The organism is Sulfitobacter sabulilitoris, from assembly GCF_005887615.1.
Lineage (GTDB): Bacteria > Pseudomonadota > Alphaproteobacteria > Rhodobacterales > Rhodobacteraceae > Sulfitobacter_E > Sulfitobacter_E sabulilitoris.
The window spans coordinates 224271-279700 of the sequence record NZ_VANS01000002.1 but is presented as its reverse complement, the minus strand read 5'-3'; the positions used below and the strand labels follow the sequence as shown (position 1 = coordinate 279700).

The window sequence follows — 55430 nt, the reverse complement described above, 5'->3', positions numbered from 1 at the left end:
CCGTCTTTCGTGAACCTCGGCGCCTATGTGGACGAGGGCACGATGGTCGATACATGGGCCACGGTCGGGTCGTGCGCGCAGATCGGCAAGGGTGTGCACCTGTCGGGCGGTGTCGGCATCGGCGGTGTGCTGGAGCCGATGCAGGCCGGCCCGACGATCATCGAGGACAACTGCTTTATCGGCGCGCGGTCCGAAGTGGTCGAAGGCTGTATCATACGCGAAGGGTCGGTTCTGGGCATGGGCGTCTATATCGGCCAGTCGACCAAGATCGTGGCCCGCGAAACCGGAGAGGTCATGTATGGCGAAGTGCCGTCCGGATCGGTTGTCGTGTCCGGCTCCATGCCAAGCAAGAACGGTGTGAACCTCTATTGTGCCGTGATCGTCAAGCGGGTGGATGCCAAGACGCGGTCGAAAACATCGATCAACGAATTGCTGCGCGACTGATACGACCTGCACGAAAGCGATGCCCGCCATGAGCGAGACACCGAAGAAAGAGAAGAAACCGTCGCGCCAGCAGGTCTATACCCTGCTGGTGCAGATTGGGCGCAAGGCGGGCGACGGGTTGCCGAAAAAGGCGACCGGCGCGGGGTTGATGATCTATGCCAGCGGCGTGGACGAGGCGGAGGCGGTGCGCGAAACCGTGGCGATCCTCAAGCAGGCCGACACCGCACCGCTGGATGTCACCGGGTATGGCACCTTGGCCGAACGCGAGGCCGAGGGCCACGAGATCGACGCGGAAGAGCGCGCGCTGATGCAGCGGGCGCTGGATGAAAACGCCGTGATCGTGGCGCAGATGACGCCGTTTTACGGCGAGTTGCCCGAAATCGACGAGGATTAAAGACGAGTCAGGCCGCGCGTTGCCGCTTGGAGGTTATGCCGCGCGTTGCCGCTTGGGCGTTATGCCGCGCGTTGCCGCTTGGGCGTTATGCCGCGCGTTGCCGCGCGAGGTGAATCGCTTCGAACCATCGCAATACCTGATATGCGGCGCGCCCGTGTTCGGGCAGGCTGCTGCGGTCCAGACCGTTGAGCAAGCTTGTTTCAAGATGGGCGGCATTGCGCCGGATGCGTCCGATATACAGGCTTTCAGCCAATGTTCCGGCGGCATGGATCGTGTCATGGGCGGGCAAGAGCACCTGCGTATAGGTAACAGTGGGGCCGCAAGGTTCCGCCCGCGCCGCAAAGCCATTCACCAGATGCCGCGCAGGCACCAGTACCGCCTCCTGATTGAACAGGTATTCAACCTCGGGCCCGTCGATCATCAGGCGCTGGTCGGGGTTGACGATGATATCCTGCTGCAGGCCGAAATAGGGCGCCCGCAGCCGCACCGGGGCAAAACTTCCACGCGCAGGGACCGTGCGCGCCACATTGTGCAAGACGGGCACAACGTCGCCGCCATGGGTCATGACGGTGTCGCCACGCCCCAGTTGACGCGCGGGCTTGTATCCCCAGGGCGTGGCCAGCGGCGTGGCCGGATGAAGCGTCGGCATCGGTCCTATTGGTTCGACCTGGTCGGACAGGGCGGCAAAGACCACGTCGGCCGAAAGCGTCTGATCGCCGTGCCCCAGCATCATGTCGTGCAAATCCGAAAGACACATCGGCATGGCGCCGACGACGGGCACGCTCACGACCCTGTGGTCTTCTGGCAACTCGACGGTCAGTTGCCCCCAGTTCCGCGGCGCATCCCAGGAAAACGTGATGCGCAAGACATCCGCCCGGCCGTCGTTGCTGCGCTGGACAGCAGCGTGCGCGATCTTGCTGCCCTGCACCTGCACCATCGCGATCCCGCCGCCGGGTATGGCCTGAAACATCAGGCTGCGTTGCTCGGGGTAGGCGTGGTTGTAGCCGAACAGGACATGCGGGCGCCCATCATCCGAAAGGCGTGTTTCCACCATGACGCTGCCGCGTGGCAGCATCTGATCGGGATCGTCGGAGCAGATCGGCTCGGCCTGTTTGTCACCCCCGATCCCGCGCAGGGAAAAGCGGCGTTCTTCGTGATCTGCCAGTGCGATCCAGGTCATGTCGGGTCTATCCGGTTTGGGCAGCTTGGCGCGGCTAAGGTACGTTTTGCAAACCGGCGTGCGGCTGCGCCGTAGCCAAGGGCCATGGCGGCGCGGCTGCGGCGGGGCCCGTCGCTGCCGACGGCGACAGGGTGGGACGCGTCTGGCATCGCCATTCCATCGCCGGGGATGGCTTGCACCATCGCTGACGCCGGCGTGCCCCCCCGGACCGTTTCAATCAAAAGCGTTGACGCCTGTACCATATCCGCCTTAAGCCCATCGGGAGGTCGGCACATCGGCGCAGCGCACGGTCTTCGCCCGTGAGATTTGTACAATTCGGTACGGTTGGCCCCAGTTTTTTGGGTGCCTGACTGCTGATGCCCTGCCTCGGGTCATGTTATTGCCCTACGATTAGCACGGTTGCGCGGCATCTGTTAAGCAATTCCTCTCACAAGGGTCTTGGCTTTGCGTTGTTTTCGCCACAAGTCTGACGGGACCCGATAATGGACTGATCACAAGGAGTTTCCATGCCCGTACCGGACCCCGTTTCCCTGACTGCCGATCTGATCCGCTGTGCCTCCGTCACGCCTGCGAACAACGGCGCGCTTGAGCTGTTGCACGCCGCGTTGGAGCAGGCCGGGTTCGAATGTTCCTGGGCGGATCGGGGCGGCATTCGCAATCTTTTTGCCCGGTGGGGCGACAAGGGGCACAAACGCACCTTCGGGTTCAACGGGCACACCGATGTGGTGCCGGTGGGTGACGCCGACGCCTGGACCCACCCGCCGTTCGGGGCCGAGGTGGTGGATGGCGTGATGTTCGGCCGCGGCGCCACGGACATGAAATCAGGCGTTGCCGCCTTTGTCGCCGCGGCGGTCGATCTGGTCACGCAGGCGCCGCCCGACGGTGCGGTCATCATCGCGATCACAGGCGACGAGGAAGGCGACGCCACGGATGGCACCACGGCCTTGCTGGAACATATGGACCGCGCGGGCGAGCGCATGGATGTCTGCCTGGTGGGGGAGCCGACCTGCCCCGACCAGATGGGCGATATGATTAAGATCGGGCGGCGCGGGTCGATGAATGCGCGTATCCGGGTGATCGGAAAGCAGGGGCACTCGGCCTATCCGCATCGCGCCCGAAATCCGCTGCCCGCGATGGCGCGGCTGATCGACAGGCTGGCCAGTCGCGAACTGGACCGCGGGACCGATCATTTCGATGCCTCGACACTGGCGGTGGTCACCATCGACACCGGGAACCCGGCCACCAACGTCATCCCGGCGGACTGCACGGCGGGTGTGAATATCCGGTTCAACGACAGCCATACCGGCGCCGGCCTGTCCGATTGGTTGCGATCGGAAGGCGACCGGATCGCGGAGGAGTTCGACGTCAAGGTCGAGATGTCGATCAAGATTTCCGGCGAAAGCTTCGTCACGCCGCCGGGCCCCTTGTCCGATCTCGTGGCCCGCGCGGTAGAGGCGGAAACCGGACGCACACCGGTCTTGTCCACCACCGGCGGCACATCGGACGCGCGCTTTGTCAAGGATCACTGCCCTGTGGTCGAATTCGGATTGGTCGGCCAATCCATGCATCAGGTCGACGAGCATGTGAAGATCGCCCACATCGAGCAGCTGACGGCCATATACCGCCGCATCTTGGGCGATTACTTCGCATGAGCGTGACAGTATCCCAGACCGGCGATCTGGCCGCTTGCCATGCTCTGCGCCGGACCGTGTTCATCATCGAACAGAACGTGGCCGAGCACGAGGAACTGGACGGCCTGGACGCGCAGGCGCTGCACCTGCTGGCGGTCGAGGGGGACACACCCGTCGGCACCGCGCGCATACTGGTAAAGGATGGCACCGCCAAGATCGGGCGCGTCTGTGTCCTGTCCGCGCATCGCGGCACGGGGTTGGGCGCGCGGATCATGCAGGCGGCGATTGAATTGGCCGGGGCGCAACCGGGCGTGACACAGGCCAGGCTGGGCGCGCAACTGCATGCGCTGGGATTTTACGAAAAGCTTGGGTTCACGGCGTGTGGACCGGTCTATGACGATGCGGGCATCGACCACCGCGACATGGTGCGCGCACTGTGATGCAAACGCTGATCGTGATGGTCAAGGAACCGCGGCCCGGTCGGGTCAAGACCCGGCTTGGGCGCGACATCGGACCGACGGCTGCCGCGTGGTGGTTCCGTCACCAGACCAGGCAGTTGCTGCGCAGGGTCGCGGACCCACGCTGGCAGGTCATCCTGGCCGTTGCGCCCGACCGTGCCGGACTGCAAAGCCGTGTGTGGCCCGCGCAGATCCCGCGCTGGCCGCAGGGACGCGGCGATCTGGGCCAGCGGATGGGTCGGGTGCTGGCCGGTGCACCGCCCGGCCCGGCCTGCGTGATCGGGGCGGATATTCCGGGCATCCGCGCGCATCACATCGCGCGGGCATTTGCCGCTTTGGGCCGCAATGACGCGGTATTCGGCCCTGCCCCCGACGGCGGCTACTGGCTGGTCGGGCTGAAGCGCAATACGTCCGCGCCGCGCAGCCTGTTTCGCGATGTGCGCTGGTCCAGCGAACATGCGCTGGCCGATACCATCGCCGGGCTGCCGGGGCGGCGAATTGCCCTTGTCGATACGTTGCGTGACGTCGACACCGCGCGCGATTTGCCCATGACGACACCCCGCGCCCGTGATACCTGATCAGGCATGAGCCATATCCCATCCAAAGCCGAGATCCTTGAGTGGATCGAACAGAATCCCACCCTGACCGCCAAGCGCGATATCGCCAAGGCCTTCGGGATCAAGGGCGCCGCACGGATCGACCTCAAGCGTGTTCTCAAAGAGCTTGAGGCCGAAGGGCAGTTGGAGAAGCGCAAGAAAACCTATCAGGATCCCGACCGCCTGCCGCCGGTCAGCGTGCTGCTGGTCACGGGTCCGGACCGCGACGGCGATCTGTTCGCCAAGCCGCTTGAATGGCTGGGCGAAGGGGTGGAGCCGCAGGTGCTGGTCATTCCGCGCGCGTCCGATCCGGCGCTGGGCGAAGGCGACCGGATACTGGCCCGGCTGACGTTGATCAAGGGCGAGGATCACCATTACGAAGCGCGGCTCATCCGGCGTATCGGCACGAACCCCAAGCGGATGCTGGGCGTGTTCCGCAAGACCGCCGAAGGGGGCCGGATCGTGCCCATCGACAAGGGCGCAGACCGTGAATGGCAGGTTGCCGGCGACGCCACCCACGGCGCCAGGGATGGTGAGCTGGTCGAAGCGGAGCAGGCCGGGCCCAAGGGCCGCATGGGTCTGCCGCGTGCCCGGATCGTCGAACGGTTGGGCGATCCCAGTGCGCCCAAGGCGGTGTCGCTGATCGCCATCCACCAGCACGGCATCCCCGATGCCTTTCCCGATGACGTGATCGCCGAAGCCGATGCGGCCAAACCGCTTGGCCTTGAGGGGCGCGAAGATCTGCGCGATCTGCCCTTTGTCACGATCGACCCATCGGATGCGCGGGACCATGACGATGCGTGCTTTGCCCACGCGGATGAAGACCCCAAAAACGAAGGCGGGCACATTCTTTGGGTCGCGATTGCCGATGTTGCGGCCTATGTCACCCCCGGATCGGCGCTGGACCGCGAGGCGCGCAAGCGCGGCAATTCCACCTATTTTCCCGATCGCGTCGTGCCGATGCTGCCTGACCGGTTGTCCGGTGACCTGTGCAGCCTGCACGAGGGCGTGCCGCGCGCCTGCATCGCTGTGCGGATGCAGCTTGATTCGCATGGCCAAAAGCTGTCGCACGGCTTTCATCGCGGGCTGATGCGCTCGCAGGCAAGCCTGAACTACGAAGAGGTGCAGGCCGCCGTCGATGGCGCGCCGAATGATCGCACCGGTCCCTTGTTGGAGACTGTTATCAAGCCGCTTTACGCGGCTTACGGCGCGCTGGTCACGGCGCGGGGCCAACGCCAGCCGCTTGACCTCGATCTGCCGGAACGGCGGATCGAACTGGACAAGGAGGGCCGGGTCACGTCGGTGAATTTCAAGGACCGCCTGGATGCGCACCGTCTGATCGAGGAATTTATGGTGTTGGCCAACGTGGCCGCCGCGCAGACCCTGATCGCCAAGAAGACGCCGCTGCTGTTTCGTGTGCACGAGGAACCCAGCCCCGAAAAGCTTGACGCATTGCGCGAAACGGCGGCCGCGTCCGGCTATACGCTGGCCAAGGGCCAGGTGCTGAAAACCGCGCATCTGAACAAGTTGTTGAACGATGCCGCAGGATCGGACGAGGCGGAGCTGATCAATATCTCGACCCTGCGGTCGATGACACAGGCCTATTACAGCCCGAATAACCTCGGTCATTTCGGATTGGCGCTGGGACAGTACGGGCATTTCACCTCGCCCATCCGCCGCTATGCGGACCTGATCGTGCACCGCGCCCTGATTGCGGCGCATGGCTGGGGCAAGGACGGGCTGAGCCTGTATGACATCGAGACGCTGGAGGAGACCGGCGCACATATCTCGGACACCGAACGCCGGTCGATGGTCGCGGAGCGCGACACCACGGACCGGTATCTGGCGGCGTTTCTGAGCGAGCGTGTGGGCAATGAATTCACCGGGCGGGTCAGTGGCGTCGCCCGCTTCGGTGCCTTCGTGAAACTGGACGAAACCGGGGCCGACGGGTTGATCCCGATGCGGTCGCTGGGGCGAGAGTATTTCCACTTCGATCGCGAGGCGGGCACGCTCATGGGCTCTGACACAGGGCTGACGATCGGCATTGGACAGCGGGTGACTGTGCGGCTGGCCGAGGCCGCACCGGTTACCGGGGGCATCGCGCTCGAGCTGTTGTCGGTGGAAGGGGACAAGATCCCGCAGGGTCGACAGTCGCCCGCCGGGCGCAGCCCCAAGCGGCGCGGCGTCAAAGCGAAACGCAAGGCCGACAAGGTAAAGCGCAAGGTCAAACGGACGCGGCGTTAGGCAAAGCCGCGCCTGATTGGCATCGATGCTGCATTGATGGCTTTTGCGATGGCTGCAATGTCGCTAAATTGGCGACAATAATAACCGAAGCAGCAGGGCACATCATGCAGTGGATTTCCTTTGGATCAGTGGCCGTGATGGCGGCGATTTTGGGCACCTCGACCCTCGCCGGATCGGTCGAGCGGTCGGTCAGGCCGATGATCCGGCCCGCGGGCGCGACAGTGATGCCCGTCATGGCGCTGGCTGCGGTCACCGCCAAAGCCAGCCTGAGACCGAAGGTGCGCCCCGCCGCTCCGATCAAGGCAAATACCGCACCGACCCCTGAAAAGGAAAACGAATTCGCCGCGTGGGGTACGGGGTTCAAAGCCCGCGCATTGGCCCAGGGCATCAGCGCGCGCACCCTGTCCGCCGCATTCGACGGTGTGCGCTACGATCCATCGGTGATCAAGCGGGACCGGAACCAGTCGGAGTTCACCAAGACAATCTGGGATTACCTCGATAGTGCCGCCTCGGACGTGCGCATCGCGAATGGAAAGAGCGCGCTGAGCACCCATGCCGCCAAGCTGACCCAGATCGAGGCGCGCTATGGCGTCGAAAAAGAGGTCGTTCTGGCGATTTGGGGGCTGGAGAGCGCCTATGGCGCGTTTCGTGGCAGCAATGACGTGATTCAGTCGCTGTCGACGCTGGCCTTTGACGGGCGGCGCGGCGCGTTTTTCGAAGAGCAACTGATCGCGGCGCTCAAGATCCTGCAATCGGGCGATACTGCGCCGCGCAACATGACCGGCAGTTGGGCCGGAGCGATGGGCCACACGCAGTTCATTCCGACATCCTATCTGCAATATGCCGTTGATTTCACCGGCGACGGGCGACGCGATATCTGGTCGGACGATCCAAGCGATGCGCTGGCCTCAACCGCGGCGTATCTCGCGAAATTCGGGTGGACGAAAGGACAGCCTTGGGGGGTCGAAGTGCGACTGCCCAGCGGGTTCGATTATGCCCTGGCCGACCGCAAGATCGAAAAGATGCCAAACGACTGGGCGCGGCTGGGTGTGGTCGATGTGAATGGCGTCGCGGTTCCGGCGCGCCATGGCAAGGCCTCTGTCCTGCTGCCTGCGGGGAACAAGGGCGCGGCGTTCATGATCTTTGACAATTTCGCCGTGATCGAACGGTACAACACCGCCGATGCCTATGTCATCGGGGTGGGGCACCTGAGCGACCGGATCAAAGGTGGTCCTGCGATCCGCTCGGGATGGCCGCGCGACGACCGGGCGCTGACATTCGATGAACGCCAGGAAATGCAGCGGCGGCTGACGGCCGGGGGGTTCGACACCAAGGGCATCGACGGGCGCATCGGCCCCAAGACGATCGACGCGGTGCGCGATTTCCAGCGCGCCAAGGGCCGTGTGCCCGACGGATATGCATCGCTTCAGCTTTTGAACGCGCTGCGCTGACAAAAAAAGCCCCGGAAACAATCCGGGGCTTTTTCGTGTCTGACGGGCGCCGATCGCTTAACCGGGCGACATGCCGCGCAACCTTTCCGAGCGGCGACGCAAAAGCTCGACCGTGGTCAGCAGGCAGATCGAGATGATCACGAGGATCGTGGCCACCGCCAGGATGGTCGGGCTGATTTGTTCGCGCAGACCGGTGAACATCTGCCATGGCAGCGTTTTCTGACCGGCGGAGCCGACAAACAATACCACGACGACCTCGTCAAACGACGTGATGAAGGCGAACAGCCCGCCCGAAATCACCCCCGGCAGAATAAGCGGCATCTGAACCCGAAAGAATGTCGTGACAGGATTGGCGCCCATGTTGGCCGCGGCCCGTGTCAGCGACCGGTCAAAGCCGACCAGTGTCGCCGTGACCGTGATGATGACAAACGGAATGCCAAGCGCGGCATGCGCCAACACCACGCCCAGGTACGTGCCTTGCAGGCCGATCCTGCTATAGAAGAAGTACATGCCGGCAGCGGAAATGATGAGCGGCACGATCATCGGAGAGATGAGCACCGCCATGATGGCACGGCGGAATGGTACATGCGGTTGGCTTAGGCCGATCGCGGCAAGCGTGCCGAAGCTGACCGACAAAAGCGTCGCCACGGGCGCGATCATCACCGAATTGCGCAGAGCGTTCTGCCAATCGGAACTGCTGAAGAAGTCGCGGTAGTGCTTGAGCGAATACCCTGCCGGATCGAAACGCAGCATTTCCGGAGTGAAGGTAAAGAAATTTTCGGCGTTGAAGCTGAGCGGCATGACCACGAGGATCGGTGTGATCAGGAACACCAGGATCGCACCGCAGATCACCCGGAACGTGAAATGCCACAAGACCTGCATCGGTGTGAGGTATGGTGGAACCTTGGCGCGGTATCGGCCCTCGTAAAGCCAAAAGCTGAACCAGGCGAACAGCCAGCCAAATATTCCGCCGATCACCATGGCGGGCAAACCGCCGAGGAAATAGCCGACCACCGCCAACAGAACGACCGTGCCCCAGCGGCTTGGGGTTTCGGACTTGATGATCTGCGTCAGCACATAGGCCAGCGCGCCCATAGCGATGGCTCCGACGACGATGCCCAGCAGGCCGCTGCCCTGCGCGGTGCCGACAAACAGGCCGGCAAAGGCCCCCGCCGCGGCCACGACGGGCACATAGAAGGAGACGGGTGTGCGGGAGATAGGTGTCAGTGCGGCCATGATCTTTACCCCAGTTTCACGTTATCGATGCCGACGATCTTGTCATAGGCCCAGTAGAGCCCAAGTACGACGGCAAGCAGGATTGTCCCAAGCGCGGCGGCCAGTCCCCAGTTCAGCGAACTGGAGATATGATAGGCAATCCGGTTGGAAATGAATGTGCCCGTCGTACCACCCACGATTTCAGGCGTGATGTAGTAACCGATGGACAGGATGAACACGAGAATCGACCCGGCGCCGATGCCCGGAACGGACTGCGGGAAATAGACCCGCCAGAAGGCTGTCCAGTTCGTGGCGCCCAGTGATTTGGCGGCCCGCAGATAGGTCGGCGGTATCGTCTGCATCACCGAATAAAGCGGCAGGATCATGAAGGGCAGCAGAATATGCGTCATCGCGATGATCGTGCCGGTCTGATTGTTGATCAGCGCAAGCCGGCTGTCGTCGGCCACCACGCCGAGCCAGACAAGCGTGTCGTTGATCACGCCCTGCTGTTGCAGCATTACCTTCCACGCAGAGGTGCGCACCAGCAGCGATGTCCAGAACGGCAGTAGCACGAGGATCATCAGAAGGTTGGCCGTGCGCGCGGGCAGGTTGGCCAGGATCCAGCCGACCGGATACCCAAGCAGGATGCAACTGCCGGTGATCATCAGCGACATGAACATCGTACGCATGAAGAGCGTGCCATAGATGCGTTCGTTTTCATCGCGCAACGCCGGGCCGTCCGGTGTCTTTTGCATGTCCACGGCGTTCAGGAAGTAACCGGAGGTGTATTTCGGGCTGTACATCTGGATCGTCTGCCAGACGTCCATGCTGCTCCAGTCCTTGTCGATGTCTTCGAAGGCGGCGGCAAAATCGACAGTCTCGAACTCCGAGACCGCTGCGGCGGCGGCCTGCAGCTTGTCGGCGCCAAAGCCGGAATAGTTGGCGATCTGCGCGGCGTTGGGACCGGTCAGATCATCGTAGAGCGCGGAATAAACCACGGCCCACGGGTCTTCGGTATAAAGGTTGTCCTCGTCTTCGACCTGCACGAAATTCGCGAAGATCTCGTATTTCGCTGCTGTTTCCGGCAGCAGTTCCGCGATGTCGTCGCGCAGCTCGAAGCGGGGCTGGCGGTCGCCGGAGTCTTCGTTCCAGGCGGCATGATCGGCGAGCCAGTCGTCCGACCCCATCATTTGATTCCAGTTTTCGCCCTTTTCCCAGAATTCATCGAGGTCTTCGAACTGGTCCTGGTAGACTTCGCCCATATCCTCGACTTTGCGGCCGGATTTGCGAAACAGCGATGATACGCCCGTCAGCTCATAGTTCAGGCGCGACCCAAGGCGCGTGTGCTCCTTGCGTTCCTGCGCAATGAAAATGTCTTCGTAGAGCGCCTTGTAGACCGGAGCCTCGGGCAAGGCACCCGCATCGGCATCCCAATCCCCCAACAAGTCGGTGGTGCGCGGCAGCGTTTCCGACACGATCTGGTTTTCCACCGAGCGGAACAGCATGTCAGCGATCGGCGCGATAAAGGTGAGCAGGACAAAGATCAGTAGCGGTGCAACCAGCATCAGCGCCCGCAATTTCTGGCGGCGAAGGGCGCGATTCAGACTGCGCTTGAGCGGTGTGCCGTCCGCGGCGAGCACCGGTCCTGCCTTCTTGCTGTCGGCAAGCCGCGCGGCGTCGTCGGGTGTCGGTGCCTGATTGGCTGTCGTGGCGTCGGTTACATCGCTCATGTCGCCCCCATCGGGTTTGGAGAGAAGGAAGGTAAAGGGAAAAACGAATAAGGGGTGGAAGGGGCCGCGATGGGCCCCTTCCGAAAGCTTAGCGGCTTATTGTGCCAGCCACGCCTGGAATTTCGCGTCGATGTCGTCGCGATAGTCGGCCCAGAACTCGTAGTTGTAGAGGAACGTGTTCTTGGCGTTTTCGGGATCGGTCGGCATATGGGGTGCCATCTCGATGCCCAGTTCGGCGTGCTTGCCCACCAGCGGTGCCGAGGACTTGCGCGCCGGACCGTAGCTGATGTATTTCGCCTGGTCCGCCAGACGCTGCGTGTCGGTGGCGAACTTGATGTAGTCAAGTGCACGCGCCTTGCGCTCGTCGCTCAGGCCGGCGGGAATAATCCAACCGTCAAGGTCGAACACCTGCGCGTCCCACAGCATGCCGACGGGCTGGTCCTGCTCTTCGATGAGCGAGAACAGGCGACCGTTGTAGGTCGAACCCATGACGATTTCACCGTCAGCCAGAAGCTGGGGCGTGTCGGCGCCCGCGGACCACCAGATCACATCGTCCTTGATGGTGTCGAGCTTGTCCAAGGCCTGCTGCTGACCTTCTTCGGTCTCCAGCACGTCATAGACGTCTTCCTTGGCCACACCGTCACAGAGCAGCGCCCATTCCATGTTGTTAATCGGACGCTTTTCCAGCGCGCGCTTGCCCGGATAGGTTTCGGTGTCGAACACGGCGCAGACGGATGTCGGCGGTGTGTCACCCACCATGTCGGTGCGATAGCCGAAGGTCGTGGAGTACACGATCTGCGGAATGAAGCAGTCGCTGACCAGCAGGTCGCCGAAGTCATCCTCGGCGGAGGTGCCGTCGGGGGCGTCTGCCAGCATCTCGTCAGGGTCGATTTCCATCGCCAGGCCTTCGTCGCACAGGCGGATGGCATCGGATGCGACAACGTCGACGACGTCCCATGTCACATTGCCCGCTTCGTTCATCGCGCGCAGTTTCGCAACCGCTTCGGCAGAGGATTCGTCGTTGATGATCTCAACGCCGGTCATTTCCATGTAGGGGTTGTGATACGCCTGCTGCTGCGAATTGGAGTAGGCGCCGCCCCAGCTGACGATCGTCATTTCGTTTGCCATGTGAGCTTCGGCCGAGGCCATGCTCGCCACGGCGGTCAGGGCCGTTGATGCAAGTATAGTCTTCGTGAGTTTCATTATGGATAGTCTCCCATTTGTTACCCGTTTGAGTCGTGAGGTTGCGATGACGGGCTTCTTCACAGCCTCTTGGAACATCGCGCGCCCCGGTTGGGGACGCTGCGACACTGCGCGCGCGGCTCTGACGACCAGCGTCAGGCGTCCAGCGCGCGGCAATCGTCCGGCAGCCAACCAATGTCGATTTGCTGACCGGGTTTCAGGCGCACCTGATCGGGTGCGTTTCTGGTCTTGATGACGAAATCGTCCTTTCCGGCAACCCGCAGGCGCGTGCGAAAGATATCGCCCATATAGATGAATTCGAGAACCTCGGCCTTCAGCGTATGCGCATCCGGGCTGAGACGTTCCTTGTTGTATTCAACGCGTTCAGGGCGGATCGACACGCGGGTGCGCTCCCCGGCCTTGCTCACGTTGATCGGCTTGGCGTCGATCAGCGCGCCACCGTCAAGTTCAACCACGGCATAACCGCCCTTGATTTCCTTGACCACGCCCTCAAGCGTGTTGTTTTCGCCGATGAACTGCGCCACGAAGCTGTTTTCGGGCTCTTCATACAACTTGTCTGGCGGCGCCAGCTGCTGAATGCGGCCATCGTCGAACACCGCAACACGGTCCGACATGGTCAACGCCTCTGTCTGGTCGTGCGTCACGTAAACGACGGTGATGCCCAGCTCGTGTGCGAGGTTGGTGATCTCGAACTGCAGGGTTTCGCGCAGCTGCTTGTCGAGCGCGCCCAGCGGTTCGTCCATCAGCACCAGTTCGGGTTCGAACACCAGCGCACGTGCGAGGGCGATACGCTGCTGCTGTCCACCCGACAATTGCGCGGGGCGACGCCCGGCAAAGCTGCCCATCTGCACCCGGTCGAGCGCCGTCTTGATCTTGTCCTCGCGATCGGATTTTCCGATTTTGCGGACTTCCAGCGGAAAGGACAGGTTTTCCGCCACCGTCATGTGCGGAAACAAGGCGTAGTTCTGGAACACCATTCCGATCCCGCGCTTGTGGGGCGGAATGTCGTTGATCGATTTCCCGTCCAGGCGAATGTCGCCATGGGTAGCGGTCTCGAACCCGGCCAGCATCATCAGGCAAGTCGTCTTGCCCGAGCCGGACGGTCCAAGCATGGTGAGAAACTCACCCTTGGGCATCGAGAGGTTCAGATCTTTGACGACAAGGTTTTCGCCGTCGTAACTTTTCTGCACGCGATCGAATTCGACGAAGGCGTCGTTGGATGTCGTATCGGCCAAAATTCGGCTCCCCGTTGGACTTGGCGGTTATCCGCACTTGTTGAGTGCAAGCTAACACGAACCGCCGTTGCTGATGCAACCAATTAACTCTCCGATGTTCCAAATCCAGTCAAATGCAGGCCAAATACCTAATAAATCAGGATAATCAGTCAATTTTCCTGCTGTTTTTTTGGTCAGACGAGGGTCGCGCCACACGTCATGCCTCAAACAATTTCCTTGTGTGAAGGGCGCGGCTGGCACAGGATTCCTTTTATTTCCGATCAGAAGCGGACCCTGGAATGCCGGCCATTGACTTGCCATTTGACGCGATCGAATACGCCCGCCGGCTGTCGTTGGTCCGCGCGGAAATGGATGCGCGCGGTCTGCACGCGCTGTTCGTGACGGACCCGTCCAACCAGGCGTGGCTGACCGGATACGATGGCTGGTCTTTCTACGTGCATCAGGGGGTCATCGTCCTGCCGGACGACGATCCGATCTGGTGGGGCAGAAACCAGGACACCAACGGCGCCCTGCGCACCGTCTGGATGGGACAGAACAGTGTCTTTGGCTATGCGGATCACTATGTACAGGCGGTCGATCTGCATCCGATGCAGGATCTTGCGGACAGGCTCAAGGGTCTCGGGCTAGAAACCGGGATGATCGGAGTCGAGACCGACAACTACTATTATTCCGCCAAGGCCCATATCGTTCTGGCCGGGTCGCTGCCCGGCGTGCAGCTGGTCGATGCGACGGCCTTGGTCAACTGGCAGCGCTGCATCAAGTCCGCGCCGGAGCTGGCCTATATGCGCAATGCCGCGAAGATCTCGGAGCGGATCATCGACGGGCTGCTGGAGCGGGTGGAACCGGGCGTGCCCAAGAACGAAATCGTGGCGGAGATCTACCGCGATGCGCTGCGCGGGGTTGAAGGTGTCTGGGGCGATTATCCGGCGATCGTGCCGCTGTTGCCGTCGGGCGCGGACGCCGCCGCACCGCACCTGACCTGGGACGGGCGGCCCTTTGCCAGCGGAGAGGCCACGTTTTTCGAAATTTCGGGCTGCTATCGCCGCTACCATGCGCCGTTGTGCCGAACGCTGTTTCTGGGCGAGCCGCCGGATTTCCTGAAACGCGCCGAGGCGGCGCTGGTCGAAGGATTGGAGGCGGGGCTGGACAAGGCGCGCGCGGGCAATCGCGCCTGCGACGTGGCAAATGCGCTGGCCGCCCCGCTGGAGAGGGCGGGCATCGAACGCGGGGCGCGCTGCGGCTATCCGATCGGGCTGAGCTATCCGCCCGATTGGGGCGAGCGGACGATTTCCCTGCGTGCGGAGGATGAAAGCGTGCTGGAGCCCGATATGACGTTTCATTTCATGCCCGGCCTGTGGATGCAGGATTGGGGGTTGGAAATAACCGAAAGCATCCGCATACGCGCCGATGGACCCGCAGAGACATTCTGCAACCGTCCCCGCCAGATGTTCGTCAAGCCGTGACCGCGCTGGAGGACACGGTCGACCTGCTGGATCGTCTCGTGTCCTACCCGACGATTTCAACTGACAGCAACGTCGACATGATCGGCGATCTGGCCGAATATCTGGCCGGTCTGGGCGCGCGGGGCGAGGTTTTTGCCGACGAGAGCGGCACCAAGGCCAACCTGTTCGCGACGCTGGGGCCGGAGGGGCCGGGAGGCATACTGCTGTCGGGGCATTCCGATGTCGTTCCGGTCGCCGATCAGGACTGGACCAGCGAGCCTTTCGTGCTGCGCCGCGAGGGGGACAAGCTTTTCGGGCGCGGCACCTGTGACATGAAGGGATTCATCGCCGCCAGCCTGGTGATGGCGCGGCGCTATGCGGATCTGTCGCTGACCCGCCCGGTGCATTTCGCCTTTACCCATGACGAGGAAACCGGCTGCATCGGGGCACGGGCGTTGGTGCCCGAACTCAAGGCGCGCGGACTGCGCCCCGACATTGCCATCATCGGTGAACCGACGGAAATGCGCGTGATCGAAGGGCACAAGGGCTGTTGTGAATACACCACGCAGTTCAGCGGTCTGGAAGGGCACGGGTCGGACCCGGATGCGGGCGTGAATGCCGTGGAATATGCCGTGCGTTATGTTGGCCGGTTGCTCACGTTGCGCGCGGAATTGATCGCGCGGGCGCCATCGGGCAGCCGATTTCGCCCGGCGCATACCACGTTGAACATCAGGCGCATCGCCGGTGGTGTGGCGCATAACGTGATTGCCGGCCGCGCCGAGGTCGATTGGGAAATGCGCCCAGTACAGCAAATCGACATCGATTTCGTCAAGACCACGCTCGCCGCCTATATCGAGACCGAATTGCTGCCCGCGATGCGCGCGGTCCATCCCGCCGCCGACATCTCCACGCAAACCCTGGGCGAGGTGACGGGCCTTGAGCCGATGGCCGAAAATGCCGCGCGCGATCTTGTGGCGGATCTGACCGGGGCCAACAGCGCGGACGTGGTGCCCTTTGGCACCGAAGCGGGCCTGTTCCAGGAGATGGGGATGGATGTGGTCGTCTGCGGTCCGGGATCGATCGCGCAGGCGCACAAGGCGGATGAGTTCGTCAGCCTCGACCAGTTGCAGCAGTGCCTGACGATGCTTGACCGTCTGGGCGGGCGGCTGGTCTGAGGCAGGCCCGGAGGCCTGCCCCGGCACCCGTTATCCCAGCGGGGAGGGTGCGTCGTGCTGATCCGCGGGCTTCAGAAGATCGCCGTCTTTCAGCGCGGCGTAGGTTTCATCCAAAGCGGTTTTCGCACGGGACATGAACACGTCGATTTCCTCGGGCGTGATGACCAGGGGCGGTGAAATGATCATGCGGTCGCCGACGTGGCGCATCACGAGGTTGTTGGCAAAGCACCGCTCGCGGCACATGAACCCGGCGGTTCCCGTCTGCCCGGCGAACTTGGCGCGCGTCGCCTTGTGAGGCGTCAGCGGCAGCGACGCCATCAGCCCCTTGATGTTCACGCCGCCAACCAGCGGATGATCGGCGAGTTTTTCCAAGCCGGCCCTGAGCGCGGGGCCCGAGACGTTGCGCACGTGGTCGAGTACGTTTTCCTCCTGCAGTATCCGCAGGTTTTCAAGCGCCACAGCGGCGGCAACAGGGTGACCGGAATAGGTGTAGCCGTGGTTGAATTCGCAGGCGTTGATGACCTCGGCCACCTCGTCGCATACGATTGACCCGCCGATGGGCTGATAGCCCGAGCTGAGGCCCTTGGCGATGGTCATGATATGCGGGCGGATGCCCACCGTGGTGCTGCCGAACCAGTTGCCGGTGCGGCCAAAACCGCAGATGACCTCGTCCGCGATCAGCAAGATGCCGTATTTGTCGACGATGCGCTGAATTTCCGGCCAATAGGTATCGGGGGCCACGATCACGCCGCCCGCGCCCTGCACCGGCTCCGCGATAAAGGCGGCAACGTTGTCCGCGCCCAGCTCCAGGATCTTCGCTTCAAGCTCCTGCGCGCGGGCAAGGCCGAAATCCTCGGGCGTCATATCGCCGCCTTCGGCCCACCAGTCAGGCTGGTTGATGTGATGGATGCCGGGGATGGGCAGGCCACCCTGTTCATGCATGTAGGTCATGCCGCCCAACGATCCCGACCCCATGGACGACCCGTGATAGGCGTTCTTGCGGCTGATCACATGCGACCGCTGCGGCTGGCCCTTTTCGGCCCAGTAGGTGCGGACCATGCGCAGGTTGGTATCGTTCGCCTCTGACCCCGATCCGGCAAAGAACACGTGGTTCAACCCTTCGGGCGCCAGTTTTGCCAGCTCCGACGCCAGCGCGATGGCGGGCACATGGCTTGTCATGAAGAAGGTGTTGTAGAACGGCAGTTCCATCATCTGCCGCGATGCGACCTCGGCCATTTCGGGGCGGCCATAGCCGATGTTGACGCACCAAAGACCCGCCATGCCGTCAAGGATCTCGTTGCCCTCGCTGTCGGTCAGGTACACGCCCTTGGCCCGCGTGATGATGCGCGCGCCCTTGGCGCTCAGCTCGTCGTTCGTGGTGAAGGGGTGCATGTGGTGCGCCGCGTCCAGCGCCTGAAGCTCTGCCGTGGGCATGTGATTGGTGATCGAGGTCATGAGATACCTTTCAGGATCGGTAAAAGTCGGGGCACTGGGCCATTCAGGTCAGGATATGATCAAATTATCCGCTGTCAATCGAATCGCATCGCCGCTGCGGAGGGGTCCAGCGCGGCAAGAATCTGTCGCATCCCCTGACTGACGTCCTCGGCCACGGCAAGCGCAGCGGCTTGCGGATCGCGGTCGATCAGCGCGGTCATCAGATCGGCGTGTTTGTCCGGCAGGTTCTGCGTGCCATACCGCCCGCAGACCACCCGCAGCGACGGCCCGAAGCGCAGCCAGAGCCGGTCTACCGTAGCCGCCAGAATGGGCGCTTCTGCGCTGGCGTAGAGGATGGTGTGAAAGCGGTAGTTATGGGTCAGATACCCCGGAATATCGCCGCGATCTATGGCGATGTTCAGGGCGTCGTCCTGATCGCGCAAGAGGCCAAGCGCATCGCCGTCAATACGTTTCGCGGCCAGTCGCGCAAGCTGCGGCTCAAGCGTTTGTCGCATGAATTCAAGTTGTTCGATGCAGCCTGGTGTAAGCACGGGAACGCTGACGCGACGATTGCCCTGCATGGTCAGCGCCCCATCGGAAATCAGCCGACGGATCGCTTCGCGCACCGGCGTCATGCCGGCGCCCATTTCTTGCGTGAGCCCCTGGATGGTGACAGCCTGACCGGGCACCAGATCACCAAAGAGCATCCGCGTGCGCAACTGCTCATAGACCGACTGATGGGCGGGAAGTTTGCCGCCTTCAATCGGGTCGTCCGGTGCTGGATTTCTGAGCATTTGCATCGCGTCTCCCTTGGATTCCGTGGCATTGGCGCGACCGGTGCGGTCGGTCCCTTGCGTGTGGCCCCGGTGCGTGAAACCATAAATCATCTTGCCGAAAGAGGCAAAACTTGATCAAATTCGTTCAGACCGGAAAAATCCGGCTACCACCTACCGGGAGACACACATGAAATACCTTATGCTGAGCAGCGCCGCTGCCGTGCTGATCGCAAGCCAGGCCACCGCCGAGGAAGTGCGGGTCTATAACTGGTCCGACTATATCGACGAAAGTCTGCTGGAGAAGTTCGAGGCCGAAACCGGCATCGACCTTGTCTATGACGTCTTTGACAGCAACGAAGTGCTGGAGACCAAGATGCTGGCCGGTGGGTCGGGCTATGACGTGGTCGTGCCGTCGGGCACCTTCCTGCAGCGCCAGATCACCGCGGGCGCATTTCAAAAGCTCGACCGCGACAAGCTGCCCAACATGGACAACATGTGGGATGTCGTGACATCGCGCACGGAGCAGTATGACCCCGAAAACGCCTATTCGATCAATTACATGTGGGGAACCACGGGCATTGGCGTGAACGTCGGCAAGGTACAGGAGATCCTTGGCGAGGATGCCCCGATCGACAGTTGGAGCCTGGTGTTCGATCCGGCAAACATGGAAAAGCTGGCGGAATGCGGCGTGCATTTCCTCGACGCGCCGGCAGAGATGATTCCCGCCGCGCTGAATTACATCGGCGAAGACCCCGACAGCCACGATCCGGACGTGATCGCCAAGGCGGAAGGCGTGTTCATGCCGGTCCGTCCCTATATCCAGAAATTCCACAGCTCGGAATACATCAACGCGCTGGCCAATGGCGACATCTGTGTCGCGGTGGGTTGGTCCGGTGACATCCTGCAGGCACGCGACCGCGCGGCCGAGGCCGACAACGGGGTCGAGATTGCCTATAACGCGCCGAACGAGGGTGCGCAGATGTGGTTCGACCAGATGGCGATTCCGGTGGATGCGCCCAACCCCGAGGCCGCGCATGTCTTTTTGAACTTCATCATGGATGCGCAGAACATGGCGGCGGCATCGAACTACGTCTATTACGCCAACGGCAACAAGGCGAGCCAGGAATACCTGGTCGAGGACGTGATCGGCGATCCGGCAATCTATCCCAGCGAGGCGACGCTGGAAAACCTGTTCACCACCACGCCCTATCCGCAAAAGGTTCAGCGGGTCGTGACCCGGCTCTGGACCAAGATCAAATCGGGAACCTGATCTGCGCGACGGTACAAAGGCGAGACCGCTTCGGTCTCGCCTTTTTTCGGTTTCCCGTCTTGGGGCGAAGTAAGGACTTATCGTGAACCAGACCGTTTTTGCGCCTTGGGACGACCCCAAGGAAAAACCGCTGATCCGCTTCAAGGGCGTGACCAAGCGATTTGGCGATTTCACGGCCATCGACGATCTGACGCTCGATATCTATGAGCGCGAATTCTTTGCCCTGCTCGGGCCGTCCGGCTGTGGCAAGACGACGATGATGCGCATGCTGGCGGGGTTTGAAAACCCGACCGAAGGCGTGATCGAACTGTCGGGCCAGAACATCGTGCCGGTACCGCCCAACAAGCGGGCGGTGAACATGATGTTCCAGTCCTATGCGCTGTTTCCGCATCTGACGGTCTATGACAATATCGCCTTCGGCCTGCGCCGGGGCGACATGCCGAAACATGACATCGCCGACCGCGTGGACGAGATGCTCAAGCTGACGCGGCTTGAGAAATTCGCCGCACGCAAGCCGCATCAGATTTCCGGAGGCCAGCGCCAGCGGGTCGCCCTTGCGCGCAGCCTGGCCAAGGCGCCCAAGCTGTTGCTGCTGGACGAACCGCTGGGTGCGCTGGATGCGAAATTGCGGCAGGCGACGCAGTTCGAATTGGTGGATATCCAGGAAAAGACCGGGACGACGTTCGTCATCGTGACTCATGACCAGGAAGAAGCGATGACCGTCGCGTCCCGCGTGGCCGTGATGGACGAAGGGCGCATCATGCAGGTGGCGACGCCCGAAAAGATCTATGAAGCGCCCAATTCATCCTATGTCGCGGATTTTATCGGCGACGTGAATATCCTGACCGGAACGGTCAAACCCGCAGGTGAAGGCCTTTACCAGGTTCACTGGTCCGAGGGGCGCGAACCCAACATCGCCGCCAGCGACAAGAATTTCAGCGAGGGGCAGACCTGCCATCTGGCGGTGCGCCCGGAAAAGATCGCGATTTCGGCGGATCGGCCCGCCGACGCGGACAACGCGCTTCAGGGCAAGGTGCTGGACATCGCGTATCTGGGCAATCTCAGCACCTATCACGTTGAATTGCAAAGCGGTAAGGTGATCAAGGCACAGACCGCCAACACCCGCCGCGTGTCGCGTCGCAGCTTTACCTGGGAAGATCCGGTTTGGGTCAGCTGGACCGCCACCGCCGGTGTGCTGCTCGACCGATGAAGCGCGCGGCCCTCATAGCGCTGCCTTACCTCTGGCTGCTGGCGCTGTTTCTGGTGCCCTTCCTCATCGTGCTGAAAATCTCGCTCTCGGATACCGATCTTGCGATTCCGCCCTATACGCCGACGCTTGACCAGGGGTTGCGCGCTTTCATCGACGGGCTCGACTTCGAGAATTTCGCCTTCCTCGCGTCGGATGATCTTTACTGGAAAGCATATCTGAGCAGCCTGCGCATTGCCGCGATCTCTACCGTGCTGACCTTGATGGTGGGCTATCCGGTGGCCTATGCGATGGCCCGCGCGCCGGAAGAATGGCGCGCCACGCTGATGATGCTGGTGATCCTGCCGTTCTGGACCAGTTTTCTCATTCGTGTCTATGCTTGGATGGGTATTCTCAGCGGTGAGGGGTTTCTCAATCAGTTTCTGCTGTGGACCGGCGTGATCGCCGAACCGCTGACGATCCTGAATACCACAACGGCGGTCTATATCGGCATCGTCTATACCTACGTGCCGTTCATGATCCTGCCCATCTATGCGGCGCTTGATCGACTGGACGCGTCGCTTATCGAGGCGGCAGAAGACCTTGGCTGCTCGCGGCTCAAGGCGTTCTGGCTGGTGACGGTGCCGCTGTCCAAGAATGGCATCATTGCGGGATCTTTCCTCGTGTTCATCCCCGCGCTGGGTGAATTCGTGATCCCGTCGCTTCTGGGTGGATCGAAAACGCTTATGATTGGCAAGGTCCTGTGGGAGGAGTTCTTTAACAATCGCGACTGGCCGGTGGCAAGCGCCGTCGCGGTGATCCTGCTGCTGATCCTGATCGTCCCCATCATCCTGTTCCAGCGCAACCAGCAGCGTCAGTCGGAGGCAGATCAATGACCAAGATGAGCTGGTTCAACGTCACCTCGATCACACTGGGCTTTGCGTTCCTGTATCTGCCGATGGTCATTTTGGTGATCTACAGCTTCAACGCGTCGCAACTGGTCACCGTCTGGGCGGGCTTCTCGACCAAATGGTACGCCGAGCTATTGCAGAACGAGGCGTTTCTGGACGCGGCTTGGGTCACGTTGCAGGTTGCGGTGATGTCGTCGACCATCGCGACGCTGCTGGGCACGATGGCCGCCTATGTTCTTGTCCGCAGCGGGCGATTCTGGGGCCGGACGCTCTTTTCCGGCATGATTTATGCGCCGCTGGTGATGCCGGAGGTGATTACCGGCCTGTCGCTGCTGCTGCTGTTCATCGGCATCGGTCTCGACCGGGGGGTTCTGACGATCGTGCTGGCGCATACGACTTTTTCGATGTGCTATGTTTCGGTCGTGGTGTCGTCGCGGCTGATGACCTTTGATCAATCATTGGAAGAAGCCGCGCTTGATCTGGGATGTTCGAGCTTTGACGCCTTTCGCCTCGTCACCCTGCCGATCATTGCACCTGCGGTAATCTCGGGGTGGCTGCTGGCCTTCACCCTGTCGCTTGACGATCTGGTGATCGCGTCCTTTACGGCGGGGCCGTCGGCCACGACGCTGCCGATCAAGATCTTCTCGGCCGTGCGGTTGGGCGTCTCGCCCGAGATCAACGCGCTGTCGACGATCATGATCGCGATCGTGGCGGTGGGCGTGATCAGCGCCTCTTTGGTCTCAAAGCGCAACAGCCTGCGGATTCAGCGCGACGAACAGGCCGCCGCGCGCGCCGCATGAGGCGCATCTTTTCCGAGTACGCCTATGGCGCTGGTCCCCGGTCGGGGTGTTGGTGGGACGAAACCTGCGATCTGCCGAAAGGCGCGGCCCTGCAGGGTGCGCATCGCGCCGATGTCGCGATCGTCGGGGCGGGGTTCACCGGCCTGTCGGCGGCATTGCATCTGGCACAGGCGGGCGCGCGCGTCGCGGTGGTCGAGGCGCAGGCGCCCGGTTGGGGTGCATCGGGGCGAAACGGCGGGTTTTGTTGCCTGGGCGGTGGAATGCTGAGCGATGACGCGCTCGACCGCCGCGTCGGGCGCGCGGGCCGGCTGGAGTATCGCCAGGCAGAGCAGGCGGCCGTGACGCTGGTCGGAGATCTGATCGACACGCATCGCATCGAAGCGGACCGCCATTCGAACGGTGAAACCACGCTGGCGCATCGTCCGTCGGATATGGACGACCTGGAAAGGCATGCCGCAACCGTCACGGAAAACTACGGTATCACGCCGACGCTGATCGCGGCGCGCGATCTGCGCGACCAGGGGATGGCGGGCCCGTTTCACGGGGCACTGACCGTCCCCGTCGGTTTTGGCCTGAACCCGCGCAAATATCTGTCCGGCCTGCTGAGCGCCGCCACTGCCGCAGGCGCGCAGATTCATCAGCACAGCCCGGTGCGCGGCCTGGTCCGGGTCGGGCGGCACCATGCCGTGCAAACCGACGGCGGAACGGTGGCCGCCGATCAGGTCGTGATTGCGACCAACGGGTATTCGAGCGAAGATCTGCCGGATTGGCTGGCGGGTCGGTACATGCCGGGGCAGTCCAACGTGATGGTGACCCGACCGCTGAGCGAGGCGGAGGTCTCGGCCTCCGGGTGGTCGAGTGCTCAGATGGCCTATGACACGCGGCATCTGCTGCATTATTTCCGTCTGATGCCGGACCGGAGGTTCCTGTTCGGGATGCGCGGCGGTTTGATGACCGGACCGTCGGCAGAACGGCGGGCGCGGGCGCGCATCCGCCGCGATTTCGATGCCATGTTTCCCGCTTGGGCGCATGTCGACGTGCACCATAACTGGTCCGGCATGGTCTGCCTTGCGCGCGACAGGCTGCCCTTTGTCGGGGCCGTGCCGGATGCGCCGGGCCTGTGGGCCGGCCTGTGCTATCATGGCAACGGCGTTGCAATGGGGACATACAGCGGCGCAATCCTGGCGGATCTGGCGCAAGGCAAGACCCCGATGAGACCTTATCCCGCAGCTATGCAAAGGCCCCTGACGCGCTTTCCGTTGGGGCGCGCGCGGCGGGCGATCATGCCGCTGGTCTATGCGGGTTTGACGCTGGCTGACCGTTGACCGTCAATACCCCGCGCCGCGCAGCGCGCTGATTTCGCTGGCGCGAACCGGGCTGCCGCCGGCCAGGATCAACAGGGTGTCGCCATCTGTTTTCCGGGCCTCGGTCACCGTTGCATATGTGTCTGCCGCAGTCGTGGCGATCACGTCGCCATTGGCGTGGCTTTCGACCGCAAAGCTATAGCGCCCTGAGGGTATCGGCGTGCCATCACCCCTCAAACCTGTCCAGTCAACAGGCTCGGACGAGACGGCGATTTGCTGGCGGTGCACATCCGCGCCAGCGGCGTCGCGCACAACCAGAAAGGCGGCGTCGGCGGTGCGCGAGGGTTCCGGCAGAACCGTGATCGGGGCACCGTCGAACTGCACCGGGGCACTCGTGCGCGCCTCCATCCCAATCCAGCTTGCCATCTGCGCCATGTTCCCGGCGCCAAGCTGCGCGGTCAGCGCGGTCAGAAGGTCGTTGGACAGAACCTGCTGCTCGACCATGGAAAACTGCGCCAATTGCGCGGCGTACTCGGACGAATCAATCGGTTCCAACGGATCCTGGTATTTCGCCTGGGCGGTCAGCATCTGCAAAAATGTCTCGAAGTCCGAAGAGAGCACGGCTTCGGCCTGTTGATCCTTGGTGCCAGCGGCGGGGAGGGTCGGCGCAAGTGTGGCAGAATACGCGGAAAGGGGTGAAATATCCATCGGTATGGTCCTTACAAACGAAGATCGAGCCCATCGGCGGGGCCAAGTGAAAGGGAATGCGCGGCAATGGCGGGCTGAGAGGGCACGTCTTTGTCCCCTTCGGCGCGAGGACCGTCTCGCTCGGGGGTGTCGGGGTCATCACCTCTTTGGCCACCCGCGAAGGAAAACGCGATATTGTCGAATCCTAGGTCCTGAAATTCGCGGTTCAGCTGGTCGATGTGGCGGCGCATCAGATCGAGCGTGTCGGCCCGCTCCGCAACGATGGTCACTGTTATTCCGGCGTCGTGCGTGGCCAGGGTCATGCGCACACGGCCCAGTTCCTCGGGGTTGAGCGTAAGTTCCACGGGACGATCGGGTAGGCGGTGCAAGGCATCCGCCATCTGTCGCGCGACAAGGACCGGTGTCTCGGGTCGTGCGAGAACAGGTAGCGTTGCCGGAGAGGCGTTGGCACGAAGCTCAACGGGCAGGCCGGGATCTGACGATGGGCGCAGGAACTCCGACGGGTCGAAATGGCTTTGATCCACGACGGACAGTCGGTGGTTCGTAACAGCGGTTGCCGGTGTGGCGGAGCGCAGCCCCCCGGCGGCAGACGGCCCAAAAGAAGCGACCGGTGCCGCGGGTATCGCCGCTACCGGTGGCAAATTCGCTGCCGGCATAGACCGGGATCCCCAACCCTCTTCCGAGTCACGCGCGGAGCGCTGGCTGCCTGGCGGTGCGTTGGGCGGTGCAGCGGAGACCGCTGAGGAATCGTCATGCGCCCCGCGAAGTGGATTGCTTTGCGCGACAGGCACATCCGTTCTGGTCGAATTGACAGCATCGAACCGGTGCGGACGAGCCAAAGGGTCGGCGGCTTGCGCCTCGGGGCGGGAAGACCGCGGAATGTCTGCAGAGATGTCGGGTGAGGGCCCGGATCTGCGGACCGTCTGCAACGCTGCCTGGATCGCCTGGCTGACCGGGGCCCCGTGGGTTGCGGCCGTGACGCGTGGGCCGTGGGTTTGTCGGGTGTCGATTGACTCGGCATGCCGCTGCTGGCCCGTCCGGGTCCGGAATCCAGGTTGCTGCGATTCTGCCGCGATAGGCGGCAGCGGGGGTGCTTCTCTCCCGGGCCTTGATCGCACGTCATCGGACATGATTTCGGTGCCCGACCCGCACCCGGGGGGTGATCCGTCTTGTTGATCCGTTTCTATGCCCTTCGGCGACAAGTCACTGGTTTCTTCCGTCTCTTCGGTCTCGATAGATGCGGTCTCTGCCGGGCCCTGCGTCTCGGGCGTGTCGGTGTCGTCGGCCCCGGAGGGTTTATCCGCCTTGGAATGCCGGTCACGACCCGACGCGACCCCTGACCGCAATGTGTCCTCGGATACTGCGTAAGCAGCATCAAAACTCGGGCCGGGGGCCTTTTCCGTGAGCGACCCGGTTTGCGGGCGGTCCGCGTCTGGTCCCCGTGTCAGGGCCGGAAAGGGGAATGGTGTGGCTTGCACGCGCTGTCTCCTCGGATTTCTTCCGCATTTCACGTCACGTATGACCGCCTTTGGTTACTGCATCTTTACCGATTGGGGGCATGGTCGAAAAAAATGAGCTGCAATTGAAGGACCGCACCATGATCCAGATCCCGCCAAACGCGTCGCCGGCGACACCAGCCGCCTTGCGACCCGCCGACACGGACAGTGCGCTTCGCGATGCGGCCCGGTCGCTCGAGGCGACCTTTCTTGCCGAAATGCTGAAATCCGCAGGTTTCGGCGAAGCGCGCGACAGTTTCGGCGGCGGTGCGGGAGAGGATCAGTTCGCATCCTTCATGGTGCAGGAACACGCGACGCAAATCGTCCGTGCGGGCGGTATCGGCCTGGCGGAATCGTTGTACCTGGCCCTGAAGGAGCGGCAAAATGACTGATGACACCTTTGAGACGACATTGGGGGCGCTGAATGATCTGCTCGACGCAGAACGCGCCGCGGTGATCGCAGGTGACCTGGACCAGATCGCGCGCCTGTCGGCCCGCAAGGAAAACCTGATCGACGCTTTGGCGGTGCTGGAGACACTCGATCATGAGGCGTTGGCCCTTGTCAGCGGCAAGGTCGCGCGCAACCAGGTGCTTTTGGACAGGGCGCTGGAAGGTATTCGAAGCGTCGCACGCAGGCTGGACGCGCTGCGACGGGTGCGAATGTCACTGGAGACATACGACGACAGGGGCGCCAAGCGCAGCATCGACATTGTTCATGACACATCCGTGGAAAAGCGCGCCTGACGGGATTTATGTCAAATGCGCGCGACTCGATCGGCGGGGCTTAGCATTGCATTAGGCATTGCATGGTCATGGTGGCGATGCATCCGAGGTCGGATGGCGCATCGTCTGGAACACGGTCGATTGCATTGGTCAGAACGGCACCTTTGCCGGCTTCGCGAAACGCGGGCCCGGCACTAACTGACGCAAAGCGTCTTTGATCAAAGGACTATGTTCATGTCGAGCATTCTTACAAACAACAGCGCGATGGTCGCTCTGCAAACCCTGAAATCCATCAACTCCGATCTGGCCAAGACGCAGACCTCGATCTCGACCGGCAAGGACATTGCCGGGGCCAAGGACAACTCGGCGATCTGGGCCATTTCCAAGGTGATGGAATCCGATGTCAGCGGCTTCAAATCCGTTGCGGGGTCGCTGTCTCTGGGCGAAAGCACGGTGTCGGTCGCCCTGGCCGGGGCCGAGCAGATCACCAATGTTCTGAACGAGATCAAGGAAAAGGTCGTCACGGCCACGGGTGAAAACGTGGACTACACCAAGTTGACCGCGGACGTGACCGAACTGACCGCGCAGGTGACTTCGATCATCAGCGCATCGCAGTTCAACGGGATGAACCTGCTCAATGACGATGGCGTTGACCTGACTGTTCTGTCGTCGATTGATCGCGACAACACCGGGGCGGTCACGGCTTCGAACATCACCGTATCGTCGGTTGATTTCACCACCGGGCTGACGGGCACAACAGGGGTTCTCGATGACATTGACGTGTCTTCGTCGACAGCTGCTGAAACGTCGATTGCCGCGATCGAAGCGCATATCCAGACTGCCGTGGACGGGGCCGCCGCGCTTGGTGCGTCCTCGAAGCGGATCACGGACCAGAGCATGTTCGTGGGCAAGGTGATGGACGCATTCAAATCCGGTATCGGTTCGTTGGTCGATGCGGATATGGAAGCGGCTTCGGCCAGGTTGCAGGCCTTGCAGACCCAGCAGCAGTTGGGTGTTCAGGCACTGTCGATTGCCAACCAGGCGCCGCAGACGATCCTGTCGCTGTTCCGGTAAACTGAACGCCGGGGGCGCGTTTGACCGCGCCCCCGGCATTTCGTCTTCTCGCGAATACTTCCCAGCAAAGGTTTACCTGTGAACGCATTTTCAATGGCTCAGCGCGCCTATGCGCCAACGGCGGCTCCGACGAGAACGGCGCGCAGCGCGGAATATGATGTCATCGCGCGCATCACCTTCCGGCTCAAGCGTGCCGCAGAGTGTAAGGACCACGGCGCACTTGTCGCGGCGCTGCACGAAAACCGGATGCTCTGGACCACATTGGCCGCGGATGTCGCTGATCCTGACAATCTGCTTCCCGCCGAGTTGCGCGCCAAGATTTTCTACCTTGCGGAGTTTACCCATCATCACACCAGCCTGGTTCTGAGGGATCATGTGTCGGCTGTTCCGCTGCTGGAGGTCAACACGGCGATCCTGCGCGGGTTGAAGCAGGAAGGAGCAGGCCAATGACCGGACTGGTCCTCAAGCTGAGCCCGAAGGAACGGATCCTGATCAACGGTGCCGTGATCGAAAATGGTGATCGCCGCAGTCGTTTGTCAATCATGTCGCCAGAAGCGAATATTCTGCGACTGCGGGACGCCATACACCCCGAGGACGCCAAGACCCCCGTGCGGCGCGTCTGTTTCGCAATGCAGCTGGTCCTGTCCGGCGACACCGATCCCAAGGATGCGCATCTGCCATTGCTGCGCCAGGTCGAAGAGTTGAGCCAGGTGTTCACCGATGCGGACAGCCGCGCGCATCTGCTGGAGGCGACCCAGTCGCTGATCGCAGGGCAGCATTACCGTGCGATGAAGGCGTTGCGTGCACTGATGCCGCGCGAAGACCGCCTGATCGCGGCGCGGCCGCAATAATGTTCACACCGGTCATTCCATTCTCCGGACTTGCCGGCTGGCGCTTCTTGCAGCGGACATACGACACGCAGTTCGAAGCGTTGAACACCTCCGCACAACAGCAACGGGCCACCGACTACTTCACCGAGAATATCGCCAAGGTCACCTCGGCGGAAGATCTGGTTTCGGACCGTCGGCTTTTGGAAGTCGCGCTGGGCGCCTTCGGGCTTCAGGATGATATCAACAACCGTTTCTTCATTCAGAAAATCCTCGAAGAAGGCACGGTCGGGGATGACACCCTGGCAAATCGGTTTGCCGATCCGCGCTATGCCGAGCTGTCGCGCGCCTTCGGTTTTGGCGCGAAAGAGCTTACCCAGGTCAGGATCAGCACCTTTGCGCCTGACATCATCGCCAAATACCAGGCGAACAGTTTCGAAATCGCGGCCGGCGCGCAGGATGAAACAATGCGCGTGGCGCTTTATGCGGAACGTGAACTGTCTCAGGTCGCGGCCCTGGATGCCAGCAACGACACCAAGTGGTTTACGGTCATGGGCCAGCCGCCGCTGCGTGCGCTGTTCGAAAAAGCGTTGAACCTGCCCAAGGCCTTCGGTCAGATCGACATTGACCAGCAGCTTACGGTCTTTAAGGAACGGGCGCGCGAGGTGTTCGGATCGGACGATCTGAGCACGTTCAGCGACCCCGCTCAGGTGCAGGATGTGATCACCCAATACATTGCACGCGCGCAGATCGACAGCCTTGGAACCGGCGCGTCATCGACCTCTATCGCGCTGATGCTATTGCAGTCCTGATCGCGCTTTTGGCCGCTTTTTTTTTACCGCAGTTGGATCCGGGCAACGGCCGATCCGCTGTCTAATATCATGTCACATCGCGACCCGACCGCGCCATGCGACCGGCGGTCATCGACCCGCTTTTGGCCCGCCGCAGGATAAGGTCGAGTTGGTTGAAACTGTTGTCGATGTTCTGCGTCTCCATGCGAGCAAGGTAGGCGTCGAGCTCGGGCCAGAGCGCAATCGCCTGATCGACCTCGGGATCGCTGCCCGAGGCATAAAGGCCCGCCCTGATCATTACCGCGTTTCGATCGAAGGCGGAAAGGATGCGCCGCGTCTGTGACAACAGCGCATTTTCGGACGGCGTCGCAGCCGCAGGCAGGCTGCGTGACACTGAGCGCAACACGTCGATGGCCGGAAAGCGCCCGCGCTCGGCGATTTCGCGGTCCATGACCACATGGCCGTCAAGCACGCCGCGCAGGATATCGGCGACCGGTTCGTCCATGTCCGACCCGGCAACGAGAACGCTGAAAACGCCCGTGATGTCGCCCTGCCCGCACCGGCCTGGCCCGGCGCGTTCACACAGCGCCATGATCTGATGCGCGGTTGACGGAGGATACCCGCGCAAAACCGGCGCCTCGCCCGCGGCGACGGCCACTTCGCGGTGCGCCTCGGCGAAACGCGTGATCGAGTCGGCGAGGAACAGAACCGACTTTCCCTGATCGCGAAAATGCTCTGCCACCGCCATCGCGGTCCAGGCACAGCGGCGACGGATCAGCGGCGATTGATCCGACGTCGCGGCGACGACGACCGCACGGCGCAGCCCGTCGGGGCCCAGCACCTCTTCGATGAAGTGACGCAATTCGCGACCGCGTTCACCCACCAGCGCGATCACGACGACGTCGGCCTGCATGTGTTTCGCAAGATGGCCCAGCAGGCTGCTTTTGCCGACGCCAGACCCCGCGAAAAGCCCCATTCGCTGACCTTGAACGATTGGCAGCAGGGTATTCGTCACCGCCATCCCGGTATTCAGCCGCTGTCCCAGCGCCCGTCGGGCAGCAGCGGGGGGAGGGTCCGCGCGCAGCGGGCGTGCCACAGGACCGCGCAGCAAAGGCTTGCCGTCCAAGGGGCGCCCCGACGGGTCGATGACGCGCCCGATCCACGTGTCGGAGGGAGCGATCATTCCGGGCGCCATCAGGGTTGCGCGATCCCCGAGCGCCACACCATCCGGTGCCGCATCGGGCAACAAGACCAGGTGATCGCCGTCCAGTTGCAGGACCTCACCCGTCAGGGGGCCGTCCTGGCGCTGGATACAGGCCAGATCGCCGATGCGCGCCTGGCCGGCGAGGCCCGCGATATGAACGACGCCAGCACCCACCCGCATGACGCGGCCGACGGCGTTGACCGGCGTCAGTGTGGCTATCCCGGCCAGCAGGCCGTCGAGGTGGGGAAGATCGGTCATGGCAATCCTTCTGGTGTCGCTCACCGTTTTTAAAGGAATCACAGTTAAGCCTTGATGAAACCGCACGAGGGAGAAGCCCGGATGTTTGAAAATCTAGATATCTTTAAGATGTCGTCCGCCATGGCCGTTCACGCCGGCCAGAAACAGGCCGTCATTTCGATGAATGTCGCGAACGCGGACACGCCCGGATACCGGTCGCAGGATGTGCCGGGCTTTTCCGCCAGCTATCGCGCCCAGGCCGGGACGGCCGATGCGTCGCAGTTGAGAACGACCCGCGCGCGTCACCTGACCGCATCATCGCAAGGCGCGATGACGATTGCGGTAACGGACCGCAGCGGCGAAGCGTCGCCCGACGGCAACACCGTTTCGCTTGAGACCGAGATGCGCAAATCCATCGACGCCAAACGCCAGCACGACCGCGCCCTCGCCATCTATAAATCCGCGCTGAGCACCCTGCGCAGCAGCCTTGGCCGATAGGACCTGAACCGAATGAGCGATTTTTCGAACGCCCTCAGCGTGTCCGCCAGCGGATTGAAGGCACAGGCGACGCGCCTGCGACACCTGTCAGAGAACATATCGAACGCGGACACACCGGGATATCGCCGCAAGACAGTGGCGTTCGAGACCGCCTTGGGTGCCGGGCGCGGCATCAGCATGGTTGAAACCGGTCCCGTCCGATTGGACAGGTCCGAGTTGGAACAGGTCTTTGATCCGTCGCACCCGATGGCCGACGGTACGGGCCACTATCAAGGCACGAATGTCGATCTGCTGATTGAACTGGCCGACGCGCGCGAGGCGCAGCGCAGCTATGAGGCCAACCTCAAGATGTTCGAGCAGACCCGCAAGATGTCGGGCGGGCTTCTGGACCTCTTGCGGCGATAATCATCCCGAATTTCAACAATGGCGGCGATGCGTTCGCCCCCCCTTCTCTCAAAGGAGATCCAGAATGGATATGCAAGCGGTCAGCGCGATACAGAAATACGCGGCTTCGCGCCCGGCGACGGAACCCGATGCGGGCAAACCTTCGCTTGGCACGGCCTTCGGTGGGTTTGCGATGGATTTCGCCCAAACGCTCGCTCACAGCGAGGCGACCGCCAAGGCATCGATGATAGGCGGAGCCGATCCGCACGCCCTGGTGCAGGCGCTGGCGCAAACCGAACTGGCGGTCGAGGCTGCGGTCACCGTGCGCAACAAGGTCGTCGAGGCATACCAGGAAATTCTGCGGATGCCGGTCTGACATGCTGACTGAAGTCCTGTTTTTCGACACCTTGCGGCAGGGCCTGTGGGTCGCCGTTCTGGTCTCGATTCCCATCCTCACCGCGGCCCTGATCACGGGTGTGTCCATCGGCCTTGTGCAGGCGCTGACCTCGGTTCAGGAAATGACGCTGACATTCGTGCCCAAGCTGGCCGCGATCGTTCTCGTGTTCTGGATGTCTATGGGCTTCATGACTCAGACGCTGGTGTCCTTCTTTCACAACCGCATCATCCCGATGATCATCGGAGGATAAAGCATGGAAAATGCAGGCTATACAACGCTGACCCGACAGTCGGGCCTGATGCGTGAAATGCGCGTCGTGGCCAATAATATCGCCAACGCGGCGACCACTGGCTACCGACAGGAAGGCGTGATCTTCTCTGAATATGTCCAGCGGATCGAAGGCGGGGCATCTTTGTCGATGGGACAGGGCAACGTGCGCAATACCGCCTTCGATCAGGGCGCGCTGACCCAGACCGGCGGCACCTTCGACTTCGCGATCGAGGGCGACGCATTCTTCCTGGTGGAGACGCCCGGCGGTCCGCGCTTGACGCGCGCGGGTGCCTTTTCGCCCAGCGCCAACGGCGATCTCGTTACCTATGATGGATATCGGGTGCTGGATGCAGGCGGCGCACCGGTGTTCGTGCCGCCGGGCGCGACCGACCTGTCGGTCTCCTCTGACGGCACGATCAGCAGCGGCGGTACGCCCCTGGGTCAACTGGGCCTGGTGGAGCCGATCATTCCCGGCGACCTGGTCCGCGAAGATGGCGTGATGTTTCGCTCCGACGCCGGCTACGAGCCTTCGGAGATCGCACGCGTTCTCCAGGGTTCGGTCGAAAATTCGAACGTCAACGCCATTGGCCAGATCGCGCGCATGATCGAAGTGCAGCGTGCCTATGAAATGGGCCAAAGCTTTCTCGAAACCGAAGATGAGCGGGTGCGTCAGGCCCTGAAGGCGTTGAGCCAGTAACCCCCGCCCCATTGCCAAAGGAGGTGCCCCATGCGCGCCCTGAAAATCGCTGCCACCGGAATGAGCGCCCAGCAAATGCGGGTCGAGACGATATCGAACAACCTCGCCAACATGAGCACGACCGGTTACAACGCGCGTCGGGCCGAGTTCGCCGACCTGCATTATCAACAAAAGACCCGCGCGGGCACGGTCAACGCCAACGACGGCACGGTATTGCCAACGGGGGTTCAACTTGGCCTCGGCGTGCGCCCGGCGGCGGTGTCGATGCATCTTGCGCAGGGGTCCTTGTCGGCCACCGGGGCGGACCTGGACGTCGCCATCGACGGCAAGGGCTATCTTGAGGTCACGCTGCCGTCGGGCCAGTCGGCCTATACCCGCGATGGCGCTCTCAAACGCACTGGCGACGGGCTGATCGTCACCTCCGACGGCTACGCGGTCGCGCCCGAAATCGTGATCCCCGCCGATGTGCGCAGCCTGTCGATCAATGCCGCGGGAGAGGTCTATGCCTATTTCGTGGATGCCGCCGAGGCGCAGCTTCTGGGGCAATTCACCTTGGCCGGGTTCACCAATGCCAAGGGGCTGGAGGCGCTAGGCAGCAACCTCTTCTCCGAAACCGAGGCCTCTGGTCCCGCGTTGGTCGCGACCCCCGGCGAAGACGGGCTTGGCACATTGCGGCAAGGCTATCTTGAGGACAGCTCGGTCGATGCCGTGCGCGAAGTGACCGAGTTGATCGAGGCGCAGCGCGGGTACGAGATGAACGCCAAGGTGATTTCGGCGGCGGACCAGATGATGGCCGCCACGACGCAGGTGCGGTGATGCGCTGTGTCGCAATCCTAGTCGCCGTGTGTCTGGGCGGCGTTGCACTGGCCGATACCGTGGTGCCCGCGCGCACGATCCGCGCCGCCGCCATCATCACCGAAATCGATCTGGGGCTTGTGCCGGGGGATACGGCAAATGGGTTTTCGCGGCTGCGCGATGTCGCGGGTCAAGAGGCGCGCCGCGTGCTCTATGCCGGGCGTCCGATCCGTGTGGACGATATCGGCCCGCCGGCGCTGGTCGACCGCAATCAAATTGTCATCCTGCGGTATCAGGGCGGTGGCCTGAGCATCGTCACCGAGGGCCGCGCGCTGGAGCGCGGTGGTCTGGGGGATCGGATCCGGGTGATGAACCTCACATCGCGCAACACGCTGTTCGGCCAGGTCAAGCCCGATGGCAGCGTGCAGATTTTTCAATAAGGACACTCACATGAAGCGTTTTTTCCTCTTGGGGCTGACCGGTCTCGCATTCGCCTCTGGCTGTGCGCGGATCGATCATCTTGGCAAGCCGCCGACCTTTTCCTCGCCCATGACGACGACTGAACACACCGCGATGATGTCGCCGGGCTTGCCCATTCGCATCGAAGAGCAACGGGCCGTCGATCGGGCATCGCTGTGGTCGGGGACGCGGCAGTCGCTTTTGGGGGATCGGCGCGCCGTTCAGCAGGGCGACATCCTGACGGTCGTGATAGAGATCGATGAAAAGGCCGAGATTTCCAACGCCACGGACCGGTCGCGGTCAGGATCGGAAAGCCTCGGTGTGCCGCAACTTTTCGGGCTGCCGCAGCGTCTGGACGAAAAGCTGCCCGAAGGGGCGTCCTCTGCCGATGCGGTGTCGATCAATTCGACCAGCAGCGCGTCGGGCGACGGATCGGTCAAACGCAAGGAAAAGCTGACCCTGCGGGTCGCCGCGACCATTGTCCAGGTCCTTCCCAATGGCGTTCTGTCCATCGCCGGCTCGCAGGAACTGCGGGTGAATTTCGAAATGCGCGAACTGCTGGTCACGGGCTATGTCCGGCCTGAGGACATCTCGCGCCAGAATGAAATTACCTATGACAAGATCGCCCAGGCAAGGGTGTCTTATGGAGGGCGTGGCCAGATCACCGATGTGCAACAACCCCGCATCGGCCAGCAGGTGCTCGATGCCGTGCTGCCATTCTGAGGAGAAGAGTCCATGATCGGAAAAATGTTGCCTGTCGTGCTTGTCTTTCTGGGGTCCGGCGCTGGGGTCGGTGCCGGTATCTTTCTGCGTCCCGACCCCGTGCCTGACGCGGTCGAGGCTGTGCAGAACAGCGAAGATGCCGCCACCACGGTTGCCCAACGCGATCCGTCGCCGGATGAGGAAACCCCGCCGGAAGGGTACGAATACGTGAAGATGAACAACCAGTTCGTCGTACCTGTCGTGCAGGATGAAAAGGTGGCGGCGCTGGTCGTGATGTCCTTGAGCATCGAAGCGCAGGCCGGCCAAAGCGATGCGATTTACCTGCGCGAACCAAAGTTGCGCGATGTGTTTCTGCAAGTCCTGTTCGATCACGCCAATATCGGCGGTTTCGAGGGTGCGTTCACGAACGCCGGCACGCTTGATATCCTGCGCGGCGCGTTGCGCGAGGCGGCGCAAAAGACGATGGGGCAGGGGCTGGTCAATGACGTTTTGATAACGGAAATCGCGCGCCAGGATTATTGACGCTGGTTGATCACTGCGGTTTCGATGGCCCGTTCCAAATTGGTTCGGGCCATTTTCCTGGAGCGTAGTGCTTTCTCCTCGGCAACCAGCCCCTCGGTGACAAGCGTCTTGCCGTACGCCCGCCGCACCTGACGCAGATGGTGTTCCTTTTGCGCAAGCACACGTGCAAGGCTAAGGTTCAACTCGGTTTTGGCGCGGCCGACCCAAGCCTGCCAGATGACGTCGGCACCGATCGCGCGCATTTCCGTGGCATCCTCCGTGCGCGAGCCGCGCAATTGCGCGTCCAATCTGGCCAGTTCGGACCTGAGACGGTTTTCCTCGGCGACCAGTGTCTGGAACGCCAGTTGCGTTTGCAGATACCGTGCGTGGCTGACGCGTCGCAATGCATCCAGATTGCCGCGATGCGTCATCCCCGCCCCTTTGCCCGTTGACGCATTGCCTCGGCAAAGCGGATGGCCGCGGCGACCGCTTGATAGTGGTCCGGCGCGATCTCTTGGCCGATGTCCGTGGTCGCGTGCAATGCGCGCGCAGTTGGGGGGTCGCTGTGGATCGGCACGCCCGCCTCACTCGCAAGGTCGCGGATACGATGCGCGATCTCGTCGACACCCTTGGCAACGCAAACCGGTGCCTCGCCCGGGGCGCGGCTCCACGTCAGGGCAACGGCGTAGTGGGTGGGGTTCACGATGACGACATCGGCCTTTGGAACGTCTGCCATCATTTGTGAATTGACCTTTGCCATCGCGCGTTGGCGCCGTTCTTGCTTGATCTGCGGGTCGCCTTCGGCATCCTTGGTCTCGTCCATGATCTCCTTGCGTGACATGCGGTTTTTCCGCAAATGCTCGAAATGCTGCCAAATCGCGTCGATCCCACCGATGGCACCGGACACGATGACAACGACGAACAGGAAGGCAAGGCAGACCTCCGTCAGCAAGGCAATGGCGATGCGCGGCTCCGAATTCAGCACCGCCACCATCTCGCCCAGACGCGCGTTGATAAAGGCGGCCAGGCAGGCGGAGTAGATGCACAGCTTGGCGAAGCTTTTGAAGAACTCGAACAGGCCACTGCGTCCGAACTTGTTTTTTGCATTGGACAGAATTGAAATGCGCGACGCCTTTGGGCGCAGCTTCGACGGGGCAAAGACCAGCCCCCTCTGTGCGATCAACGCCAGCATGACAGCCAGCGCCGGAACGGCGAAAATCGGAAAAAGCGACCCGGCCGCCGCGCGCATCAATCCGCCGACAGGCGCCCCTGCGGCACCATTGAAAAACAGGGGAGCAAGCTCCGACGAGCGGTCGATCATCACCATCAATGCGGTTCCGAGCGCGGTCAGGCCATGCGCTCCGCTCAGCAGGAACGCGATAAGCAATCCCGCATATCCGGCGGCCGTCAGCAGGTCATTGGATTTCGCGATCTCGCCTTTCTTGCGCGCTTCCTGAAGTTTGTGCGGCGTCGCCTCGAACGGCTTGTCGGTATCGTCGTCCGGCGCGCTCATGGCTGCGGCCCGAACGGGTTGGCCAGAAAGCTGTCAAGCGCGCCAAGCCAGACGGACAGTATCATCGGTGCCGACAGGCACAGCAACAACAACCCGCCCGCGGTGATGACCGGGGCGCCGACAAACGCCACCATCAGTTGCGGCATCGCCTTGTTGATGGCGCCCAGTGCCAAATTGTACAGGACCGAGAGGATGACAAAGGGCGCCGCCAGCGTAAACGCCAGCGAAAATGCGACGCGCACCTGGTTCAGACCCCATTCCGACAGAACCGAGGCATTGACGAAGCGCCCCTGCGGCAACAGATCGTAGGACAGGATCAAAAGTGCCGCCGCCTTGATGTGCAGGCCGGTCATCACCGCAAGCGCAAGCCCGCCGACGATTAGCACGTATCCGATGGCCGGCAACGGCTCCACCGCGGCGCCGCCCAGAAGTTGAGACAGCGACGTGGATTGAGCGGCAATCGCGCCCGCGGTCTGCAGCGCCAGAATGAACAATCGCACCCCTAGGCCCAGTGCAAGCCCGGCAAGCGTTTCCGTCAGAACCATGATCGGCAACGCCGCCGATCCGTTCGGCCCCGGGGTCGCGGCGACCGCCGGTGCCACGATCAGGGTGAACCCGAGCGCTACGATCAGCTTGATCCGGGCGGGCACCGACGTTTCGCCAAACGCGGGAAGCAAGGCAACCATGGCGGTGACGCGCAGGAATACCGCGAACCCGTGCCAGAGCGCATCCTGCGCCAGCGTCGTCAGGTCCGCCAGTGGCGTCATGCCGCGACGACGCCAACAAGCGACGGTCGGGCATCTATTCCGATTTCCTCGAATGACAGCACCGGATTGCTGATCCCCTTGGCCCGCATCACTGTGCGCAGGAACCGCCGACGTCTTGTGTTCGTGACGATCGCCGCGAATATGCCGTTCCGGCTGGCATCCTGAAGCTTGGCTGACATGTTGTCTGCCAGCTGGTTGAAGATGTCCGGCGGCAACGCGATGTCCAGGCCACGATCCGCCTCGACCTGATAGGATGCGAACGTGTCCTCCCATTCCGGTGCCAGTTGGATCAACGGCAGCGTCCCGTCGGGACGGCGCATTTCCGCAACCAACTGAAATCCCAGGCGTTGACGGACGTGTTCGCAGATAGCTTCGGATTGTGCATTCAGACCGCGCGCTTCGGCGGTCGCTTCGAGGATCAGCGGCAGATTCCTGATCGACACCTGCTCATCCAGCAAAAGCCGCAGCACGCTGTGCAACACATCGATCGGCACCTTGTCGGGTATCATTTCATCCAGAAGTTTCCGGTTTGCCTCTGCCCGGACGGGGTTCGATATATTCACCATCTCCGCCAACAATCGCCGCAAAGATTTCAAGGTCAGAAGGCGGCTGAAGTTGCGTTTGACCGTTTCCAGAAGATGCGTGGCGAGGATTTCCGTAGGCGTCACCAGGGTGATCCCGCTCAACGCGGCCTGTTCCTGATCGCGGCTGTTGATCCACCGTGCCGGCGCGCCGTAGACCGGCTCGGTTGTGTCCATGCCACCCGGCATCTGTGTCTCTGTCTCAGGCAGAAGTGCCAGAATTTGATCGGGGTTCAGCTGCGCGCGGGCCTGCTCCACCCCCTGAATGCGGATCACATAGGTGCCCATGGCTAGACCCGGATGATCGGTCAGCCGGATTTCGGGGAGGATCAGACCAAAGACGGACGCCACATGCGTTCGCATATTTGCAATCCGGGCGTCCAGACCGGTGCCCGGATCAAGCACCATGTTTACGAGGTCTGGGGAAAACTCGACGTGAATGTCGTCCAACTCAAGAATATCGCCCAGGGGCTTTTCCTTGGGCAGTATCAAATCGACCTCATCGCCGCTGTCGCTTGTGTCTGTCGTGCGGGCCTTGCCGTGCATGAGGTATGCCGCACCGCCCAGGATCGCCGCGCCGGCCAGAAAGGGAACGGCGGGCAGACCCGGGAACAAGGCGAACAACACCATCAGCACCGCCACGGTGGCAAGGGCCGACGGGTGTTTGCCCAACTGGCTGAATACCGCAAGATCGGTAGCCCCCTGTGCACCGCCGCGCGCCAGCAGCAGGGCGGATGCAATCGAAATGACAACGGCGGGGATCTGCGACACCAATCCATCGCCCACCGTCAAGATGGCATAGGTTTCAAACGCGTCGCCCATCGGCATTCCGTGAACGGCAACTCCCATGACCAGCCCCGCCACGAGGTTGAGAAGCGTGATCAACAACCCCGCAATCGCGTCGCCCTTGACGAATTTCGACGCCCCGTCGAGGGATCCGAAAAAGGTCGTTTCCTGTTGCTCCCTCTCGCGGCGCTCGCGGGCCTGCTCATGTGTGATCGCGCCGGCCGCAATGTCGCTGTCGATCGCCATCTGCTTGCCCGGCATCGCATCCAAGGCAAAGCGCGCGCCGACTTCTGCCATGCGGGTGGCACCCTTGTTGATCACCATGAAATTGACGATCAAAAGCACGCCGAACACGACCAGGCCCAGAAAAACGGAGCCGCCCATCACGAACTGGGCAAAGCCTTCGATCACGTCACCGGCTGCGCCCGTGCCGGTGTGGCCCTGACCGATGATCAGCTTGGTCGATGACACATTCAGCGACAGGCGGAGCATCAGCGAGGCAAGAAGGATCGTGGGAAAGGCCGAGAAATCGAGTGGCCGCTCGATAAACAGCGTGACGGTGAAGATGAGAATCGCCAGCGCAAACGACGCGGCCAGCCCGGTATCGAGAATCCATGCAGGCACCGGCAATATCATCATGACGATCACTGCCATCAAGGCGATGGCAAGCATGATCGTCGGGCTGAACATGGCTTTGAAAGACAGGTTTTGCATGGCCTACCCGCCCAATCCGCTGCCGGACCGTGACAACAGACTGCCTTGACCGGTTGATCCCAGCGGCACGAGCGACCCCATGCGCGGCAAGGTGTTCTGCCGCCGCAAAAGCGGGAAGGAGTTGGCCGGCCCGTTCCGATCGCGCCCTTGTCGGGCCGGTTCAACTTGCTCGGGCCGATGCGTATCTCCCTTCGGAAGTGCCGCGCGAATTGCATCAAACCGCGCGATGTACGTCTGCGCGTATTTCTCGGTCCGCGAATGGTAAGCGCCCGCTGCCTTGGACCAGTCGCCCAGTTCGTCATAAAGGGTGGTCAGGAATTTTGCCGCGTAGCGGGCATTTGGGATCGGATCGAACATCTCTTCGATCGAGGCGAAGGCCTGGCTATGCCATTTGTAGTTTATCTGGAAGCAGCCGATGTCGAAACTGCGCGCGCCGCGTTTGAAATGTTTGAAGACATAAGCACGCGCGGCAAATTCATCATCGAACCAGACACCCGTTCCTTCCATGTTGACGGTCCAGGCCCACGGCTGCAGCTTGCCATGATGCCGTCGCCCGGTTTCCGTTCGGGTGATCGCGCGCAAGACGGTCAGTGGAACGCCCGATTCGCGCGATGCCCGCTGCGCGGCATCATCGCAGATCGCGGCGGGGTCGGTTGCCGCCGTGGCGGGATAAACCGCTAAGGGCCAATTCAGGCCGAGGACGAATGCAAGACAACAGGTCAACCGTGCCCAAATGGATCGTCCTGTACTCAGCGACATCGTAGCCCTCTCCGGACCGCGTTCTGCGGTTCTTCACTGGTAACGGGACAAAGTTTATTTTGTGTAACCAAGCGACGGGACGACCGGGACTTTTGGACCGGTCCGCTATGGTTGGTCCGCGGCTGGAATCTGCAGGCTCGTCAACAGATTATCCAGCGCGGCACGGGCCGCGACACTGTTTTCAAGAGCGGCCGAGGACTTTGACAACATGCCGTCGGCGACGTCGATCGGGTTTGCAGGTTCCTGCGCCAAGGTTGCCACCGCTCCGAAAACCGGGGTGTCCGCGTCCATCAGATCCTGCCAGCCTTCCGATAACCACGCTGCGTCGCGGGCGGCGTCGGGGTCGTTGGCCGCTTGATACACCGCGGCGGCCTGCGCCGTGTCACCGGCGAGAAGCAATGCTTCGGCGCGCAGGGCGTCCGCCTCAGGGCCATCCATCTGGGCAAGGGCCGCAAGCGCGCGCCTGGGTTGATCCATTGCCAAAGCGATCCTGGCCCCGATGACCTGTCGCTCGGGCGACAGCGGCGCAGCAGGGACCGCTGCGATCAACGGATCCGCTTGTGCGGCAAAGCCGAGACTGACCAGCCGGGCAGACATTTCAAGCAGGGTGTCGGGCGACAATCGCTCCGGTCGGTCGTTTGCCTGCGCGAACACATGATCGAGAAAGGAAATATCGTCCGCCCGCCGCGTCACCTGCGACAAAACCTCCGAGGTAAGGGTGTCATGGTTCTGGTCCCCGTCCTGCAGTGTGTGTGCGCGCAGGGCGTCGAACGCCTTGGTAAACTGGTCCGATTGCGCAAGTGCCAGCACCAGGGCGCGGCGCAGTGCGGGCGCGATCGGGCCGTCGCGCAATTCCTGCGCATAAGCTGCGACAAGGGTTGTCGTCTCGACCGAGATTGCCTGCCCAGCGGCCAATCGCCGATCCACCAGCTGGATCAGGGCCTGTGGCGACTGTAGTGCGTTTTTCCCGGCAACATCCGACAGCAGCGCCTCGGCTTTGGGCATGCTGCCCGCCTGCATTTCCAGTTCGGATTTGGCCAGCGTGGCGTTTGGCTTGAGCGGTTCCGGCAAGCGTTCGATATTGCGCAAGGCAGCCGCGGCCTCATGAGTGAGACCGCTTGCAAGGAAACGGCGGCTCAACTCCGGTGCAAGTTCCCTGCGCAGGTGCAAAGGCAGCGCAGTCAAGGCGCGCAACGCCGCGCCGCCGTCGATCATCTGGTGATCCGGAACAGCCTGCCATGCGAGGACCGCCCAAAGCGCGATCTCGGACGGGCAGTCGGTAAAGCGCGCCACGCCGGTCTGACGCAAAGAATGGCCCAGTTCGAATATTTCGGCGAGATCCATCAACATCGGATGCAACAAGGCGAGGTCAGGCGCCAGACCGAGCGTCTGGCGCGCCTCGGCGCCAAAACCGAAATGGAGATAGAGACGGGCCAGCGCAACGGCGGCGTCCTGGTCCAGGCGATCGAATTCGCCAAAAAGCATCTGGCGCGCAGCACTGATTTCCACGTTGAAAGACGTGCTTTTCGCCCAATCCTCGACTTTCAGACTATCCGGAGGCGGACAGGTTTGACCAAGCTGCGTCAACTGATCCGGATATCCGTCGCCCGTGCGCGTTGTCCTTTCCATGCTGTTGGTGATCCGGATGTTTCCCGAGGTCTCGGGGGTGACGGCCAGTGCCTGCAGGACCGGCAGATCCGGCAGATCCACATCATTGCGCGGCAAGGGGTCCATTTCCAGATCAGGTGTTTGCGGAGACAGGAGGCCTTGGGTCGTGGCCCGGCCAACGCTGCGGATCAACTGGTCGCGCGTGGCCCGAAGCAGTCGTGTTCCCGCGTCGTCGGGAGCAGTCAACACTGGGACAGCATTCAACCGGTCTCCCGTCGCTTCGCGGACACCGGGTTTTTCTGGGTGCGCTTGCGATCCCGACGGCTGAGAGGGGAACTGCACGCTGGGCTTGGGGGGGAGCCTTCGATCCCAAATGAGGTCGCCGTAGTGAAAGGTTATCACGGGCTGACGCGGACCAGGGACCGGGGCGGACGGTTCAGGTTGCAGGGACGCTTGCGCGACAACGGGTGCATCCGTCACATCCAGAATCAGCATGCGGTCGATCAAGAAACTGTTCACCCCGCAGGCGCACGCCAGCGACACCGTGATGGTATCGCGACCCGCGCGAATATCTGAAACCCGCGTCTGGGGAATGCGGCGGAATACGCCGCCAATATCAAACCCGTCAGAGTGACCTGTCAGGGTGACAACCCGTGTGACACCTTCGCCAGACATCTGCCACGTGGCCCCGTCAGGAAGATTGACAACCACGCGGGTGAAACTGTCATGCTCGCCTGTCCGCACAACCGCCGGTGCGGCCACGCCCGACGTCGCGATGCAAAGCCCGATCATCGCCGCAATTCGTCTCAGCATCACGCCGCACCCTGCTTGACCGCTTTGAGCGCGTCTTCCAGCTCGGAAAAGCTGGGCCGACAATGAGACGGCGTGTTCTGGCGACCCACTTCGATGCAGATGTTGGTCGCATGATTGTGCAGGTTGGCGACCAGAACCTCACGGATCAACTGGTAGAAATGAGCATCTTCTTCGGTAACGGTTTTGACCTTGGCGGCGAAGGGACCGACCAGTCCGTAGGCCAGGAACACGCCCAGAAACGTTCCCACCAACGCGCCGCCGATCAGTTTTCCCAGAACTTCCGGTGGCTGATCGATCGAGGCCATTGTCTTGATCACCCCAAGAACGGCGGCCACGATTCCCAAGGCAGGCAGACCATCTGCCACGGTTTGCAGGGCATGGCTCGAATGCATGGCATGCTGCATGTTTGCGTCCATCCGCTTTTCCAGAACCTCTTCGACCTGATGCGGGTCGTCATAGTTCATTGAGGCGGATCGCATCGTGTCGCAGATCAGGGCGATGGCTTCCTTGTCGGTCAGGATCTTTCCATATTTCGAAAAAATCGGAGACTCCTCGGGCGCTTCGATGTGTTCTTCGATCGCGACCGGGTTCTGACGGGCAAGCCGTATCAATTCGAACAGCAGACACAAAAGGTCGCGATAGTCTTCGTGCTTCCACTTGGGGCCTTTGAAGACGCGACCCACGTCCTTGAGGGTGTGCTTGATCGCGGCCATGTCGTTGCTGATCAGGAAAGCCCCGGCCGCCGCGCCACCGATCATGGTGAATTCGAACGGCAGAGACTTGAGAATGATCCCCATCTTGCCGCCGGCGGCCAGGTATCCGCCGAACACCATGACGAATATTGTGATAATTCCAACGATTCCGATCATGGTTGCCCCCGGCATGACTTCTGTTGCGCCGACCTTGGCAAATCGAAGTTAAGAAAGCCTCTTTGCGGATCAGCCTTTTGGAACATTTGCGTTTCGGCCCGCCAGGATGACGCTGATCGTATAGGCGGAAGTCGGGGATAATCCGGCCATGATGCCGGCGGCGGCATCGGCGCGCATCCGGCCCAGAAAACCGGCAGCGAACTCCGGCTCCATCGCTTCGAACAAGGCCGCCGCGTCCTTGGGTTTCATGCTTTCGTACACCGTCGTCAAACGCGCCAGATCATCTTCCGCGGCGCTGTCGGCCAAAGCGAGCGTTGCACGCAGGGCGGCTTCGGCGGATTGCAGGCTGGCCAGGCGTTTCTCGATTTCCTGATCGGCGACCGACAGAGCCTTGAGCCTTATTTCCATTCTTTTTTCGCGCTCTAGGATACGCGCTTCGCGTTGTTGAAAGGCTTGCAGCATCGCCTGCATGTCACCGGGCGACGACGGCGATGCGGCCGTTGCCATATCCATATCCGTTTGCGCGGGCAGCAAAGCGTCTTTTGCAAAAGCGGGGCCAGCGCCAGCACCCACCCGGAGCGCCGCCGACCCCATCAAAAGCGCCGCGATCAACAGCACTGTCCCGCGTCCGGATCTGCGACGACGTGTTTTCGATGCCTTGCCCATCACGCTGCTCCCGCGGTGCGGTGCCGGGTGAACATCGGCCCGGCCGCGTCTTGCAGCGGGGGCGGGGCTGGTGCCTTGCTCTCCGCTTTCGGGGGGGCCGCCATCGGCCGGTCCGGGATATCGTGCAGCGACGCCATCTGAAGCTCGAGCCGACGCGACATGTCCTCGGCGCGCCGTGTCAATTCAGTCAGGCTTTTGGCGGAAGCGGCGGCTGTCGCCTGAGCTGCCGAAAGGGTTTTCGTCAGATCATCCACCTGTGCCGACAGCACGGCAACCGCGCCACCCACGCCCTTTTCAAGATCGTTGAACCGGTTCAGCCTGCGGCCCAGGACCAGACAGTACAAACCGGCCCCCAACGCACCTGCAACCAGCAGAATATCAGCGATAATGTCCATCTTACCCTCTCAGTTCAGTACAAATTCCATCACGAGCAGGTCGTTGACCCGCCCCGGGCCCGCCACGACCTGCACCCGGCGCAGCATTTGCGCGCGCAATCGGATCAGGGCGGAGGGATCTTCGAGATCGGCCACTTCAAGGGCACGCAAATAGCCGTTGAGCACATCGACGACGCGTGGCAGCAGCAATTCGACGTGGCTTTGATGCGCGCTGGGCACTTCAAGCTCTGCCCGAAACCGCAAATACTGGGCGTTATCGGAACCCGCCAGAGAGATCGTCAGCGGATCCACCGCGACAAACGCGATATCGGGCGTGTCGCCGATAACGTCATTCTCAGTATCGGCGTGACTGTCCGATTCGGGGGCAAGAATCATCCCCGACCACGTGGCGTAGAACCCCGCGCCACCACCCGCCATCCCCAGAACAAGCCCAATAAGCAAAGGCAATTTGGATGTCTTGCGCGGTGCATCGTTCGTTTCAGTCTCTGGATCGTCCTGATCTGACATTTGGGTCCCAATCCTGGTTGTGAAACTTGATATAGACCCGATTGCACTAACCGATTGTTAAGCCAGTTCGGTCATTCCTGATGCCATCGCCGGGCAGAACGCCCGGATTGACGGAGGCGATTGTGCAGCAATTACTGAATGTCTGGACCGGGCTCGATCTGCGCCGCCAGATCATCGTCATCGCGGCCACGGGTGCGATGTTCTTTGCCATTCTGGCAATGTCGCGAATGGCGACCGCGCCGTCGATGACCCTGCTCTACGCAGGCCTCGAAAACGGGGCCGCCGGCGATGTCGTGCGCGCCCTCGAACAAAGAGGCGCATTATTCGAGGTGCGTGGCGGATCGATCTTGGTGGACGCAAAGGCGCGTGACGAGTTGCGCATGACCCTGGCGAGCGAGGGACTGCCTGCCAATTCCAATCGCGGGTATGAGTTGCTCGATACGCTGTCGGGATTCGGCACCACGTCGCAGATGTTCGATGCGGCCTACTGGCGCGCGAAAGAAGGCGAGTTGGCCCGTACCATCGTGTCCAGCCCGCATATCGCCATGGCCCGCGTCCATATTGCCAGCACCGGGTCCAATCCGTTTCAGCGGGGTGTGACCCCGAAGGCCTCCGTGTCGCTAACGCCCAACGGCGGCACCATCAGCCCGGCCCAAGCCAAGGCCGTGCGCTTTCTGGTCGCCTCGGCCGTGGCGGGGCTTGCCGCCGACGATGTTGCGGTGATCGATGCCACCGGCGCGCTGCTGGGGAATGGCGATGACGTCGTTCCCGCCATCGGCGGTGACGACAAGGCGCAGGTCCTGCGCGACCGGGTGGAGCGGATGCTGGAGGCGCGCGTGGGTTTCGGCAATGCAATCGTCGAAGTCAGTGTGGACACCGTCACCGAAAGCGAAGCCATCCGCGAGCGGATTTTTGACCCCGATGGCCGCGTGGCGATCAGCACCGACACAGAAGAGACGACGAACACCTCCAAGGGCTCCGGCGGCGGCGACGTCACGGTCGCGTCCAACCTTCCCGATACCGAAAACGGCGAGGGTGGCGGAGGGGACTCCTCGCAAAACAGCGAAACGCGTGAACGTGTGAACTACGAAGTGTCGGAGACCGAGCGCGAGGTTGTCCGCGCGCCGGGCGCGATCAAGCGACTGACGGTTGCGGTCCTGGTCAACGACCAGGTGAGCACGGATGCATCTGGCGAAACGATACAGACGCCCCGGGAAGACGCGGAAATCGACGCGCTTCGGGAATTGGTGGCCTCTGCCGTCGGATTCGACGAAACACGCGGCGATGTGATCACGATCAAGTCGATGGCTTTGCAAAGCGTGGCGCCGATAGGCACCGTCGCGAATACAACGCTGCTGCAGGGGCTTGATATTGACCTGATGTCGGCAATTCAAATGGCGGTCCTGGCCTTGGTCACACTCATCCTCGGGCTTTTCGTGGTGCGCCCGTTGCTGTCGCGTCCGACGGCTGCCGCACCCGGAGCGGCGGCTCTCACCCTATCGCCACCCGACGATGAAACCGGTGCGCAATTCGGCAGTTCGGACGCGTTGACGGGCGAGGTGACGACCGGCGCCTTCGACCTTCCCGATCTGCCAATGGTGTCAAGCTTTGGCGACGCTTCCGACGCTTTGCCCGACCTGCCGATGATGGGGGGGGCCGCGGGCGATCCCGTGGCGCGGTTGCGCAGCCTGATCGACGACCGGCAGGAAGAAACGGTCGAAATTCTACGCGGCTGGCTTGAAGACAAAGAAGAACCAGCATGATGACCCTCTCGCATAGATTCCCAGATTTCGGCAGAGACGCTCCGGGCGATGAACAGACAAAAGTCGATGAAGACGGTCCGCTGCAGAATCATCTGCGCGAGGCTTATGACGCAGGCTACAGCGCGGGGCAGGCCGATGCCGTGCAGGCGCAGGCAGATGATCGGATGAGCCTGAGCGCCGAGCTGGCCCAAAACCTTCAGGACATGGCATTTACCTACCGGGACGCGGTGGCAGACGTCGTGCTCAATCTCCGGCCGCTGATGCAACAGATCGTGGGCAAACTGCTTCCTGCCGTCGCGCGGCATGGGCTGGGTGGCCAAATTCTCGAACAGGTGGGGCCGCTGATCCAATGCCATGCCGACGCCGGCGTCATCATCAGGGTCGCGCCGGAAAGCCATGACATCGTCGCGGCCCTGATCACCCCCGCGCTGCCCGATGTCCTGTCGCTGACCACCGATGCCACGCTCGCGTCCGGACAGGCCAGAATTCAGGTCGGACCAGCGGAGCGGGACATAAACCTCGACGCCCTGATCACGGACGTTTCCAACGCAATGACCGCCTATTTCCATCATGTCGAACAGGAGCATTCAAATGGATGACACCCAGACCGCACGGCCCGATGCCGCCGACCCGACCAATCCGTTCACCTCCGTTCCGATCGAAATCACGGTCTCGGTCGGCAAGGCCTATCCGCTGGTGCGCGATCTGGTCGCCATGGGCGAAAACGCGGTTCTTTCCCTGGACAAGCGCGTGGATGATCCCGTGGACCTCTATGTCGGGGATCGCCTGATCGCGCGGGGCCTCTTGGAAGAGGCGGAGGACGGAGAAAACCAGAAACTGACCGTCCGGCTGATCGAAGTCGTTGATCTGCATAGCCCCCTGTGACGAGATATCGTTTCTGGTGTTGCGCTGCCGGATTGGCGACAGCGCTGTTTTTGCTGCCGCTAACGGCCCAGGCGCAGGATTTTTCGATCTCTTTCGGCGATGACGGCTCGATTTCCGCGCGCACGATCCAGCTTTTCGCGCTCATCACAGTCCTCAGCCTTGCGCCGGGGCTTGCCATCATGGTGACCTGTTTTCCGTTTCTTGTGACGGTTTTGTCGATCTTGCGACAGGCGATCGGACTGCAGCAATCGCCGCCGAATATGCTCATCGTCAGCCTGGCGTTGTTTCTGACCTATTTCGTGATGGAACCGGTGTTTACCGCCGCCTGGACCAACGGCATCGAACCGCTCACGAATGACCAGATCGATGTCGAAACCGCGTTTCAGCGCACGCTCGATCCGTTTCGCGGCTTCATGGCGGCCCGGCTGGATCCCGACACGTTTCTGGCCATGGCCGAACTGCGCCCCGACACCGCCGCTCTGACACCCGGGCGCGATGCCCCGCTGTCGGTTCTGATACCCAGTTTCCTTCTGTCAGAAATCTCGCGCGCCTTCCAAATCGGCTTTTTGGTGTTCCTGCCGTTCTTGATCATCGACCTGGTTGTCGCGGCGGTCCTGATGTCGATGGGGATGATGATGGTGCCGCCTGCCATCGTATCGCTCCCGTTCAAACTCGCTTTTTTCGTTGTGGCCGACGGGTGGAGCCTGATCGCGGGCAGCCTGGTGCGCAGCTACTTCTAGCGTCGCCGCAAGACCTCTGCCTGGTTGAGCAAAATGCGAGACACTTGCGGGTCTTGCCTTAACGCGCTTGCAAAGCCTTGTGTGTCACTCCCGTATCCGAACATCATTCGGGGGTTTTGCGGAGTGATACCTTTTCGGCGCGTGCTGGGGCAGAGGATACAAGGCGTTCGACGCCGTGTGACCGCGACGCAGCGATGACCCGTGTCGTCATTTTGAACACGGCGGCGCGATGCATCACGATCTGCGCTTGGATCGGCTATGTCGCGGTACTGGCCCAAAACCTGTCGCACCACGGCCTGGGTCAGATGCTGTATGCCCTGGCCGCTGCATCCCTGCTTGCCCGCGTCTGCTCCAACGGATGGGCGCCTTGGATTATTTACCGGTTTTCGGTTTCCGCGTCAGCAGGGCGGTCGGCCTGTGTCGTCGGCTTGGGCGAAGTCGTGGTATGCTGGGGCGTCTTGTCGGCGGGGCTGCTTGGGTTCGCATGGTGGATGCCTTCGCTTGTGTTGCGCGACAACGCGCCTGCCGCGGTCGTGGTTCTTGGTCTTGGGTTGGCGTTGGGTCTGATCCGAATTGCCAGCGCCGGAGTAGCCGGAACCGGGTTCAAGGCGCGCGCGCTGATGATGAACGGCCCGCTGCCGATTCTCCTCGTTTTCTGCGCTGTTTTGGGGGCCGAACAGCTCGGTCGCCTGGATCTGCGCAGCTTTCTGGGGCTGCATCTTCTTGCGACGCTCTTTGCGCTGTCCTTTGCCCTTTGGACACTTCTTCCAGCGATGGGCAAATCATCGGACCCGTCGGTGAACCCTCAAAGACGCCTGACATTGATCGCGGCGGGCGGTGCGGTGTTCCGGGGTTCCGACATTCTTGTGCTGGGCTGGATCCTGCCGGGCACAGAGGCGGCTGCGTATCTGATCGCCCGTGCATTGGTGTCGCCTGTCGATCTGGTCAACACGGCGATCCGTGGTGCGATGGGGCCGGGGCTGGCCGCACTCTATACCGGATCATCGACCGCCAGGTTCGTGTCAGCCGCCGCACGGGTCAACTTGGGAATCCTGTTGATCGGTGGTGCGTCTGTCTTGGGGGTTCTGGCAATCGCACCGATCGTCGCCAAGGCCCTGCCGGGGACCGTTCCGTTCGACCCCACGGTCATGGCTTGGCTGGTTTTGGCCGCCGAAATGCCGGCGATTTTCGGCGCAACCGATCTGTTGCTGATTGCAACACGGTCTGCATTCTTGCGGCATCTGTTGGATTGGTCCTGCGTTCCGGTCATGATCGGAACCGTCGTTCTGTGCGATCCCGGCACCGCGCCGGATGTCGCGATGCTTTATGCTGGTGTCCGTGCGGGGCATTGTGCCGCTGCGGCGGCGTATCTTGCACTTGTCCACCGAATCTGGCCCGGATTGACCGCACTCATGCATCGCCGCCTGAAGATGTTGTAGAACTGCGGAGCCCGGCCGACCCTAGCGGACGACAAATTCGGCATGCAGCGCACCGGCGGCCTTGATGCTCTTGAGGATATCGATCATGTCGCGCGGCGACACGCCCAGGGCGTTGAGGCCGACAATGACCTGCGACAGTGACGTGCCATCCGGCACATCCGCAAGGCCGATACCTGGTTCTTCCTGAATGGCCACCTGCGTGCGGGGCACGACCACGGTTTCGCCTGCGGCAAATGGATTGGGCTGCACCGCGATCGGGGCTTCCTGAATTCGAAGCGTCAGGTTGCCTTGCGATACGGCAACACGCGAGATGCGCACATCCTCGCTCATCACGATCGTTCCCGAGCGTTGATCCACCACAACGCGCGCTTTGCGCTCTGGCTCGACCTCGATGTTTTCGATCCGGCCCAGGGCATGCGCTACAGACGCCATGCGCGTGCGCGGGACGTCAAGCTGAACGGTGCCGGAATCCAACATGACCGCAACCTGCCTGCCGAAATCGCCATTTATGGCTTGCTCGATCCGGACGGCGGTGGTGAAATCCGCATCTCGCAACGCCAGCCGCAGATTGCTGAGCGTGGACAGATCAAATGCGATTTCCCGCTCGACACGCGCGCCGGACGGTATGACGCCGGCCGTCGGAACGCCCTGGACGACCGTCGCGCCATCGCCCTCGGCGACGGCACCGCCCGCGATGATCGTGCCCTGCGCCACCGCATAGATGTCGCCGTCGGCCGCGTTCATCGGCGTCATGATCAGCGTCCCGCCCAACAGGCTTTTGGCGTCTCCTATCGCCGAGACGGTCACATCGATCTGTCCGCCCGCACGGGCGAACGGTGGCAACACGGCGGTCACGAATACCGCCGCGACATTCTTGGGGCGGAACTGTTCGCCCGTCACGTTGACGCCCAACCTCTCAAGGATGTTCGACATGATTTCTTCGGTGAAGGGAGCGTTGCGCAGCCCGTCGCCGGTCCCGTTCAGACCCACCACCAGGCCATAGCCGACAAGGTCATTGCCGCGCACACCGTCGAAATCGACCAGATCCTTTATCCGAACCGGGCCTGCATGTGCCGCCAAAACCGACAACATCACCGCGACGCAGGCAGCCAGCGCGCCCCTCACAGGAAGTTCACGAGCGAAAGTTGCGACGTCCGCACCGTGGCTGAATACAGGCTCTGAAGCTGGATCTGCGCCTCTTCCAGCCGGGTCGCCACCTCGAATGGATCGACCGACAACAACGCTCCCTTGGCGTACTCCAGGCCGGTCTTCTCGGCGGCATTGCGTGCTGATACGTCTTCGATCCGCTGTTCGGCAAACCCGATCCGCGCCCGTACATCGGTCAACTGGTTCTGGCTGGAGAGCAATCCCGTCCCGGTAAGCTTGAAGAGGTCCACCTGATCTGCGCGACTGAGGCCCAGCGCCGGATCGTCGGCCAGGGCCGCGACGGCGAGATCCCGCATGAGGACGCGAAACGCCGGGTCGTCGGCCGTCGTCGTCAGTGCGATCCGGTCATTTTCCGAAAGCTGAAAGGGCTCAAGCGCCGTATCCGCGCCAGAGTACATGGTCGCGACAAAACCGGCGGGATCGTCGAACCAGGCCTGCGCGGCAGTCCGGATGTCCTCTGGCGTTGTCTGACCGGCAACGGCTGTTCGCACTCCGTCCAGCAAAACCTCTGCCGAGGCAAGCGGTGCGCGGTCGGTGGCCTGTCCCGCAAACAGGCTGCGGCCGGCGACGGTTCCGTTCAGCACGTTGATGATCGTGTCCAGCTGCGCCTGTGCGCTGTCGGACGGTGCACCGGCAAGGACGCCAAAGGATTGGGCGCCGGAGGTGATCAGGTCATTGGCGATTTGGCCAGTAACGTCCTGCACCCGTTCCAGCGCCAATTGCATGCCGCCGGCGAATTGGCTTGCCTCGGTGTTGGCGATTGAAAACGCGCTCAGTACATCCAGTGATCGTTCGATCCCGGTCATATAGCTTGTGTTGCCACCAAGCACCTGACGGACGTCGGCCACCTGGCCGCTCGACAGTTCCTGCGTCAGGCGCGCCATGTTCTCGCGAATGGCAACGCTGCGCCGTTGTTGCGCAAAGGACTGCGCCAGATCGCCCAGTGACAGTGAATTCATAGCCTACAACCTCAAAATCGTTTGCATCATCTCGTCCGCGGCCTCGATCACCCGGACATTCGCTGCATAGGCCTGTTCGATGATCATCAGGCGCTGCAATTCGCTGTCGGTATCAACACCATCCGACAGTTGCATCTGCGTCAGCTCCGCGGCGCGGGTCGCCGCAAAGCTGAGTGATTGATCGGCATGGCCCCGCGCCGCCGTCAGGTGCGAGGTCAGCACCGAGACAAGATTGGTCGCGTCAAAGGCGCCACCGCCAAAATCGCCCGACCCCTGCACCCTGCGTTGACCCAAGGCATCGCCCAGCGCGGTCAATAGGGATGCGTTTCCGACGTTGCCCTGGCCGGTCGCATTGATGCCGTCGCGCAGGCGCCAGACCGCGCCGCCCTGATCGGGATCCACGGCGGCGTTGATCGCAAGCCGCCCTGAAAGCCCGACTTCGTCAACCGGATCGAACGCCAGCCCCGCATCGGTAAACAGGCCGGGATTGCCTGGTACAAGTGTCGGATCGACCGCGGGATCCTGGAACCGTTCGACCAGATCGCGGGCGACCGCATCCAGTTGCGTTTGCGCCGACACGCCCAGCTCATCGCGAATCTCGAACTGTGCGCCCAGCGTTCCACCACGCAGCGCCCCCCGATCCGACGAGGTCCGCACGTCTATCCCATTGATTTTCAGACCTGACAGACTGCCCGCGTCGATGGACATAGCGGCAGTGACCAGATTGACCGGATCGAAGCTGAGCGTTGCGGCGGATCCGTCAAGCAAGATCGCACCGCCGGTCGAATAGAGCGCGATCGCGCCGTTATCGCGCGGCACTTCGCGGACCGGGGCGATGGCGCTGATTTCATCGACCAGTCGCTGCCGAAGATCCTGCAGCGAGGCGGTGTCGTTGCCTTGGCTCAGGGTCCGGGTAATCTGCGCATTCAACCGCTGAACATCGCTCAGCGCGGCGTTGAGCCTGCTGACCTGGGTGTCGATGCTGTGGTCTGCGCTGCTGCGCGCGTCCTGCACACCCTTTGACGCATCCCCAAGGACGCCGGCAAGATCGCGCGCCGCGATCACGCCCAATTCCAGCCGATCGCTCGCGTCCGGCCGGCTGGCCGCCGCGATCAGACTGCTTTCGAATCCTGACAGGCGGGCGGACAGCGCATAGGGTTGATCGGGCGTGCCCAAAAGGCTCTCGAAACGAGTCAGAAAGCCGGTCGTTGCGGTCAGATTGCCCAACTCGGCGTCGGCCAGTCGCTTGTCGGACGCAAGGCCGGCATCGACGATCCGCGTGATCCCGTCGACACGCACGCCGCCAGCCACGCCGACCGTTTGCGACGACAACGCCAAAAGCCTGCGCCCATAGCCGGGCGTCATGGCATTCGCGATGTTGGACGAGACGATCTCCGATCCGCGCCCCGCTGCGCGCAGGCCCGACATCGCATTCGACAAAGCGCCGGAAATGGACATATGTTCCCCCTCTAAGGTTCGCTGACCTCACCAGATGGTGTGGCGGTCAGCGCTTGATGTTGGTTGTCTCCTGCAGCATCTCGTCGACGGTCTGGATGACCTTTGCATTCGACGAATAGGCGCGTTGTGTCTGGATCATCGCAGTCAGTTCGCCCGCCACGTCAGTGGCCGATTCCTCCCTGGCAAAGCTGACGATGTCGCCGGTGGGGCCATCGCTGGCATCCCAAAGAAAGAAAGATCCGCTGTCGGCGGAGGGCAGATAGGTCTGGTTGTCCAGCGCGATCATACCATTGGGGTTGGGCAGATCGACCAGGGGCACCTGATAGATCGTGCGCGTGATTCCTGTGTCGAAATAGGCGTGGACATAGCCGTTCGGGTCCACTTCGACGCTGGTCATGTTCCCCACGGGGGATCCGTCCTTGGAGATGGAGACCGGCGCGAACACGTCCGACAACTGGGTCAGACCGTCGCTCTGTCCAATCATGCCGATGTCGATTTCGATCGGGCCACCGGCGACATTCACGATCAGTGAACCGGTTGCCGGGTCATAGGCGCCACCCGATGTGGTCGATACAGCGGCCAGTGTCCCGCCAGATGCGCGACCATCATCGAAGGTCAGCGTGTATTCGCCGATGGTGATGCTTGGATCAACGGAGTCCGTCAGGGTCATCGTCCATTCGTTGGATGAACCCGTTCCCGGAACCAGGGGCGTAAAGGCGATATTGACGCTCTCGGATGTGCCGAGATTGTCGTAGTATTCGATCGAAAGCCGCTGCGGATCACCTGCGCTGCCTGCGTCGGTTTCCGTCGCCGGCAGGTTCACGCCAAGTGTCATCCGCGTTGTCGGTTCGCCGGAAAACTGGTTCACGTTGATCTGTACCGGCTCAAGCCCGTCGGCCGTATCGCGCGGATATGTCGGAATGGTGCCGTCCGGCAAGGCGGGCCATCCCAGCAGCACCAGCCCGGATTCACTTCGCAGGTATCCTTCGGAATCGGTGCGGAACGATCCGGTGGTCGTCAGGAACATCTGCGTGTCGCCGTTGGCGACCTGTACCTCGGTCGCTTGCGCCACCGGCAGCAATCCGCGCCCCCGCACCGCCAGATCGGTCGCGTTCGAGGTCGATACCAACGATCCGCGTTGATCGATCAGCCGTTCGGTCGTGGCGCGTACGCCACCG

58 protein-coding genes (2 of these 58 cut by a window edge) are annotated in these 55430 nt (G+C 62.1%); 34 read left to right on the top strand and 24 right to left on the bottom strand.

The annotated features are described in order from the left end of the window. Together dapD and FDT80_RS09680 are read left to right on the top strand one after the other, a co-directional pair. On the top strand, positions 1-444 hold the 3' portion of the coding sequence (dapD, locus tag FDT80_RS09685; protein WP_138662082.1) for a 2,3,4,5-tetrahydropyridine-2,6-dicarboxylate N-succinyltransferase. Its footprint begins 384 nt before the window's first position; only the last 444 of its 828 coding nucleotides appear in the window; its start codon lies off the left edge, out of view; it ends in the stop codon at positions 442-444. A gap of 28 nt (positions 445-472) precedes the next feature. Next, positions 473-838, top strand: coding sequence for a hypothetical protein (locus FDT80_RS09680; RefSeq protein ID WP_170311839.1), 366 nt, complete (start codon positions 473-475; stop codon positions 836-838). An 85-nt stretch (positions 839-923) separates the two neighbouring features. Here FDT80_RS09680 and FDT80_RS09675 read toward each other — a convergent pair whose 3' ends face one another. Further along, positions 924-2018, bottom strand: coding sequence for a Hint domain-containing protein (locus tag FDT80_RS09675; protein ID WP_138662080.1), 1095 nt, complete (start codon positions 2016-2018; stop codon positions 924-926). Between the two features lie 506 nt (positions 2019-2524). Here FDT80_RS09675 and dapE point away from each other — a divergent pair. From dapE to FDT80_RS09650, 5 genes are all read left to right on the top strand, one after another. Next, complete coding sequence (gene dapE / locus FDT80_RS09670) at positions 2525-3670, top strand: succinyl-diaminopimelate desuccinylase (RefSeq protein ID WP_138662079.1); 1146 nt, start codon at positions 2525-2527, stop codon at positions 3668-3670. Next, on the top strand, positions 3667-4089 hold the full coding sequence (locus FDT80_RS09665) for a GNAT family N-acetyltransferase (RefSeq protein ID WP_138662078.1): 423 nt from the start codon (positions 3667-3669) through the stop codon (positions 4087-4089). Before dapE ends, FDT80_RS09665 begins: the two co-directional genes overlap by 4 nt. After that, positions 4089-4685: a TIGR04282 family arsenosugar biosynthesis glycosyltransferase gene (locus tag FDT80_RS09660; RefSeq protein ID WP_425471985.1), complete on the top strand. Its 597-nt coding sequence runs from the start codon at positions 4089-4091 to the stop codon at positions 4683-4685. The genes FDT80_RS09665 and FDT80_RS09660 overlap by 1 nt, the downstream gene beginning before the upstream one ends. A 6-nt stretch (positions 4686-4691) precedes the next feature. Further along, complete coding sequence (gene rnr / locus FDT80_RS09655; RefSeq protein ID WP_138662076.1) at positions 4692-6947, top strand: ribonuclease R; 2256 nt, start codon at positions 4692-4694, stop codon at positions 6945-6947. 104 nt (positions 6948-7051) lie between these two features. Next, positions 7052-8398, top strand: a complete 1347-nt coding sequence (locus tag FDT80_RS09650) for a lytic murein transglycosylase (protein WP_138662075.1) — start codon at positions 7052-7054, stop codon at positions 8396-8398. A gap of 57 nt (positions 8399-8455) precedes the next feature. Here FDT80_RS09650 and FDT80_RS09645 read toward each other — a convergent pair whose 3' ends face one another. The 4 genes from FDT80_RS09645 to FDT80_RS09630 form a co-directional block, all read right to left on the bottom strand. Next, entirely contained in the window at positions 8456-9634 is a 1179-nt protein-coding gene (locus FDT80_RS09645) for an ABC transporter permease (RefSeq protein WP_138662074.1), read from the bottom strand. A gap of 5 nt (positions 9635-9639) precedes the next feature. Next, complete coding sequence (locus FDT80_RS09640; RefSeq protein WP_138662073.1) at positions 9640-11343, bottom strand: ABC transporter permease; 1704 nt, start codon at positions 11341-11343, stop codon at positions 9640-9642. A 96-nt stretch (positions 11344-11439) separates the two neighbouring features. Continuing rightward, on the bottom strand, positions 11440-12546 hold the full coding sequence (locus FDT80_RS09635) for an extracellular solute-binding protein (RefSeq protein WP_138662072.1): 1107 nt from the start codon (positions 12544-12546) through the stop codon (positions 11440-11442). 134 nt (positions 12547-12680) lie between these two features. Continuing rightward, complete coding sequence (locus tag FDT80_RS09630) at positions 12681-13781, bottom strand: ABC transporter ATP-binding protein (RefSeq protein ID WP_138662071.1); 1101 nt, start codon at positions 13779-13781, stop codon at positions 12681-12683. 278 nt (positions 13782-14059) lie between these two features. Between FDT80_RS09630 and FDT80_RS09625 the strand changes: the two genes are divergently transcribed. Beyond that, positions 14060-15244 carry a M24 family metallopeptidase gene (locus FDT80_RS09625; protein WP_138662070.1) on the top strand — a complete coding sequence of 395 codons (1185 nt, stop codon included), beginning with the start codon at positions 14060-14062 and terminating at the stop codon, positions 15242-15244. Then, positions 15241-16398, top strand: a complete 1158-nt coding sequence (argE, locus tag FDT80_RS09620; protein WP_138662069.1) for an acetylornithine deacetylase — start codon at positions 15241-15243, stop codon at positions 16396-16398. Before FDT80_RS09625 ends, argE begins: the two co-directional genes overlap by 4 nt. A gap of 30 nt (positions 16399-16428) precedes the next feature. Here argE and FDT80_RS09615 read toward each other — a convergent pair whose 3' ends face one another. Together FDT80_RS09615 and FDT80_RS09610 are read right to left on the bottom strand one after the other, a co-directional pair. Continuing rightward, positions 16429-17853 carry an aspartate aminotransferase family protein gene (locus FDT80_RS09615; RefSeq protein ID WP_138662068.1) on the bottom strand — a complete coding sequence of 475 codons (1425 nt, stop codon included), beginning with the start codon at positions 17851-17853 and terminating at the stop codon, positions 16429-16431. Between the two features lie 74 nt (positions 17854-17927). Beyond that, positions 17928-18632 carry a GntR family transcriptional regulator gene (locus tag FDT80_RS09610; protein WP_138662067.1) on the bottom strand — a complete coding sequence of 235 codons (705 nt, stop codon included), beginning with the start codon at positions 18630-18632 and terminating at the stop codon, positions 17928-17930. 163 nt (positions 18633-18795) lie between these two features. On the opposite strand from FDT80_RS09610, the gene FDT80_RS09605 reads away from it, so the two are divergent. The 5 genes from FDT80_RS09605 to FDT80_RS09585 all read left to right on the top strand — a co-directional run bounded on the left by FDT80_RS09605 (position 18796) and on the right by FDT80_RS09585 (position 24100). Then, on the top strand, positions 18796-19878 hold the full coding sequence (locus FDT80_RS09605) for a polyamine ABC transporter substrate-binding protein (protein WP_138662066.1): 1083 nt from the start codon (positions 18796-18798) through the stop codon (positions 19876-19878). A gap of 82 nt (positions 19879-19960) precedes the next feature. Continuing rightward, positions 19961-21088 carry an ABC transporter ATP-binding protein gene (locus FDT80_RS09600; protein WP_138662065.1) on the top strand — a complete coding sequence of 376 codons (1128 nt, stop codon included), beginning with the start codon at positions 19961-19963 and terminating at the stop codon, positions 21086-21088. After that, positions 21085-21960, top strand: a complete 876-nt coding sequence (locus FDT80_RS09595) for an ABC transporter permease subunit (RefSeq protein ID WP_138662064.1) — start codon at positions 21085-21087, stop codon at positions 21958-21960. The genes FDT80_RS09600 and FDT80_RS09595 overlap by 4 nt, the downstream gene beginning before the upstream one ends. Beyond that, a complete protein-coding gene (locus tag FDT80_RS09590) occupies positions 21957-22775 on the top strand; it encodes an ABC transporter permease (RefSeq protein WP_138662063.1) in 819 nt (272 codons plus the stop codon). The genes FDT80_RS09595 and FDT80_RS09590 overlap by 4 nt, the downstream gene beginning before the upstream one ends. Continuing rightward, complete coding sequence (locus tag FDT80_RS09585; RefSeq protein ID WP_138662062.1) at positions 22772-24100, top strand: NAD(P)/FAD-dependent oxidoreductase; 1329 nt, start codon at positions 22772-22774, stop codon at positions 24098-24100. Before FDT80_RS09590 ends, FDT80_RS09585 begins: the two co-directional genes overlap by 4 nt. Positions 24101-24103: 3 nt before the next feature. Here FDT80_RS09585 and FDT80_RS09580 read toward each other — a convergent pair whose 3' ends face one another. Together FDT80_RS09580 and fliK are read right to left on the bottom strand one after the other, a co-directional pair. Continuing rightward, the gene (locus FDT80_RS09580) at positions 24104-24787 is read right to left on the bottom strand and encodes a flagellar hook capping FlgD N-terminal domain-containing protein (RefSeq protein ID WP_138662061.1); all 684 of its coding nucleotides are present in this window, start codon (positions 24785-24787) and stop codon (positions 24104-24106) included. Between the two features lie 11 nt (positions 24788-24798). Further along, positions 24799-25131 carry a flagellar hook-length control protein FliK gene (fliK, locus tag FDT80_RS18880; RefSeq protein ID WP_170311838.1) on the bottom strand — a complete coding sequence of 111 codons (333 nt, stop codon included), beginning with the start codon at positions 25129-25131 and terminating at the stop codon, positions 24799-24801. 1253 nt (positions 25132-26384) lie between these two features. Here fliK and FDT80_RS09570 point away from each other — a divergent pair. The 6 genes from FDT80_RS09570 to FDT80_RS09545 all read left to right on the top strand — a co-directional run bounded on the left by FDT80_RS09570 (position 26385) and on the right by FDT80_RS09545 (position 29719). Next, positions 26385-26675 (top strand): rod-binding protein, encoded by a 291-nt coding sequence (locus FDT80_RS09570; RefSeq protein ID WP_138662059.1) that lies wholly within the window; start codon positions 26385-26387, stop codon positions 26673-26675. Beyond that, the gene (locus FDT80_RS09565; RefSeq protein WP_138662058.1) at positions 26668-27027 is read left to right on the top strand and encodes a flagellar protein FlgN; all 360 of its coding nucleotides are present in this window, start codon (positions 26668-26670) and stop codon (positions 27025-27027) included. Before FDT80_RS09570 ends, FDT80_RS09565 begins: the two co-directional genes overlap by 8 nt. 213 nt (positions 27028-27240) lie before the next feature. Continuing rightward, positions 27241-28080, top strand: coding sequence for a flagellin N-terminal helical domain-containing protein (locus tag FDT80_RS09560; protein WP_138662057.1), 840 nt, complete (start codon positions 27241-27243; stop codon positions 28078-28080). A gap of 78 nt (positions 28081-28158) precedes the next feature. Beyond that, a complete protein-coding gene (gene flaF, locus FDT80_RS09555; RefSeq protein ID WP_138662056.1) occupies positions 28159-28530 on the top strand; it encodes a flagellar biosynthesis regulator FlaF in 372 nt (123 codons plus the stop codon). After that, on the top strand, positions 28527-28931 hold the full coding sequence (gene flbT / locus FDT80_RS09550; protein ID WP_138662055.1) for a flagellar biosynthesis repressor FlbT: 405 nt from the start codon (positions 28527-28529) through the stop codon (positions 28929-28931). Before flaF ends, flbT begins: the two co-directional genes overlap by 4 nt. Further along, positions 28931-29719 (top strand): DUF1217 domain-containing protein, encoded by a 789-nt coding sequence (locus FDT80_RS09545; protein WP_138662054.1) that lies wholly within the window; start codon positions 28931-28933, stop codon positions 29717-29719. The genes flbT and FDT80_RS09545 overlap by 1 nt, the downstream gene beginning before the upstream one ends. Positions 29720-29786: 67 nt before the next feature. On the opposite strand, the gene FDT80_RS09540 is transcribed toward FDT80_RS09545, so the two are convergent. Continuing rightward, entirely contained in the window at positions 29787-31160 is a 1374-nt protein-coding gene (locus FDT80_RS09540) for a FliI/YscN family ATPase (protein WP_138662053.1), read from the bottom strand. 81 nt (positions 31161-31241) lie between these two features. Here FDT80_RS09540 and FDT80_RS09535 point away from each other — a divergent pair, with 81 nt between their 5' ends. From FDT80_RS09535 to FDT80_RS09495, 9 genes are all read left to right on the top strand, one after another. Then, positions 31242-31637: a FlgB family protein gene (locus FDT80_RS09535; RefSeq protein WP_138662052.1), complete on the top strand. Its 396-nt coding sequence runs from the start codon at positions 31242-31244 to the stop codon at positions 31635-31637. Between the two features lie 12 nt (positions 31638-31649). Further along, a complete protein-coding gene (gene flgC, locus FDT80_RS09530) occupies positions 31650-32042 on the top strand; it encodes a flagellar basal body rod protein FlgC (RefSeq protein ID WP_138662051.1) in 393 nt (130 codons plus the stop codon). A 64-nt stretch (positions 32043-32106) separates the two neighbouring features. Further along, positions 32107-32397, top strand: a complete 291-nt coding sequence (gene fliE, locus FDT80_RS09525; protein WP_138662050.1) for a flagellar hook-basal body complex protein FliE — start codon at positions 32107-32109, stop codon at positions 32395-32397. 1 nt (position 32398) lies between these two features. Then, entirely contained in the window at positions 32399-32668 is a 270-nt protein-coding gene (locus tag FDT80_RS09520) for a flagellar biosynthetic protein FliQ (protein WP_138662049.1), read from the top strand. 3 nt (positions 32669-32671) lie between these two features. Further along, positions 32672-33385, top strand: coding sequence for a flagellar hook-basal body complex protein (locus tag FDT80_RS09515; RefSeq protein WP_138662048.1), 714 nt, complete (start codon positions 32672-32674; stop codon positions 33383-33385). A gap of 30 nt (positions 33386-33415) precedes the next feature. After that, positions 33416-34201 (top strand): flagellar basal-body rod protein FlgG, encoded by a 786-nt coding sequence (gene flgG / locus FDT80_RS09510; protein WP_138662047.1) that lies wholly within the window; start codon positions 33416-33418, stop codon positions 34199-34201. Further along, positions 34201-34620 (top strand): flagellar basal body P-ring formation chaperone FlgA, encoded by a 420-nt coding sequence (gene flgA, locus FDT80_RS09505; RefSeq protein ID WP_138662046.1) that lies wholly within the window; start codon positions 34201-34203, stop codon positions 34618-34620. The genes flgG and flgA overlap by 1 nt, the downstream gene beginning before the upstream one ends. A gap of 10 nt (positions 34621-34630) precedes the next feature. Further along, positions 34631-35362 carry a flagellar basal body L-ring protein FlgH gene (flgH, locus tag FDT80_RS09500; RefSeq protein WP_138662045.1) on the top strand — a complete coding sequence of 244 codons (732 nt, stop codon included), beginning with the start codon at positions 34631-34633 and terminating at the stop codon, positions 35360-35362. 12 nt (positions 35363-35374) lie between these two features. Then, a complete protein-coding gene (locus tag FDT80_RS09495) occupies positions 35375-35884 on the top strand; it encodes a flagellar basal body-associated FliL family protein (protein ID WP_170311837.1) in 510 nt (169 codons plus the stop codon). Here the strand turns inward: FDT80_RS09495 and FDT80_RS09490 are convergent. The 10 genes from FDT80_RS09490 to FDT80_RS09445 form a co-directional block, all read right to left on the bottom strand. Then, positions 35878-36294 carry a hypothetical protein gene (locus tag FDT80_RS09490; RefSeq protein ID WP_138662044.1) on the bottom strand — a complete coding sequence of 139 codons (417 nt, stop codon included), beginning with the start codon at positions 36292-36294 and terminating at the stop codon, positions 35878-35880. The genes FDT80_RS09495 and FDT80_RS09490 overlap by 7 nt on opposite strands. Then, positions 36291-37376 (bottom strand): flagellar type III secretion system protein FlhB, encoded by a 1086-nt coding sequence (flhB, locus tag FDT80_RS09485; RefSeq protein ID WP_138662043.1) that lies wholly within the window; start codon positions 37374-37376, stop codon positions 36291-36293. Before flhB ends, FDT80_RS09490 begins: the two co-directional genes overlap by 4 nt. After that, complete coding sequence (locus FDT80_RS09480) at positions 37373-38143, bottom strand: flagellar biosynthetic protein FliR (protein WP_138662042.1); 771 nt, start codon at positions 38141-38143, stop codon at positions 37373-37375. Before FDT80_RS09480 ends, flhB begins: the two co-directional genes overlap by 4 nt. Continuing rightward, on the bottom strand, positions 38140-40224 hold the full coding sequence (gene flhA / locus FDT80_RS09475; protein ID WP_138662041.1) for a flagellar biosynthesis protein FlhA: 2085 nt from the start codon (positions 40222-40224) through the stop codon (positions 38140-38142). Before flhA ends, FDT80_RS09480 begins: the two co-directional genes overlap by 4 nt. A gap of 3 nt (positions 40225-40227) precedes the next feature. Beyond that, complete coding sequence (locus FDT80_RS09470; protein ID WP_246039917.1) at positions 40228-40806, bottom strand: transglycosylase SLT domain-containing protein; 579 nt, start codon at positions 40804-40806, stop codon at positions 40228-40230. Between the two features lie 282 nt (positions 40807-41088). Beyond that, positions 41089-43383 carry a hypothetical protein gene (locus FDT80_RS09465; RefSeq protein ID WP_138662039.1) on the bottom strand — a complete coding sequence of 765 codons (2295 nt, stop codon included), beginning with the start codon at positions 43381-43383 and terminating at the stop codon, positions 41089-41091. Positions 43384-43403: 20 nt separating this feature from the next. Then, positions 43404-44273 (bottom strand): flagellar motor stator protein MotA, encoded by an 870-nt coding sequence (gene motA / locus FDT80_RS09460; protein WP_138662038.1) that lies wholly within the window; start codon positions 44271-44273, stop codon positions 43404-43406. A 69-nt stretch (positions 44274-44342) separates the two neighbouring features. Then, positions 44343-44939 carry a MotE family protein gene (locus FDT80_RS09455; protein ID WP_138662037.1) on the bottom strand — a complete coding sequence of 199 codons (597 nt, stop codon included), beginning with the start codon at positions 44937-44939 and terminating at the stop codon, positions 44343-44345. Further along, positions 44939-45334: a hypothetical protein gene (locus FDT80_RS09450; RefSeq protein WP_138662036.1), complete on the bottom strand. Its 396-nt coding sequence runs from the start codon at positions 45332-45334 to the stop codon at positions 44939-44941. Before FDT80_RS09450 ends, FDT80_RS09455 begins: the two co-directional genes overlap by 1 nt. 9 nt (positions 45335-45343) lie before the next feature. After that, positions 45344-45841, bottom strand: a complete 498-nt coding sequence (locus FDT80_RS09445) for a flagellar basal body-associated FliL family protein (protein WP_138662035.1) — start codon at positions 45839-45841, stop codon at positions 45344-45346. A gap of 122 nt (positions 45842-45963) precedes the next feature. Here FDT80_RS09445 and fliF point away from each other — a divergent pair, with 122 nt between their 5' ends. From fliF to FDT80_RS09420, 5 genes are all read left to right on the top strand, one after another. Beyond that, positions 45964-47604 (top strand): flagellar basal-body MS-ring/collar protein FliF, encoded by a 1641-nt coding sequence (gene fliF, locus FDT80_RS09440; RefSeq protein ID WP_138662034.1) that lies wholly within the window; start codon positions 45964-45966, stop codon positions 47602-47604. After that, positions 47601-48203, top strand: a complete 603-nt coding sequence (locus FDT80_RS09435; RefSeq protein ID WP_138662033.1) for a FliH/SctL family protein — start codon at positions 47601-47603, stop codon at positions 48201-48203. Before fliF ends, FDT80_RS09435 begins: the two co-directional genes overlap by 4 nt. After that, positions 48196-48489: a FliM/FliN family flagellar motor switch protein gene (locus FDT80_RS09430; protein WP_138662032.1), complete on the top strand. Its 294-nt coding sequence runs from the start codon at positions 48196-48198 to the stop codon at positions 48487-48489. The genes FDT80_RS09435 and FDT80_RS09430 overlap by 8 nt, the downstream gene beginning before the upstream one ends. Before the next feature lie 44 nt (positions 48490-48533). Then, complete coding sequence (gene fliP / locus FDT80_RS09425) at positions 48534-49229, top strand: flagellar type III secretion system pore protein FliP (protein WP_425472005.1); 696 nt, start codon at positions 48534-48536, stop codon at positions 49227-49229. A 194-nt stretch (positions 49230-49423) separates the two neighbouring features. After that, the gene (locus tag FDT80_RS09420; RefSeq protein ID WP_138662030.1) at positions 49424-50668 is read left to right on the top strand and encodes a polysaccharide biosynthesis protein; all 1245 of its coding nucleotides are present in this window, start codon (positions 49424-49426) and stop codon (positions 50666-50668) included. A gap of 21 nt (positions 50669-50689) precedes the next feature. Here the strand turns inward: FDT80_RS09420 and FDT80_RS09415 are convergent, their stop codons facing one another. The 4 genes in view from FDT80_RS09415 to FDT80_RS09400 are tightly spaced (at most 46 nt apart) and all read right to left on the bottom strand, a layout consistent with a single transcriptional unit that may run on beyond the window. Beyond that, positions 50690-51760: a flagellar basal body P-ring protein FlgI gene (locus FDT80_RS09415; RefSeq protein WP_138662029.1), complete on the bottom strand. Its 1071-nt coding sequence runs from the start codon at positions 51758-51760 to the stop codon at positions 50690-50692. A gap of 29 nt (positions 51761-51789) precedes the next feature. Continuing rightward, complete coding sequence (locus tag FDT80_RS09410) at positions 51790-52794, bottom strand: flagellin (protein WP_138662028.1); 1005 nt, start codon at positions 52792-52794, stop codon at positions 51790-51792. Between the two features lie 3 nt (positions 52795-52797). Then, positions 52798-54252 (bottom strand): flagellar hook-associated protein FlgK, encoded by a 1455-nt coding sequence (gene flgK, locus FDT80_RS09405; protein WP_138662027.1) that lies wholly within the window; start codon positions 54250-54252, stop codon positions 52798-52800. A gap of 46 nt (positions 54253-54298) precedes the next feature. Then, positions 54299-55430: the 3' portion of a flagellar hook protein FlgE gene (locus FDT80_RS09400; RefSeq protein ID WP_138662026.1), read on the bottom strand. It continues 170 nt past the right edge of the window; the window shows 1132 of its 1302 coding nt (coding positions 171-1302); the start codon falls outside the window, past its right edge — the gene reads right to left on this strand; it ends in the stop codon at positions 54299-54301.

What these genes read in the sequence shown, in the direction of transcription:
- FDT80_RS09680 (WP_170311839.1), top strand. Translation starts at nt 473, where the DNA reads ATGAGCGAGACACCGAAGAAAGAGAAGAAACCGTCGCGCCAGCAGGTC.
- FDT80_RS09675 (WP_138662080.1), bottom strand. Translation starts at nt 2,018, where the DNA reads ATGACCTGGATCGCACTGGCAGATCACGAAGAACGCCGCTTTTCCCTG.
- dapE (WP_138662079.1), top strand. Translation starts at nt 2,525, where the DNA reads ATGCCCGTACCGGACCCCGTTTCCCTGACTGCCGATCTGATCCGCTGT.
- FDT80_RS09665 (WP_138662078.1), top strand. Translation starts at nt 3,667, where the DNA reads ATGAGCGTGACAGTATCCCAGACCGGCGATCTGGCCGCTTGCCATGCT.
- FDT80_RS09660 (WP_425471985.1), top strand. Translation starts at nt 4,089, where the DNA reads ATGCAAACGCTGATCGTGATGGTCAAGGAACCGCGGCCCGGTCGGGTC.
- rnr (WP_138662076.1), top strand. Translation starts at nt 4,692, where the DNA reads ATGAGCCATATCCCATCCAAAGCCGAGATCCTTGAGTGGATCGAACAG.
- FDT80_RS09650 (WP_138662075.1), top strand. Translation starts at nt 7,052, where the DNA reads ATGCAGTGGATTTCCTTTGGATCAGTGGCCGTGATGGCGGCGATTTTG.
- FDT80_RS09645 (WP_138662074.1), bottom strand. Translation starts at nt 9,634, where the DNA reads ATGGCCGCACTGACACCTATCTCCCGCACACCCGTCTCCTTCTATGTG.
- FDT80_RS09640 (WP_138662073.1), bottom strand. Translation starts at nt 11,343, where the DNA reads ATGAGCGATGTAACCGACGCCACGACAGCCAATCAGGCACCGACACCC.
- FDT80_RS09635 (WP_138662072.1), bottom strand. Translation starts at nt 12,546, where the DNA reads ATGAAACTCACGAAGACTATACTTGCATCAACGGCCCTGACCGCCGTG.
- FDT80_RS09625 (WP_138662070.1), top strand. Translation starts at nt 14,060, where the DNA reads ATGCCGGCCATTGACTTGCCATTTGACGCGATCGAATACGCCCGCCGG.
- FDT80_RS09615 (WP_138662068.1), bottom strand. Translation starts at nt 17,853, where the DNA reads ATGACCTCGATCACCAATCACATGCCCACGGCAGAGCTTCAGGCGCTG.
- FDT80_RS09610 (WP_138662067.1), bottom strand. Translation starts at nt 18,632, where the DNA reads ATGCAAATGCTCAGAAATCCAGCACCGGACGACCCGATTGAAGGCGGC.
- FDT80_RS09605 (WP_138662066.1), top strand. Translation starts at nt 18,796, where the DNA reads ATGAAATACCTTATGCTGAGCAGCGCCGCTGCCGTGCTGATCGCAAGC.
- FDT80_RS09595 (WP_138662064.1), top strand. Translation starts at nt 21,085, where the DNA reads ATGAAGCGCGCGGCCCTCATAGCGCTGCCTTACCTCTGGCTGCTGGCG.
- FDT80_RS09590 (WP_138662063.1), top strand. Translation starts at nt 21,957, where the DNA reads ATGACCAAGATGAGCTGGTTCAACGTCACCTCGATCACACTGGGCTTT.
- FDT80_RS09585 (WP_138662062.1), top strand. Translation starts at nt 22,772, where the DNA reads ATGAGGCGCATCTTTTCCGAGTACGCCTATGGCGCTGGTCCCCGGTCG.
- FDT80_RS09580 (WP_138662061.1), bottom strand. Translation starts at nt 24,787, where the DNA reads ATGGATATTTCACCCCTTTCCGCGTATTCTGCCACACTTGCGCCGACC.
- FDT80_RS09570 (WP_138662059.1), top strand. Translation starts at nt 26,385, where the DNA reads ATGATCCAGATCCCGCCAAACGCGTCGCCGGCGACACCAGCCGCCTTG.
- FDT80_RS09565 (WP_138662058.1), top strand. Translation starts at nt 26,668, where the DNA reads ATGACTGATGACACCTTTGAGACGACATTGGGGGCGCTGAATGATCTG.
- FDT80_RS09560 (WP_138662057.1), top strand. Translation starts at nt 27,241, where the DNA reads ATGTCGAGCATTCTTACAAACAACAGCGCGATGGTCGCTCTGCAAACC.
- flbT (WP_138662055.1), top strand. Translation starts at nt 28,527, where the DNA reads ATGACCGGACTGGTCCTCAAGCTGAGCCCGAAGGAACGGATCCTGATC.
- FDT80_RS09545 (WP_138662054.1), top strand. Translation starts at nt 28,931, where the DNA reads ATGTTCACACCGGTCATTCCATTCTCCGGACTTGCCGGCTGGCGCTTC.
- FDT80_RS09540 (WP_138662053.1), bottom strand. Translation starts at nt 31,160, where the DNA reads ATGACCGATCTTCCCCACCTCGACGGCCTGCTGGCCGGGATAGCCACA.
- FDT80_RS09535 (WP_138662052.1), top strand. Translation starts at nt 31,242, where the DNA reads ATGTTTGAAAATCTAGATATCTTTAAGATGTCGTCCGCCATGGCCGTT.
- flgC (WP_138662051.1), top strand. Translation starts at nt 31,650, where the DNA reads ATGAGCGATTTTTCGAACGCCCTCAGCGTGTCCGCCAGCGGATTGAAG.
- fliE (WP_138662050.1), top strand. Translation starts at nt 32,107, where the DNA reads ATGGATATGCAAGCGGTCAGCGCGATACAGAAATACGCGGCTTCGCGC.
- FDT80_RS09520 (WP_138662049.1), top strand. Translation starts at nt 32,399, where the DNA reads ATGCTGACTGAAGTCCTGTTTTTCGACACCTTGCGGCAGGGCCTGTGG.
- FDT80_RS09515 (WP_138662048.1), top strand. Translation starts at nt 32,672, where the DNA reads ATGGAAAATGCAGGCTATACAACGCTGACCCGACAGTCGGGCCTGATG.
- flgG (WP_138662047.1), top strand. Translation starts at nt 33,416, where the DNA reads ATGCGCGCCCTGAAAATCGCTGCCACCGGAATGAGCGCCCAGCAAATG.
- flgA (WP_138662046.1), top strand. Translation starts at nt 34,201, where the DNA reads ATGCGCTGTGTCGCAATCCTAGTCGCCGTGTGTCTGGGCGGCGTTGCA.
- flgH (WP_138662045.1), top strand. Translation starts at nt 34,631, where the DNA reads ATGAAGCGTTTTTTCCTCTTGGGGCTGACCGGTCTCGCATTCGCCTCT.
- FDT80_RS09495 (WP_170311837.1), top strand. Translation starts at nt 35,375, where the DNA reads ATGATCGGAAAAATGTTGCCTGTCGTGCTTGTCTTTCTGGGGTCCGGC.
- FDT80_RS09490 (WP_138662044.1), bottom strand. Translation starts at nt 36,294, where the DNA reads ATGACGCATCGCGGCAATCTGGATGCATTGCGACGCGTCAGCCACGCA.
- flhB (WP_138662043.1), bottom strand. Translation starts at nt 37,376, where the DNA reads ATGAGCGCGCCGGACGACGATACCGACAAGCCGTTCGAGGCGACGCCG.
- FDT80_RS09480 (WP_138662042.1), bottom strand. Translation starts at nt 38,143, where the DNA reads ATGACGCCACTGGCGGACCTGACGACGCTGGCGCAGGATGCGCTCTGG.
- flhA (WP_138662041.1), bottom strand. Translation starts at nt 40,224, where the DNA reads ATGCAAAACCTGTCTTTCAAAGCCATGTTCAGCCCGACGATCATGCTT.
- FDT80_RS09465 (WP_138662039.1), bottom strand. Translation starts at nt 43,383, where the DNA reads ATGATCGGGCTTTGCATCGCGACGTCGGGCGTGGCCGCACCGGCGGTT.
- motA (WP_138662038.1), bottom strand. Translation starts at nt 44,273, where the DNA reads ATGATCGGAATCGTTGGAATTATCACAATATTCGTCATGGTGTTCGGC.
- FDT80_RS09455 (WP_138662037.1), bottom strand. Translation starts at nt 44,939, where the DNA reads ATGGGCAAGGCATCGAAAACACGTCGTCGCAGATCCGGACGCGGGACA.
- FDT80_RS09450 (WP_138662036.1), bottom strand. Translation starts at nt 45,334, where the DNA reads ATGGACATTATCGCTGATATTCTGCTGGTTGCAGGTGCGTTGGGGGCC.
- FDT80_RS09445 (WP_138662035.1), bottom strand. Translation starts at nt 45,841, where the DNA reads ATGTCAGATCAGGACGATCCAGAGACTGAAACGAACGATGCACCGCGC.
- FDT80_RS09435 (WP_138662033.1), top strand. Translation starts at nt 47,601, where the DNA reads ATGATGACCCTCTCGCATAGATTCCCAGATTTCGGCAGAGACGCTCCG.
- FDT80_RS09430 (WP_138662032.1), top strand. Translation starts at nt 48,196, where the DNA reads ATGGATGACACCCAGACCGCACGGCCCGATGCCGCCGACCCGACCAAT.
- FDT80_RS09420 (WP_138662030.1), top strand. Translation starts at nt 49,424, where the DNA reads ATGACCCGTGTCGTCATTTTGAACACGGCGGCGCGATGCATCACGATC.
- FDT80_RS09415 (WP_138662029.1), bottom strand. Translation starts at nt 51,760, where the DNA reads ATGTTGTCGGTTTTGGCGGCACATGCAGGCCCGGTTCGGATAAAGGAT.
- FDT80_RS09410 (WP_138662028.1), bottom strand. Translation starts at nt 52,794, where the DNA reads ATGAATTCACTGTCACTGGGCGATCTGGCGCAGTCCTTTGCGCAACAA.
- flgK (WP_138662027.1), bottom strand. Translation starts at nt 54,252, where the DNA reads ATGTCCATTTCCGGCGCTTTGTCGAATGCGATGTCGGGCCTGCGCGCA.